General features: G+C 57.9%; 54 protein-coding genes. 3 read left to right on the forward strand and 51 right to left on the reverse strand.

Features of this window, described 5'->3' with window-relative positions:
* The 5 genes from Q362_RS21770 to Q362_RS0118165 form a co-directional block, all read right to left on the reverse strand.
* A partial coding sequence (locus Q362_RS21770; RefSeq protein WP_245590274.1) for a PAS domain-containing protein occupies positions 1–849 on the reverse strand: 849 nt, incomplete at its 3' end.
* A gap of 21 nt (positions 850–870) precedes the next feature.
* The gene (locus Q362_RS0118150; RefSeq protein ID WP_028319759.1) at positions 871–2373 is read right to left on the reverse strand and encodes a chemotaxis protein CheW; all 1503 of its coding nucleotides are present in this window, start codon (positions 2371–2373) and stop codon (positions 871–873) included.
* 11 nt (positions 2374–2384) lie between these two features.
* Positions 2385–2789: a hypothetical protein gene (locus Q362_RS0118155; protein ID WP_028319760.1), complete on the reverse strand. Its 405-nt coding sequence runs from the start codon at positions 2787–2789 to the stop codon at positions 2385–2387.
* Between the two features lie 360 nt (positions 2790–3149).
* Positions 3150–4532, reverse strand: a complete 1383-nt coding sequence (locus Q362_RS0118160; protein ID WP_028319761.1) for a sigma-54-dependent transcriptional regulator — start codon at positions 4530–4532, stop codon at positions 3150–3152.
* 110 nt (positions 4533–4642) lie between these two features.
* Entirely contained in the window at positions 4643–5296 is a 654-nt protein-coding gene (locus tag Q362_RS0118165; RefSeq protein WP_084313002.1) for a response regulator, read from the reverse strand.
* A gap of 404 nt (positions 5297–5700) precedes the next feature.
* Between Q362_RS0118165 and rlmKL the strand changes: the two genes are divergently transcribed.
* The 3 genes from rlmKL (at position 5701) to Q362_RS21780 (ending at position 9688) form a co-directional block, all read left to right on the forward strand.
* Positions 5701–7908 (forward strand): bifunctional 23S rRNA (guanine(2069)-N(7))-methyltransferase RlmK/23S rRNA (guanine(2445)-N(2))-methyltransferase RlmL, encoded by a 2208-nt coding sequence (gene rlmKL / locus Q362_RS21775; RefSeq protein ID WP_051554482.1) that lies wholly within the window; start codon positions 5701–5703, stop codon positions 7906–7908.
* Complete coding sequence (yfcD, locus tag Q362_RS0118175) at positions 7905–8414, forward strand: NUDIX hydrolase YfcD (RefSeq protein WP_028319763.1); 510 nt, start codon at positions 7905–7907, stop codon at positions 8412–8414. Before rlmKL ends, yfcD begins: the two co-directional genes overlap by 4 nt.
* Positions 8415–8485: 71 nt before the next feature.
* Positions 8486–9688, forward strand: a complete 1203-nt coding sequence (locus Q362_RS21780; RefSeq protein WP_051554483.1) for an EAL and HDOD domain-containing protein — start codon at positions 8486–8488, stop codon at positions 9686–9688.
* 39 nt (positions 9689–9727) lie between these two features.
* Here the strand turns inward: Q362_RS21780 and rph are convergent, their stop codons facing one another.
* From rph to Q362_RS0118390, 46 genes are all read right to left on the reverse strand, one after another.
* Positions 9728–10444, reverse strand: coding sequence for a ribonuclease PH (gene rph / locus Q362_RS0118185; protein ID WP_035217193.1), 717 nt, complete (start codon positions 10442–10444; stop codon positions 9728–9730).
* A 52-nt stretch (positions 10445–10496) separates the two neighbouring features.
* Entirely contained in the window at positions 10497–10946 is a 450-nt protein-coding gene (locus Q362_RS22580) for a Smr/MutS family protein (RefSeq protein ID WP_051554484.1), read from the reverse strand.
* A gap of 37 nt (positions 10947–10983) precedes the next feature.
* Positions 10984–13149 carry a RelA/SpoT family protein gene (locus Q362_RS0118195; RefSeq protein WP_028319765.1) on the reverse strand — a complete coding sequence of 722 codons (2166 nt, stop codon included), beginning with the start codon at positions 13147–13149 and terminating at the stop codon, positions 10984–10986.
* A gap of 41 nt (positions 13150–13190) precedes the next feature.
* Positions 13191–14903, reverse strand: coding sequence for a proline--tRNA ligase (locus Q362_RS0118200; RefSeq protein WP_028319766.1), 1713 nt, complete (start codon positions 14901–14903; stop codon positions 13191–13193).
* A 53-nt stretch (positions 14904–14956) separates the two neighbouring features.
* The gene (ispG, locus tag Q362_RS0118205) at positions 14957–16042 is read right to left on the reverse strand and encodes a flavodoxin-dependent (E)-4-hydroxy-3-methylbut-2-enyl-diphosphate synthase (RefSeq protein ID WP_028319767.1); all 1086 of its coding nucleotides are present in this window, start codon (positions 16040–16042) and stop codon (positions 14957–14959) included.
* On the reverse strand, positions 16039–16764 hold the full coding sequence (gene tsaB / locus Q362_RS21790) for a tRNA (adenosine(37)-N6)-threonylcarbamoyltransferase complex dimerization subunit type 1 TsaB (protein ID WP_051554485.1): 726 nt from the start codon (positions 16762–16764) through the stop codon (positions 16039–16041). The genes ispG and tsaB overlap by 4 nt, the downstream gene beginning before the upstream one ends.
* Positions 16749–17834 carry an RIP metalloprotease RseP gene (gene rseP / locus Q362_RS0118215; RefSeq protein ID WP_028319768.1) on the reverse strand — a complete coding sequence of 362 codons (1086 nt, stop codon included), beginning with the start codon at positions 17832–17834 and terminating at the stop codon, positions 16749–16751. The genes tsaB and rseP overlap by 16 nt, the downstream gene beginning before the upstream one ends.
* Before the next feature lie 63 nt (positions 17835–17897).
* On the reverse strand, positions 17898–19055 hold the full coding sequence (locus Q362_RS0118220) for a 1-deoxy-D-xylulose-5-phosphate reductoisomerase (RefSeq protein ID WP_028319769.1): 1158 nt from the start codon (positions 19053–19055) through the stop codon (positions 17898–17900).
* Entirely contained in the window at positions 19055–19846 is a 792-nt protein-coding gene (locus tag Q362_RS0118225) for a phosphatidate cytidylyltransferase (protein WP_028319770.1), read from the reverse strand. The genes Q362_RS0118220 and Q362_RS0118225 overlap by 1 nt, the downstream gene beginning before the upstream one ends.
* 6 nt (positions 19847–19852) lie before the next feature.
* On the reverse strand, positions 19853–20677 hold the full coding sequence (locus Q362_RS0118230) for an undecaprenyl pyrophosphate synthase (protein WP_425389243.1): 825 nt from the start codon (positions 20675–20677) through the stop codon (positions 19853–19855).
* Positions 20619–21176 carry a ribosome recycling factor gene (gene frr / locus Q362_RS0118235; protein WP_028319772.1) on the reverse strand — a complete coding sequence of 186 codons (558 nt, stop codon included), beginning with the start codon at positions 21174–21176 and terminating at the stop codon, positions 20619–20621. The genes Q362_RS0118230 and frr overlap by 59 nt, the downstream gene beginning before the upstream one ends.
* Before the next feature lie 94 nt (positions 21177–21270).
* Positions 21271–21978, reverse strand: a complete 708-nt coding sequence (gene pyrH / locus Q362_RS0118240) for a UMP kinase (protein WP_028319773.1) — start codon at positions 21976–21978, stop codon at positions 21271–21273.
* 82 nt (positions 21979–22060) lie between these two features.
* The gene (gene tsf / locus Q362_RS0118245) at positions 22061–22651 is read right to left on the reverse strand and encodes a translation elongation factor Ts (RefSeq protein ID WP_028319774.1); all 591 of its coding nucleotides are present in this window, start codon (positions 22649–22651) and stop codon (positions 22061–22063) included.
* 133 nt (positions 22652–22784) lie between these two features.
* Complete coding sequence (rpsB, locus tag Q362_RS0118250; RefSeq protein WP_028319775.1) at positions 22785–23561, reverse strand: 30S ribosomal protein S2; 777 nt, start codon at positions 23559–23561, stop codon at positions 22785–22787.
* Between the two features lie 220 nt (positions 23562–23781).
* Positions 23782–24579 (reverse strand): YkgJ family cysteine cluster protein, encoded by a 798-nt coding sequence (locus tag Q362_RS0118255; RefSeq protein WP_245590275.1) that lies wholly within the window; start codon positions 24577–24579, stop codon positions 23782–23784.
* A gap of 43 nt (positions 24580–24622) precedes the next feature.
* The gene (rplQ, locus tag Q362_RS0118260; RefSeq protein WP_028319777.1) at positions 24623–25018 is read right to left on the reverse strand and encodes a 50S ribosomal protein L17; all 396 of its coding nucleotides are present in this window, start codon (positions 25016–25018) and stop codon (positions 24623–24625) included.
* A 48-nt stretch (positions 25019–25066) separates the two neighbouring features.
* Positions 25067–26107, reverse strand: a complete 1041-nt coding sequence (locus Q362_RS0118265; RefSeq protein WP_028319778.1) for a DNA-directed RNA polymerase subunit alpha — start codon at positions 26105–26107, stop codon at positions 25067–25069.
* Between the two features lie 23 nt (positions 26108–26130).
* The gene (gene rpsD, locus Q362_RS0118270; RefSeq protein WP_028319779.1) at positions 26131–26760 is read right to left on the reverse strand and encodes a 30S ribosomal protein S4; all 630 of its coding nucleotides are present in this window, start codon (positions 26758–26760) and stop codon (positions 26131–26133) included.
* A gap of 67 nt (positions 26761–26827) precedes the next feature.
* The gene (gene rpsK, locus Q362_RS0118275) at positions 26828–27226 is read right to left on the reverse strand and encodes a 30S ribosomal protein S11 (RefSeq protein ID WP_028319780.1); all 399 of its coding nucleotides are present in this window, start codon (positions 27224–27226) and stop codon (positions 26828–26830) included.
* 48 nt (positions 27227–27274) lie between these two features.
* On the reverse strand, positions 27275–27643 hold the full coding sequence (gene rpsM / locus Q362_RS0118280; RefSeq protein WP_028319781.1) for a 30S ribosomal protein S13: 369 nt from the start codon (positions 27641–27643) through the stop codon (positions 27275–27277).
* A 45-nt stretch (positions 27644–27688) separates the two neighbouring features.
* The gene (gene rpmJ, locus Q362_RS23280; protein WP_081457946.1) at positions 27689–27802 is read right to left on the reverse strand and encodes a 50S ribosomal protein L36; all 114 of its coding nucleotides are present in this window, start codon (positions 27800–27802) and stop codon (positions 27689–27691) included.
* A gap of 20 nt (positions 27803–27822) precedes the next feature.
* On the reverse strand, positions 27823–28062 hold the full coding sequence (infA, locus tag Q362_RS0118285; protein WP_028319782.1) for a translation initiation factor IF-1: 240 nt from the start codon (positions 28060–28062) through the stop codon (positions 27823–27825).
* Positions 28063–28126: 64 nt separating this feature from the next.
* Entirely contained in the window at positions 28127–28939 is an 813-nt protein-coding gene (gene map, locus Q362_RS0118290; protein ID WP_084313008.1) for a type I methionyl aminopeptidase, read from the reverse strand.
* Positions 28940–28945: 6 nt separating this feature from the next.
* Positions 28946–30250: a preprotein translocase subunit SecY gene (secY, locus tag Q362_RS0118295; RefSeq protein ID WP_028319784.1), complete on the reverse strand. Its 1305-nt coding sequence runs from the start codon at positions 30248–30250 to the stop codon at positions 28946–28948.
* A gap of 3 nt (positions 30251–30253) precedes the next feature.
* Complete coding sequence (gene rplO, locus Q362_RS0118300) at positions 30254–30691, reverse strand: 50S ribosomal protein L15 (RefSeq protein WP_028319785.1); 438 nt, start codon at positions 30689–30691, stop codon at positions 30254–30256.
* Positions 30692–30694: 3 nt separating this feature from the next.
* Entirely contained in the window at positions 30695–30874 is a 180-nt protein-coding gene (rpmD, locus tag Q362_RS0118305) for a 50S ribosomal protein L30 (RefSeq protein ID WP_028319786.1), read from the reverse strand.
* Between the two features lie 26 nt (positions 30875–30900).
* Positions 30901–31413, reverse strand: coding sequence for a 30S ribosomal protein S5 (gene rpsE, locus Q362_RS0118310; protein WP_035217220.1), 513 nt, complete (start codon positions 31411–31413; stop codon positions 30901–30903).
* A gap of 50 nt (positions 31414–31463) precedes the next feature.
* Positions 31464–31829: a 50S ribosomal protein L18 gene (rplR, locus tag Q362_RS0118315; protein ID WP_028319788.1), complete on the reverse strand. Its 366-nt coding sequence runs from the start codon at positions 31827–31829 to the stop codon at positions 31464–31466.
* 26 nt (positions 31830–31855) lie between these two features.
* Positions 31856–32398, reverse strand: coding sequence for a 50S ribosomal protein L6 (gene rplF / locus Q362_RS0118320; protein WP_028319789.1), 543 nt, complete (start codon positions 32396–32398; stop codon positions 31856–31858).
* 32 nt (positions 32399–32430) lie between these two features.
* A complete protein-coding gene (rpsH, locus tag Q362_RS0118325) occupies positions 32431–32829 on the reverse strand; it encodes a 30S ribosomal protein S8 (RefSeq protein WP_028319790.1) in 399 nt (132 codons plus the stop codon).
* Positions 32830–32880: 51 nt separating this feature from the next.
* Positions 32881–33066, reverse strand: a complete 186-nt coding sequence (locus Q362_RS23285) for a type Z 30S ribosomal protein S14 (protein WP_084313010.1) — start codon at positions 33064–33066, stop codon at positions 32881–32883.
* Positions 33067–33103: 37 nt separating this feature from the next.
* Positions 33104–33646, reverse strand: coding sequence for a 50S ribosomal protein L5 (gene rplE, locus Q362_RS0118330; protein ID WP_028319791.1), 543 nt, complete (start codon positions 33644–33646; stop codon positions 33104–33106).
* Between the two features lie 24 nt (positions 33647–33670).
* Positions 33671–34006 carry a 50S ribosomal protein L24 gene (gene rplX / locus Q362_RS0118335; RefSeq protein ID WP_028319792.1) on the reverse strand — a complete coding sequence of 112 codons (336 nt, stop codon included), beginning with the start codon at positions 34004–34006 and terminating at the stop codon, positions 33671–33673.
* Positions 34007–34045: 39 nt separating this feature from the next.
* Complete coding sequence (gene rplN, locus Q362_RS0118340) at positions 34046–34414, reverse strand: 50S ribosomal protein L14 (RefSeq protein ID WP_028319793.1); 369 nt, start codon at positions 34412–34414, stop codon at positions 34046–34048.
* A 62-nt stretch (positions 34415–34476) separates the two neighbouring features.
* Positions 34477–34731, reverse strand: a complete 255-nt coding sequence (gene rpsQ / locus Q362_RS0118345; protein WP_028319794.1) for a 30S ribosomal protein S17 — start codon at positions 34729–34731, stop codon at positions 34477–34479.
* A 35-nt stretch (positions 34732–34766) separates the two neighbouring features.
* Entirely contained in the window at positions 34767–34958 is a 192-nt protein-coding gene (rpmC, locus tag Q362_RS23290; RefSeq protein WP_084313012.1) for a 50S ribosomal protein L29, read from the reverse strand.
* Positions 34955–35371 carry a 50S ribosomal protein L16 gene (rplP, locus tag Q362_RS0118355; RefSeq protein ID WP_028319795.1) on the reverse strand — a complete coding sequence of 139 codons (417 nt, stop codon included), beginning with the start codon at positions 35369–35371 and terminating at the stop codon, positions 34955–34957. The genes rpmC and rplP overlap by 4 nt, the downstream gene beginning before the upstream one ends.
* 51 nt (positions 35372–35422) lie before the next feature.
* Positions 35423–36088, reverse strand: a complete 666-nt coding sequence (gene rpsC / locus Q362_RS0118360) for a 30S ribosomal protein S3 (protein ID WP_028319796.1) — start codon at positions 36086–36088, stop codon at positions 35423–35425.
* 54 nt (positions 36089–36142) lie between these two features.
* Positions 36143–36475: a 50S ribosomal protein L22 gene (gene rplV, locus Q362_RS0118365; protein ID WP_028319797.1), complete on the reverse strand. Its 333-nt coding sequence runs from the start codon at positions 36473–36475 to the stop codon at positions 36143–36145.
* Positions 36476–36515: 40 nt separating this feature from the next.
* Entirely contained in the window at positions 36516–36788 is a 273-nt protein-coding gene (rpsS, locus tag Q362_RS23295; protein WP_084313014.1) for a 30S ribosomal protein S19, read from the reverse strand.
* Positions 36789–36806: 18 nt separating this feature from the next.
* Complete coding sequence (rplB, locus tag Q362_RS0118370; RefSeq protein ID WP_028319798.1) at positions 36807–37628, reverse strand: 50S ribosomal protein L2; 822 nt, start codon at positions 37626–37628, stop codon at positions 36807–36809.
* Between the two features lie 50 nt (positions 37629–37678).
* On the reverse strand, positions 37679–37969 hold the full coding sequence (locus tag Q362_RS23300; protein ID WP_084313016.1) for a 50S ribosomal protein L23: 291 nt from the start codon (positions 37967–37969) through the stop codon (positions 37679–37681).
* On the reverse strand, positions 37966–38589 hold the full coding sequence (gene rplD, locus Q362_RS0118375; protein ID WP_028319799.1) for a 50S ribosomal protein L4: 624 nt from the start codon (positions 38587–38589) through the stop codon (positions 37966–37968). Before rplD ends, Q362_RS23300 begins: the two co-directional genes overlap by 4 nt.
* A 29-nt stretch (positions 38590–38618) precedes the next feature.
* Entirely contained in the window at positions 38619–39251 is a 633-nt protein-coding gene (gene rplC, locus Q362_RS0118380; RefSeq protein ID WP_028319800.1) for a 50S ribosomal protein L3, read from the reverse strand.
* Between the two features lie 80 nt (positions 39252–39331).
* The gene (gene rpsJ, locus Q362_RS0118385) at positions 39332–39643 is read right to left on the reverse strand and encodes a 30S ribosomal protein S10 (RefSeq protein WP_028319801.1); all 312 of its coding nucleotides are present in this window, start codon (positions 39641–39643) and stop codon (positions 39332–39334) included.
* A 14-nt stretch (positions 39644–39657) separates the two neighbouring features.
* Positions 39658–40392: EF-Tu C-terminal domain-related protein (locus tag Q362_RS0118390; RefSeq protein ID WP_028319802.1), on the reverse strand; the 735-nt coding region annotated here is incomplete at its 5' end.

The following is a 40392-nucleotide window of genomic DNA, read 5'->3' on the forward strand; positions in this document are numbered from 1 at the left end:
GAAGTCGGTGTCGATGGCCATGATCGGCGTGGGAATGGTGTTGAGGTTCTCGATCTTCTCGTCGGCCACCTGCTGCTGCCGCACCTCCTCGGTCATGTCGAGCACGTATTCGACCGCACCGACGACATTGCCCTTGGCGTCCTTGATCGGCGAGCCCGTATATTTGATGGGCACGATCACGCCGTCGCGCGGCCGGGCGATGGTCTGCTCGGTCACCACCGAGTCGGTCTTCATGGCCCGGGCGCAGGCGCATTTCTCGGTCTTGCAGTGCGGCGTCCTGAACAGGTCGTAGCACTTCCTGCCCACCGCCTCGTCCGGGGTCAGGCCCGCCACCGCCGCCCCGGCCGGATTCATGAAGGTGATGGTGAACTTGTCGTCGATCTCCATGATCGGGGTGGGGATGACGTTGAGGTTGGTTTCCATCTGCCGCAGCCGGGCCTCCAGGCGCTTTTTCTCGCTGATGTCGGTCATGGTGACCAGCGTCTGACCGTCGGCATCGCCCGTGGGCCTGGCCACGGACCGGAAATAGCGGACCCCGGCGTCGCTGCTGTGCAGCGCCTCGGCCGTGACCGGCTTGCGCATCCGGCCGGCCTTGTCCACCGGGCAGTCCTTGGTGCCGCACAGGTGCAGGTTGCACGACTCCTCGCAGGTCATCCTGCCGATCACCTTGTCGGCATGCAACCCGAAGGTGCCGAAAAATGCCTGGTTGGCCCAGGTGATGGTCCGCTTGCCGTCAACCATGAATCCGGGATCGTCCGAAGTTTCAAGCAAGGACAGATCCCCGCCGGAGCGCATTGCTTCTCCCGCCGCCATTGTTCCCTCCACGAAATCGTTCTGTTCAGTCTGCATAAAATGGTCTGTGTGCCAGTATCAAGAATGGTCTGTGTGCCCGCCGCTGGCCGCTGCCGGTTGCGCCTCGCTGTCCCGGTCCGGGATCCGGAGATGGTTGCGCAGAATATTGGTGACATTGACCACCAGCACATGTTCCTTCAGTCCGTCGTTGTTGACGAACTCGATGAGCCGGTCAAGGGTGTCCTTTTTGGCCTGCAACTCGGGCCGCAACGAGGGCGTGACATGGAACCGTTCCTGCTTGTAGATGGTCACGATCTCATCGACCAGCAGCGCGACCAGGTTGCCGTTGGCCCGGCCGATGATCAGTTTGTCGTCCTGGCCGCGCTCCCTGCCGACCACGTTCTGCTCGGCGCATTGGTAAAAACCGCGCAAACCCACCACCGGCACGATGCGGCCGCGGAGATTGATGATCCCCTGGATCAGGCCGTCGCCGTCGGCGACCTCCATGAAATCGCCGCAATCGATGATTTCCTGCACGTCCTTGAGTTCGATCGCATAGTGCTTGCCGATGGCGAACACCAGATAGCAGTGCTCGGTGATGACATGCCGGGTGGCCGAGCACGCCTCGTTCCTGCCGTCATCCTTCCCGCGCAGGCGGGACATAGAGGCGATCCTGTCCACCTGGGCGCTGATCAGCTCCCGGACATCGAGCAGCATGACATTGCCGTAGGCCGGGCTGTGGCACACCCCGCGGACATGGGCGAGGTGGTGCCCGGGGATGGGCATGATCTCGTCGTCGGCCACCACCAGGATCTGGTGAATCGTGTCGACGATCAGGCCGAAGGACAGGGTGTCGGATTGCAGCACCAGGATCCTGGTGGCATCGGTGGGATCGGCCGCTCTGTCGGCGTAACCGAGCAGGGCGGCGCTGCACAGCACGGGAATGGTCTGGCCGCGCAATTGCAGGGCGCCCGCCACCTTGCCGCTTCTGAACGTTTGATCGATCTCGTTGAAAAAACAGATCTCCCTGGCATCGCCGACCGGAATGCCATAGACCTGCTCCCGGCAGGAGTAGACGACGAACTGCGCATAGCTGCGCTGGACCGGCAGCGCCGGTTGTTCCCGCTCAGGGACGGCGGCATCGTTCGGCAACAGGCGCCCCAGATCGAGCAACTCCAGGGTGCGCCGCCCCTCTTCCAGTTTGATCAACTCGGCAACGACCGTTTCGTCGGACAGGAGAAAGGGGTCGAGATGTTCGATCGCCCGGGCCGGGACCCGGAGGACATCGCGGATGTCGTCGAACAGCAGGCCGTACCGTTTGCCGTTGTGCTGGACGACCGCCACCTTGGCGTCTGGTCCGTGGCCGGTCGCCGCCAGCGCCAACCGTTTCTTCAGGTTGATCACCGGGACGGCGTCGCCGCGCAGGTGCATGATCCCCTCGAGGAAGAAGGCGCCGGTGGGCAGGGGGCGGATCGATTCGCCGACCGGCAAGGCTTCCACCACCTGCTCCGCCGGCAGGGCGATTTCGATGCCGATCTGCCGATCGAGGATGAACGAGGCAAACAACCGTTCTTGATCCATACGCTTCCGCCCTATTCGGTACGAGGGATTCCGCCCCTGGCGGCGTTGACCTGCCTGGATTCGATCCTGTCGAGCACCGCGCCGACCTCGCTGAAATCGCTGTCCTGATAGGCGATGAAGCGGGGGCGCAGTTGGTGGCCGCGCGCCACGGTTTCCGCGTCGGCGTCGGGCAGGACCAGGACGAAAAACACCTGTTCCAGGCGGAACCGGAAAGAGGCCAGGGCATTCAGTTCCCGTTTGTCCGCCGCCTGGAGCACCACGGTTTCCGGCAGCGGGCCGGGGGACTGCAAATGGCGGATGAGGTCGGAGATGGTCCGGCAATCGATCAGGGATTCCAGGGACCCCAGCGCCTCGATGGCATGCTGCAACCTCTCCCCGCTCTCCGTGTTTTTCGCGGTATATAACAAGACGTTCATGGCAGTCTCTTGCTGGTACGGGTGACAGCCTGAAGCGGCTGGCATTCCCTTTTCAGCAAGGGCCGTGCCTGAAACCGTCCGGCGCGGCCAGGAAGCACGAAGGGCTTGCGGCGCAAACAATCCTGCCGTAGGGCACCCCGGATACCGGGCCGGGGCGGCAGATCCGGGACTGTCAACAAAAGGGGATGGCGTCGAGAAAAGTGAACACCCTTTGGTGCACACGGCGGGAAAGCCGCACATCCCGGTTCGGGACGGCACGGCATGGTTTTCCGCGACCGGAGGGCACGGCAACGGCATGACCCGCGCCCGCCGGGGCGTCGGGCGGAGCATTCGATCGGACGGCAGACAGGGGAACCGGCGTCAGGCGAGCGAATATTTGTTCATCAGTTGGTACAGGCGGGTGCGGGACAAGCCGGACAGGCGCCCCGCTTTCATGATGTTCCCCTCGCTGTGCCGGAGCAGGCGCACGGTGTAGTCGCGCTCGAAGGCGTCCTTGGCCTCGCGCCAGGACAGCAGGGAGGCCTCGGCGCCCTGGCCGGCGGGGATCGTGGCCGCCGGCGCGCGGACCCGGGCCCGGGCATGGGCCGTGCGGATATGCACGGGCAGGTGCTGCGTGAAGAGCAGCGGCGAATGCACGGCCTGCGCAAAGGCGGATTCAATCGCCTGGGACAGTTCCCGGACATTCCCCGGCCAGGTGTAGCCGGTCAGATGATCGATGAAATCGGGCAGGCATTCCTTCTTCTCCTGGCCGTACCGCTGCACCAGGCGATCGAGGAAGTGCTCCGCCAGCAGCGGGATGTCCCCTTCCCGCTCGCGCAGCGGCGGCAGGGTCAGGGAGAGTCCCCGCAGGCGGTAGAGCAGATCCTCGCGGAACAGTCCCTGCCCGGTCATGGCGGTCAGGTCCCGGTTGGTGGCGCAGATCAGCCGGAAATCGCTCTTGCATTCCTCCTGGCTGCCCACCGGACAGAAGGTTCGCTCCTGCAGGACCCGGAGAAAACTTTTCTGGATCGACAAAGGCAGTTCGCCGATTTCATCGAGAAAGAGGGTGCCCTTGTCCGCATGGCGGATCAAGCCCCGATTGGCCCGGTCAGCGCCGGTGAAGGCGCCCTTGACATGGCCGAACAGCACGCTTTCCACCAACTGTTCGGGCAGGGCCGTGCAGTCGACCACCACGAAATTGCCGTGTTTTCTCCGGCTGTTGGCGTGGATGGCCCGCGCGAAGGCCTCCTTTCCGGTCCCGGATTCCCCGGTGATCAGCACATTGGCTTCGGCCGCCGCCGCCTTGGCGAGCAGTTCCAGGCAGTGCGCGAAGCGCGGACTCTCGCCCACCAGCTGGTCGCGCTCCACGTCCTTGAGGACGGCCTTCTGACTGGACAGGGCCTGGCGGTATTGCAGGGCCCGGGCGAGCGGCAGGGCGATTTCCTTGACAATGGAGTTTTTTTCCAGATAGCACCAGGCCCCGTGCCGGATGGCCAATTCCGCCCCGTCCGGATCGCCCTGGCCGGTGATGATGATGACCTCGGGACTGGAAGCCACCGAGCGCAACTGATCGATCGCCTGGAGACCGTTGCCGTCGGGCAGGTAGACGTCGAGCAGCACGATGTCGTAATCCCCCCGGCCCGCCGCCTCCAGGCCGTCGGCGAGGGTGTGCACGCACCGGGAAGCATAGCGGAGGGAGTCGAGCCTGTCGGCGACCGTCTCGGCAAAAAGCCGGTCGTCATCGATGATCAGAACCGCCGCCATAGCGCATCTTCCTTCAAACAGGTCACCGGGTGGTATGCATCGGTCGCGAAAACCGTGGACTGCTCGTCTGTTACACAACAAATGTATTACACCTGCTGCCCTTGCAAATGTCAAGGCGTCAATAGACGGCGGACCGTTGCCAGCAGAACCTGTCGCCGCACCGGTTTCATCAGCATTTCCCTGACGCCCATCTCGGCCAGATGCCCCGCCGGGGCATGGCGGTCATAGCCGGTGACCATCAGCAGCGGCAGGTCCGGCCGCAGGGCGTGCACCTGCCTGCACAGGTTCGCTCCGGAGAGCCCCGGCATGTCGACATCGGTGAGCAGCAGATCGAAGGCGAAGGGGTCGGCCCGCACCTGTTCCAGGGCGAGTCGACTGTCGGGCAGGCCCAGCGCGACAAACCCGTCTCCGGTGAGATAGCGGCAGATGATGTCGAGGAGGTCCTCCTCGTCGTCCACCACGAGAATGCGGCAAGGCGACGGGACCGTTGCCGCCGCCTTGCCGGCCGGCCGGCTCTCCCGGTCATCGGGCCGGGCCATTGCGAGCCGGCGGAGCGCCCGCACCAGTTCCTCGCCTCTGCGGCAGGCCTCGACGATCCGTTCCAGCCGCCGCTGCACATGACTCTCCGGTCCGGCCTCCTCTTGCAGCATCTCCGCATTGGCGATGACGATGCCGAAAATATTCATCAGGGCATGCCCCTGTTCGCGTGTCATTCCGCCGGGTTTTGCGGGCAATGGCGTCGTCCCGGCCGCATCACTGTCCATCTGTCGCCTCCATCTGTCCGCCGGGCATGCCCCGTCCCCTGTCCCGGCCTGCCGGGAGGTGCACGGAGGGCACGCCGCGCCGGGGTCGGGGTTCCCCTCCGCGTCCTCTGGCCCGCGCGGAGACGGGCCTGGTGTCCGGCCGGCAAGAATGCCCGGGGCGCGCTGTTGTTGTTTACTTACCCACGGAGTTTGGCTATGGTGCAAGCCAACCGTTTCCCCGTGGACCGGTTCCCGATTCCCTGTTCCGGCACGAGCTTATGGTTCACACAGACCGTCTATCCTTGTCAAGCACTTCGACCGGTCAGCGCGCCGGCCGCGGGAATCTTTTGTCGGCACGCCGCCTGTAAATCCGGTTGTGCCCGCCACCCCCTGCCACACCGTTTCTCCGGATACATCGAAACTTCATGCTGCCAGCCGCCCCCACCGCCAGAAAAAAGAAAAAACAACCCCTGCGCTTCACGGCCACCTGCGGCTTCGGCCTGGAATCGCTGGTCAGCTGCGAGATCGCCGGTTTCGGCGGGGAGGCGATCGCCAGTCATCCGGGGGCCGTCTCCTGGAGCGGCAGCCTGGAAACCGGCTACCGTGCCTGTCTCTGGTCCCGGTTCGCCTCGCGCGTCCTCCTCGAACTGGCCCGGTTCGACGCCCCGACCACCGATGCCCTCTACGCGCAGGCCGGCTCCATCCTCTGGGACGACCACTTCACCTGGAAATCGACCTTTGCGGTGCACACCACCCTGGTCAACGCCGCCCTGACCCACAGCCAGTTCGCCTCGCTGCGGGTCAAGGACGCCATCGTCGACCAGTTCCGCAAGCGGTTCGGCAGGCGGCCGGACGTGGACCCACTGCATCCCGATCTCCGCATCAACCTCCATGTCCAGGGGACCGGCGCCACCCTGGCCCTGGATCTCTCCGGCGACAGCCTCCACCGGCGCGGCTACCGCACCGGCAGCGGCGAGGCGCCGCTGAAGGAGACCCTGGCCGCCGCCATCGTCCGTCTCTCCGGCTGGCTCGACCGGGCCGGCGACGAACCGGTTCTGCTCGATCCGATGTGCGGCAGCGGCACCCTGCTCATCGAGGCGGCCCTGATGCTCAGCGACAGCGCCCCCGGCCTGCTCCGCAAGGCCTTCGGCTTCATGGCCTGGAACAGGCACGATCCGCAGCTCTGGGACCGGCTGGTGCAGGAGGCGGTGGACCGGGAAAGCCGGGGCATGCCTGCCGCCTGGCCGCAGTTCATCGGCTACGACGCCGATCCCCAGGTGGTGGCCGCGGCCAGGAAGAACGTGATCGCCGCCGGCCTGCGCGAGGTGATCGTCATCAAACAGCGCCAACTGGCCCGGCTGGAGAGCCCGGCGCCCAGGGGCTGTCTGCTGACCAACCCGCCCTACGGCGAGCGGCTGTCGGAGAAGGAGGCGGTCAAATATCTGTATCGCTGTCTGGGGCGGATCTTCCGGGACCAATTTCCCGGCTGGACCCTGGCTTTTTTCACCGCCAACCCCGACCTGGCCGAAATGACCGGCATGCAGTGGCAGGAGCGGCAGCGGTTGTTCAACGGGCCGATCAAATGCCAGTTGCTGGTGGGCCAAGAGAACACCCTGCGGGAACAAGCGCTTCAGCGCTGGACCCTGGCGCCCCTGCCCGCCGACGCGCCCGGCGAGGATTTCGCCAACCGGCTGCGCAAGAACTGCGACACCCTGCTGCGCTGGGCCGAGGAAGAGCAGATCACCTGTTTCCGCGTCTACGACGCCGACATGCCGGAGTACAATCTGGCCGTCGATCTCTACGAGGAGTGGGTGCACGTCCAGGAATACGCGCCGCCGGCCACCGTCGATCCGGCCAGGGCGGAACAGCGGTTCGGCCAGGCCCTGCAGGTCATCCGCACCGTGTTCGACGTGCCGCGCGGCCGGTTGTTCATCAAGACCAGGAAAAAGCAGAAGGGAACGCAGCAGTACCAGAAGAAGCCGGGTGCCGGCACGCTCCACGAGGTGCGGGAAGGGGGCGGCCGTTTTCTGGTCAACTTCACCGACTATCTCGACACCGGCCTGTTTCTCGACCACCGCCTGACCAGGGCGCTGCTGGGCCTCCTCGCCCAGGGCAAGACCTTTCTCAACCTGTTCGCCTATACCGGCGCGGCCACGGTTTATGCCGCCATGGGCGGGGCCACCGCCACCACCACCGTCGACATCTCCGCCACCTATCTCGGTCGGGCCCGGGCCAACCTGGCCCTCAACGGCTTCGGCGGGCCGCTGCACCAGACCGTGGAGGCCGACTGCCTGGAGTGGTTGCAGCGCGACCGGGAACGCTACGGGGTGATCTTCGTCGATCCGCCCACCTTCTCCAATGCCCGGCACCGCAAACAGATCTTCGACGTCCAGAAAGATCATGCCGCCCTGCTCCGCCTAGCCATGCAACGGCTGGCCAAGGGCGGCACCCTGATTTTTTCCAACAATTTCCGCGCATTCAAGCTGGAGGAATCGCTCTGCCGCGACTTTGCCGTCCGGGAGATCAGCGACGAGACCATCCCCCCCGATTTTCAGCGCAACCGCCGCATCCACCGCTGCTGGGAATTCCGCCACCACCAGCAGCCGCCTATCACCGAACAGGAGGCGCCATGATCGCCGATCCCGCCGAAGAGCTGGTCGAAATCGTCGACCGCGACAACAACCCCATCGGCGCGGTCACCCGCCGGATCATGCGTCAACAGAACCTGATCCACCGGGCCACCTATGTCCTGGTCTTCAACCGGACAGGGGAACTGTTCATCCAGAAACGGACCCGCACCAAGGATATCTATCCCGGCTACTGGGACCTGGCCGCCGGCGGCGTGGTGCTGGCCAGCGAACCCTACCTGGAGTCGGCGCAGCGGGAACTTCGGGAAGAACTGGGACTCGCCGGGGTGCGGCTGGCCCATCTTTTCGATCGGTATTTCGAGGAATTCGGCAACCGGGTGTGGGGGCGCGTCTTTTCCTGCGTCAGCGAGGGACCGTTCACCCTCCAGAAGGAGGAGATCGAATACGGCCGATTCATCGACCTCAACGGGATCGAGGCCCTGCACCGGGCGGAACCGGTCACCCCGGACGGCATGGCCCTGCTTCGTCTCCTGCCGCGGACCCTGCCGTAATGCTCCGCGACGAAAGGACGTGCGGACCGCCCGCAACCGAACAGGGTCGTCCACATCCCCGGCGGGGCGCCATGGACGTCCATATAGTCCGGCAACCCATCTTCGATATTCACACAAGGCTGTTCGCCTACGAACTGCTGTTGTGCCAGTCCCCGGCGATGCGTCCGGACGGCCCCAGCGGCGACCGGACCGCCACCGGCCTGCTCTCCACCGCCTTCCTCACCGAGGGGATCGAGATCATCGCCGGGAACAAACCCTGCTTCATCAGGTTCACCGCCAATCTCCTGATCAAGGATCTCGCGGCCTCGTTTCCGAAGCACACCATCATCATCGAAATCCCCGGGAATGTACCGCCCTCGCCCGAGATGCTCGCGGCGTGCCGCTCGCTTTCCCGGCAAGGGTTCATCCTCGCCCTGGCCGAGTTCGTCTATGCCAGGGAACTGCTGCCGCTGATCGAGTTGGCCAACATCGTCAAGATCGATTGCCAACTGGCGGATGCGGCCACCATCGAACGGACCAGGGCCCGCCTGTCCCGCTGCAACCTGAAGTTTCTGGCCGAAAAGGTCGAGACTCACGAGGAACTTGCGCGCGTCAGAACACAGGGGTTCAATTACGTTCAGGGCGCTTTCTTTGCCCGTCCCGAATCCCTGCGCCTCACGGAACTCCCCTCGAACAAGCTCCACCTCCTGCGCCTGCTGGCCGAGGTCAACAGGCCGGAAGTCTCCGTCGACAGACTGGAACACATCGTTGCCGCCGATGTGGCCATCACCTACAAGCTGCTGCGGTATGTCAACTCGGCTTTCTTTTCCCTGCTCAGGCAGGTGGCATCCGTGCGCCAGGCGATCGTCTATCTGGGGGAGCGGGAACTGAGGCGGTTCGTAACCTTGGTCATTCTTTCGGAGCTGGCGGCGGACAAGCCCGCGGAACTGGTCCGGCTGTCGGCGGTCAGGGGCCGCTTCTGCGAATTGCTGGGCAGGGAGTGCGGCCGGGAGGACACCGCCGAGCTGTTCTTCCTGGGCCTTTTTTCCCTGATCGATGCCCTTCTCGACGCGCCCATGGCGCAGTTGATGGACAAACTGCCGCTCGGCGCCGGCATCAAGGAGGCGTTGGTCCATCGCCAGGGGCCGTTGGTCCCCTTTCTCGACGCCGCCATCGCCTACGAACAGGGGCGGACCGAGGCCTGCCTGCACGCCCTGGCCAGGTTGCGGATCCATGCCGGCACGATCTACGCCCTCTATCTGGACGCCATCACCTTTGCCCAATTCCTCGATTGACCGGTCGGCGCCGATCGCGTCCCGGCGGCGACACCGCATTCATCCCCGCCAGCCCTCCTGCTCCCAGAGCAGAAACAACCGGCGGATGCCCCCGGTGGCCAGATCCGCCATGGCCGTGAACAGGGCCGGTTGAAAAGGCGCGCCCTCGGCGGTGGTCTGCACCTCGATCCAGCGGCCGTCGCCACTCATGACGAAGTTGGCGTCGACATCGGCGGCGGCATCCTCGCTGTATTCCAGATCCAGAACCGGCCGGCCCCCGACCACGCCGACGCTGACGGCCGCCACCGGCAACAGCGGCGGCATGGCGGTGAGCCTGCCCCGGTCCACCATCTGCCGCACCGCCATCCGCACCGCCAGGGCCGCGCCGGTGATCGAGGCGCAACGGGTGCCGCCGTCGGCGTTGAGCACGTCGCAATCGATGCGCAGGGTGTGTTCGCCCAACAGCCGCAGATCGACCATCATCCGCAGGGACCGGCCGATCAGCCGCTGGATCTCGTGGGTCCGGCCTGAGGGCCCGGATACCGCCTCCCGCCGGCCCCGGCTGTGGGTGGCGCAGGGCAGCATGCCGTATTCGGCGGTGATCCAGCCCTGTCCCCGGTCCTTGAGAAAGGGAGGGACCTTCTCCTCGATGGTGACGCCGCAGAGCACGTGGGTCTGCCCCATCTTGATCAGCACCGAGCCGTCGGCATGGGGCTGGACGCCGTATTCGATGCTGACCGGCCGCAAGCCGTCGGCCGGGCGATGTCCGTTGCGCATGGGTTCCTCCCTTGATGCGGCAATGCTGTGAACTGGGCAGGCAACTCAGAAATCAGAGTATTATCAGGGTAATGCCGGGATTGGCGCGATTGAGGTCGCGGTGGCCGGCCAGAAAGGGGAAGCGCCGCAAGAACTGCCGGCCGCGCCTGGAGCGTCCCGCCAGCTCCTCGCCGGGGACGATCTCCCTGATCCGGCCCTGCAGACGGTAGAACTGCAACTGATGCCGGACCGCCTCCCTGATGGCCCCGCCGGTGCCGCTGGAACCGTAGCCGTGGATCAGGGTCAGCGCCCTGACGCCCTCATGGCCGGCAGTGGCAATGGCCGCGTCGAGCCGGTCGAGCGCCTGCCGGACCAGCGGCATGCCTCGTTCCAGGTTGATCACCCGGTGCGGCGGCCCGGCCGTTCCCGGCTGGCCGGGGGTGCACGGCGTCCCGCAATGGGGGCATCGCCCCTTGCCGGGTTCGAGTTCGTTGCCGCAGATTTCGCACAGCACCGATGCCATGGCCGATTCCGTGCCGACAGAGATTCCGGCCGAACCGCTACCGGCGCCGAACCTCGATCACCTCGGGCATCTGCAGGAGATGCTGCTGCAAGGTCTGGAGATGCTTGAGATTGACCACGTCGAGCAAAACGTCGAGTTCGGCGATGTTCTCCACCGTGGTGCGGGCATTCAACTCGACGATGTCGGCGTCGTCGGCGCTGATGGTGGCGCTGATATCGGCCAGCAGGCTTTTGCGGTTTTCCGCGCGGATGCGTAGCGCCGCGCGGTGGGATGCCTGCGGCGAGCCAGACCAGGCGACTTCCAGCCAGCGTTTCGGGTCCGTGGCCAGCAGGTTGTGGCAATCGGTGCGATGGATGGAGATGCCGGTGCCGGTCGTGATGAAGCCGATAATGGGGTCGCCCGGCACCGGATGGCAGCACTGGCTCACCTTGACCAGCATGCCGTCGACGCCGTCGATGTCGATGGCGTTGCGCCTGGAGGTACTGGCGCGGTGCTCCTCGGCCGCGCGCTGGGCCCGTTCGACCATCTCCGCCATCCGCCGCCTCTCCTCGGCCTCGCGGAACTCCTCGGGTTGCAGCGTCCGCACCAGATGGGGCACGGTGATGGCGCCGTTGCCCACCCGCACCAGCAGCTCCTCCAGGGACTGGCAGTTGAGCTGCTTGAGCAGCAGGCGCAAATGCCCGCTCTTGAGCAGGCCGCGGAAATTGACGTCGTACTTCTTCAACTCCCGCTCGCAGATCTCGCGGCCCAGCTTGAGCGAGCGTTCCTTCTCCTCCCGCCGGAGATACTGGCGGATCCGGGTCCGGGCCCTGCCGGTCTTGACCAGTTGCAGCCAGGCACGGCGGGGATGCTGGTTCTTCTGGGTGAGGATTTCGACGATGTCGCCGCTCTGCAGCTCGTGTTTGAGTTGGACGATCTGGCCGTTGACCTTGGCGCCGACGCAGGTGTCGCCGATGGCCGTGTGGATGGCGTAGGCGAAATCGATCGGCGTGCTGCCCCGGGGCAGCTCCCGGACCTCGCCGGTGGGCGTCAGGGCGAAGACATCGGGCTCGAACAGCTCGCCGCGCACCGATTCCATGAACTCGTTCGGGTCCTCGACCTCCTGGAGAGACTGCACCAGCCGCTTCAGGTCTTTGAACAGCCGGGCATCGCTGCCGGTGATCTTCTGCCCTTCCTTATAGGCCCAGTGGGCGGCCACGCCCTCCTGGGCGACCCGGTCCATCTCCTCGGTGCGGATCTGGATCTCGATGAACTGTCCCAGTGGTCCGGCCACCGTGGTGTGCAGCGACTGGTAGTTGTTCGACTTGGGCGCGCTGATCCAGTCCTTGATCCGGCCGGGGACCGGTGTCCAGTCGGCGTGGACCGTGCCCAGGACCTGATAGCACTCCTTGATCGTGCGCACGATGATGCGGAAGGCCACCTTGTCGTACACCCGTTCGAGCGGAATCTTCTGCACCACCAGCTTCTTGTAGATCGAATAGATGTGCTTGGGGCGGCCGATGATCCGCACCGGCTCGATCTTGTTCGCCCGGAGCTTGGCGTAGAGGATGCCGATCACTTCGTCGACATAGGTCTGGCGCTCGGCGACGGTGCTTTCCAGGTGGGCGGTCAGGTCGGCATATTCCGCCGGAAACAGATACCTGAAGGCCAGGTCCTCCAGCTCGCGCTTGAGCCACTCGATACCGATGCGGCTGGCCAGCGGCGCGTACAGGTCCATGGTTTCCCGCGCCTTGATCCGCCGCTCCTCCTCCTCGACCGCATCGAGGTTGAGCATGTCCTGCAGGCGGTCGGCCAGCTTGACCAAAAGCACCCGGATATCCGCGCCCATGGCCAGCAGCAGCTTGCGGATGTTCTCCGCCTCGTGGGCTAGATGGGAATCGTAGCGGACATTGGTGATGCGGCTGGCGCCGTTGACGATATTGGCGACCGCCTCGCCGAACTTCTTCTTCAGCTCCTCCAGGGTGGCGACCTGCTCCTTGATGACGCCATGGAGCAGACCGGCGACGATGGTGTCCAGGTCGAGCCGCATCGAGGCCAGGGTCGAGGCCACGGCCAGGAGATGATCGACATAAAGTTCGCCGGTCACGTACCGCTGCCCGGCATGCCGTTCGCAGATGAACTCGTATGCCTTGCTCAGCGGGGCGAGATCGACCTCGTGGAGATAGGCCGAGGCGAGGGAGTGCAGGGGCTTGATATCCGACATGGTTCCAATCCGCAGTTCGGCGCGGGCCTGCCTCGGGTCGGTCAGGCCAGCGCCTGCCAGACGAGTCCGGCAATATGGGCGACCGCCCCGTCCAGGGGCAGCAGCTCGGTTTCACCGGTCCGGCGCGAGCGCAACTCGACCTTGCCCTCCTTCTCGTAGGTTTTGCCCACGGTCAACCGAAAGGGAATGCCGAGGAGATCGGCGTCGTTGAACTTGGAGCCGGGCCGCTCGTCCCGGTCATCGTAGAGGACGTCCAGCCCTTGGGCCCGCAGGTCGTTGTACAAACCTTCCGCAACGCGGCAGAAGGTTTCGTCCTTGGGCCCCAGGTTGAGGACGATCACCTGGAAGGGGGCCAGCGGCACCGGGAAGATGATCCCCTTGGCATCGTGGTTCTGTTCGATGGCCGCTGCCACCACCCGGCTGACGCCGATACCGTAACATCCCATGATGAAAGGCTTTTCCTGGCCGTCGCTGTCCTGGAAAGTGGCTGCCATGGCCTCGGAATAATTGGTGCCGAGCTTGAAGATGTGGCCGACCTCGATGCCCTCTTTCAGGCGCAGGCTGCCGCCGCAGACGGGGCAGCGGTCGTCGGCCGCGATCTGCCGCAGGTCGCCGACCACGTCGGGCTGAAAATCGCGGCCCGGATTGACGCCGGTGCAGTGGAAGCCCTTTTCGTTGGCCCCGGCCACCGCATCCACCATGCGCATCACCTCCTGATCGGCCACCACTGTGATGTCCAGGTCCATCGGCCCCAGGTAGCCCACGGGCAGGCGGGTCTGCTGCCAGACCTGTTCCTCGGTGAGGGCCTCGACCTCGTTGGCGTCCAGCAGGTTTTTCAGCTTGACCGTCTGCACCTCGCGGTCGCCGCGCACCAGGGCGGCCACCGGCTTGCCGTCGGCCAGGTAGATCATGGTCTTGATCACGTCGCTGGGGCGGACCTTGAGACATTCCGCCACCTTGTCCACCTGCTTCATCCCAGGGGTGGCCACCCTGGCCAGGGCCTGCTGGGCGCCGTCCGGCGCCGCCTCGTCCAACGGGACGATGGCGGCCTTTTCGACATTGGCGGCATAAGCGCAGGCGTCACAGATGACCAGGGTATCCTCGCCGGTCTCGGCCAGGACCATGAATTCATGGGAATAGGAGCCGCCGATAGTGCCGGTGTCGGCCTCCACCGCCCGGAACTCCAGGCCGCACCGCGCAAAGATGCGGCTGTAGGCCCGGTGCATGATTTCGTAGCTGCGGCTGGCGCCGGCATCGTCGACATCGAAGGAATAGGCGTCCTTCATCACGAATTCGCGCCCCCGCATCAGGCCGAAGCGCGGCCGGATCTCGTCGCGGAACTTGGTCTGGATCTGGTAGAGGTTGATCGGCAGCTGCCGGTAGGATTGCAGTTCCCGGCGGGCGATGTCGGTGACCACCTCCTCGTGGGTGGGGCCGAGGCAGTAGTCGCGGTCGTGGCGGTCGCGGAACCGGAGCAGTTCCGGGCCGTATTTTTTCCACCGGCCCGATTCCTGCCATAGGTCGCCCGGCTGGACCATGGGCATGAGGATCTCCTGGGCGCCGGCCCGGTTCATCTCCTCCCGGACGATGCCGATCACCTTCTGCAGGGCGCGAAAGCCCAGGGGGAGATAGGTGTACATCCCCGAGGTCAATTTGCGGATGAACCCGCCCCGCACCAGCAACTGATGGCTGACGACCTCAGCCTCGGAAGGGGTTTCCTTGGTGGTGGGCAGCAACAACTGAGAGTAACGCATATCTGATCTCCGTCCACATGCAAACAGGACCGGTGCGCGTTGCGCCGGCCCGTTCAACCGCCGGCTTTCCGCTCGGCCTCCATTTTTTCCAGTTCTTCGAGGAAAACCGGCAGCAGGTCCGCCTCCGCGACCTTCCGGTACAGCTCCCCCTTCTTGAAGATGATTCCCACGCCGTGGCCGCCGGCAATGCCGATGTCGGCCTCGCGCGCCTCGCCCGGCCCGTTGACCACGCAGCCCATCACCGCCACCTTGAGCGGCGACCGCATGGTTTGCAGGTGCCGCTCCACCTGGTCGGCCAGGGTGAACAGATCGATGCGGGTGCGGCCGCAGGTGGGGCAGGAAATCAGTTCCGGCCCCCGCTCGCGGATGCGCAGGGCGCGCAGCAGCTCGAACCCGACCCGGATTTCCTCCACCGGATCGCGGGTCAGCGAGATGCGGAAGGTATCGCCGATCCCCTCGGCCAGCAGGATGCCCAGGGCCACGCTCGACTTGACCGTGCCGGCGATGAGGCCGCCCGCCTCGGTCACCCCGAGGTGGAGCGGATAGTCGGTCCGCTCCGCCAGTAGGCGGTAGCCGGCGATGGTGGTCAGCACGTCCGCGGACTTGATCGAAATCTTGATGTCGAAAAAGCCGTGCCCTTCCAGGAGACGGACATTGTCAAGCGCGCTTTCGATGAGGGCGTCCGGCCGTTGTGGGGTGGGATAGCCGTAGCGGGCCAGGAGTTCCTTTTCGATGGAGCCGGAATTGACCCCCACCCGGATCGGCACCCCGTGCTGTTTGGCCGCGGCCACCACCCGGGCCAGCTTGTCCGGCCCGCCGAGGTTGCCCGGATTGATGCGGATGCCCTGGGCGCCGTGCTCCATGGCCGCCACCGCCAGCCGGGCGTCGAAATGGATGTCGGCGATCAGGGGAATGGCGATCCGGTCCCTGATCGCGGTCAGGGCGCGGGCCGCGGCCATATCCGGCACCGCCACCCGAATGATCTCGCAGCCGGCCCGCTCCAGTTCATGGATCTGCCGGACCGTGGCCTCGACATCGTCGGTCATGGTGTTGGTCATCGACTGGACGGCGATGGGCGCGTTTCCGCCCACGGCCACCGCGCCGACATGAATCTGGCGGGTCGTTCTTCGCGTGATCATACCGCCTCCCGGCTCGCCGCCGCCATGGTGCGCAGATTCAGCTCCGCCTCCGAGGCCCGCACATACAGAGGCACCGCCTGCCCTGCCGATCCACCGATCCCGTCGGCCAGCATCCGGCCGGCGCACAGGCCGATGGTTGCCGCCCTGGGATGGAAGACGCCCGTCTCGGCGAGCCGGGCCAGCGGCTGGGCGGCCATCTCGGCGCGGCAGGCCGGCAGGCCCGGACCGACCAGCAGGGTCGGCTCCTGTATCCGCCGGGCCAGTTCGTTCGGGTTCAGGACGAGGAAGGGGCCGCTTCGCTGCCAGCGCGCCTGCCCATACCGGTACCAGGCCGCGTACACCTGCTGCTTCCGGGCGTCGAGCAGACAGCAGATCGGCAAATCGACCGGGACGACCTGGGCCGCCAATCCGTCCAGGGTGGGGACGGGCACAAGGGGCACGTCCGCGGCCAGAGCCAGCCCCTGCGCGGCCGCCATGCCGATCCGCAACCCGGTGAACGACCCCGGTCCCTGGCTGACCGCCACTGCCGCCAACTCGCTCCAGCCGACGCCGGCCGCCGCCATGACGGCATCGACCGATCCCAAAAGACGCCTGGCGTGGGTCACCTCGGGCTGGAGGGTGTATTCGGCCAGCACCTTGCCCGTCGGGCCGGCACCCCGCGTCAGGGCCACGCTGCCGCAGCCGGTGGCGGTCTCGATAGCCAGGATCAGGACATCAGCCATCGTCTGACCAGTCGGAGGATGTCGTTGTAAAACACGAACACCATCAGGGTCCCCAGAATGGCGATGCCGATTTTCTGGCTGATTTCCATGGTCCGGTCGCTCAGGGGCTTGCGCCGGACGGCCTCCAGAGAGAGGAAGACCAAATGGCCGCCGTCGAGCACCGGCACGGGCAGCAGGTTGAGGATGCCAAGATTGACGCTCAGCAGGCCCATGAAGTAGAGCAGGTTCATCCAACCGGCTTCCATCTGCTGGCCGGCCAGCTCGGCGATCCGGATCGGGCCGCCCAGTTCGCTGGCCGGAATGACCCGCTGGACCATCTTGACGATGCCCATCACCGTCAGGTAACCGAGGTTCCAGGTCTGGAGCAGGGCCGCCTCGCACGATTCGCCGATGGAGGCCGCCTTGTACTGGATTTCGTCGCTACGGACGATGCCGAGCATGTACCGTTCGCCCACCTCTTCGCCGAACAGGTTTTTCACCTTCTGCAGAGCGGGCTTGGCGTGAAAAGTCAGTTCCTGTCCCTGGCGGTCCACGATCAAGGTGGCCGTTTCGCCGCCGCTGTCCTTGATGCGCTCGGATACATGGATCCACGAGGTGGTGGGAGCGCCGTTGATGGAACGGATGACGTCCCCGGCCTGCATGCCGGCCTGCTCGGCCACCGACCCGGCGGTGACCTCGCCGATCCGGGTGGAATCGACGGGTTCGGGGATGCCGGCCAAGACGAACATGGCGAAGAAGAGGACCACGGCAAACAACAGGTTGAACAGCGGCCCGCCGAAGACGATGCCGAACCGCTGCCACACCGCCTTGTGGGAAAAGGAGCGGTGGCGTTCTTCCGGCTGGACTTCCTCGCCCTGCTGCTCGCCGTACATCTTGACGTAGCCCCCCAGGGGGAAGGCGCTGATGAGGTATTCGGTCTCGCCCCACTGCCGGCTGATCAGCTTGTTGCCGAAGCCGAGGGAAAATTTCAGCACCCGCACGCCGAAGGCCTTTGCCAGCAGGAAATGGCCCAGCTCGTGCACGAAAATCAAAACGCCAAGAACGATGATAAAGGAAACAACGGCATTCATGTCATGGACTACCAGTCAACAATCGTATGAAAAATACCTGAATGGAGAGCGGGAGGCAACCGTTCAGGCGCAACCGATCGCCTCTTCGGCCACCAGCCGCGCCTCCCGGTCGGCGGCCAGGATCGCCTCCAGGTCCAGTTCGTCGCCCTGGCCGGTGGCCTCCAGCGTGGTGGCGACCACAGCCGCAATCTGCGTGAACCCGATCCTGCCGGCAAGGAAGGCCGCCACCGCGACCTCGTTGGCGGCGTTGAGCACCGCCGGCTTGACGCCGCCCATGGCCAGCGCCTCGTAGGCCATCTTAAGGGCCGGGAATCGCTGATGATCGGGCTGCTCAAAGGCAAGCCCGCCGCACTGCGCCAGACTGAGACTGGGTAGTGCCAACTCCAACCGCTCGGGATAGGAAAGCGCGTAGGCAATGGGGATGCGCATGTCCGGGATGCCCAACTGGGCCACCACCGAGCCGTCCCGGTATTCCACCAGGGAATGCACGATGGACTGGGGGTGCACCACCACCTCGATCCGCTCCGGCAAAACATCGAACAGCCAGCGGGCCTCGATCACCTCCAGCCCCTTATTCATCAGCGTTGCCGAATCGATGGAAATTTTCCGGCCCATGGTCCAGTTGGGATGTGCCAGAGCCTGGTCGGGAACGGCGGCGGCCAGGGCTTCGGCGTTCCAGGTACGAAAGGGTCCGCCGGAGGCGGTGAGGATAATCCTGGCCACATCTTCCCGGCGGCCGGCCTCCAGGGCCTGAAAGATGGCGCTGTGCTCCGAATCGATGGGCAGAAGGCGCACCCCGTGCGTCCGGACCGCTGCCATGATCAGCCGGCCGGCCATGACCAGGGTTTCCTTGTTGGCCAGGCCGAGATCCTTGCCGGCGCGGATGGCCGCCAAGGCCGGCAGCAATCCCACCGAACCGACCACCGCGGAAACGACCATGTCCGCCGACGGCAGGGCGGCAACCTCACAGTTGCCCTCCATGCCGGTGACAATCCGGGCATGATAGCGCGCGGGCAGCAGCGCCGCAAGGTTTGTGGCCAGGGCCGGCTCGCCCACCGCAATGCATTCCGGTTCGAATTCCCGCACCTGGGCGGCCAGCAACTCGACATTCCGGCCCGCTGACAGGCCGACGACCCTGAATTGTCCGGGAAACTGCCGCACCACCGCCAGGACGTTGCAACCGATGGAACCGGTGGAACCGAGCAGGGACAGGGCTTTCATCACACCAGACCGAAACGAAGCATATAGTAGAGCACCGGCGCGGTGAGCAGGAGACTGTCGAGCCGATCCAGGAGACCGCCGTGACCGAAGAGAATGGTGCCGGAATCCTTGACCCCCACCGATCGCTTGATCATCGATTCGGTCAGATCCCCGACAATGCCGACCATGATCAGGACCATCGCCACAAACAACAGTATCCCCGGATTGGCCGGCTGGGAGAACAACAGATTGACGCCTTCGGCCGCGGCCACCCCGGCGACCATGCCGCCGACCCCGCCCGCCACCGTTTTCTTCGGGCTGATGAGGGGAAACAGCCTGCGCTTGCCGAAGGTCCGGCCGGCATAGTAGGCGCCGGTGTCCGAACCGGCGACAATCGCGACCAGCATGGTCAGCCAAAAGGCCCCCTGCGGGTCGGCCCGCAGCAGGACCATGTGGGCCATGCATCCCGAGATATAAATGGAGGCGAACCCGGCATAGCCGGCGTACTTCAAGGTATCGTCGAGAATGCCGTATCCCTGGAGCGCCAGCACGGCGAGGGTCAGCAGACCGGCCATCATCCCGGCGAGCACCAGGTCGCCCTGCCCGAAAAAGGCGGCCAGCACAGGCCCGAGGCAGCAGACGATCGTGGCCGCGTGCCGCCAGCCCCGCAGGGCCAGGACCATGCGAAAAAATTCATGGAGCGCCAGCACGGCTCCCAGAACGATCACGGCCCAAAACAGTGCGAACGGCCCCCGGAAAAGCAGAAGAAGCCATCCTGCGGCCATGCATATCCCGGGAATAACGCGACTCATCGCACCCTACTCCGCCGTCACCTGCGCACCGGTTTTGCCGAAGCGGCGCTGCCTGAGATGAAAGGTATGAACGGCATCCAGGAACTGCTGTTTTCTAAAATCGGGCCAACGGGTTTCGGTGAAATAGAGTTCGGCATAGGACGCCTGCCACAGGAGAAAATTGGACAGGCGATGCTCGCCGCCGGTGCGGATGACGAGATCCGGATCCGGCTGACCGGCGGTGAAGAGATGGTCGCTGATGGTGGTTTCGGAGAACGTGCGCCAATCGAGGGCACCTTCCTGGCATTGCCTCGCCATCTCCCGGCAGGCCAGTACCAGTTCGCTCCGACCGCCGTAACTGAGCGCCAGGTTCAGGGTCATGCCCCGGCAGGAGCGGGTGTCGGCAATGACCTGCCGCAGTACATCCCGAACGTCTTCGGACAGGCGATCCTGCTCGCCCAGGCAGTGCAGCCGGATATCGTTGCGCACCATGGTTCGCAACTCCGACTGAAGATAGCTTTTCAACAGGCCCATCAATCCGCTGACTTCACCGGCGGGCCGATTCCAGTTTTCCGTCGAAAAGGCATAGAGGGTCAGGACTTCGACCCCGATTTCGCGGGCGGTCTCGACGACCTCCCGAACCGAATCCACGCCCGCCTTGTGGCCGAACAATCGGGGGCGATGCCGCTCCTCGGCCCAGCGCCCGTTGCCGTCCATGATGATGGCCACATGGCGGGGGGCTGGCGGTCTATGTGTGTCTGGTGCATCCACGATCACTGGCACGAGGAGGGCGTTACACCGCCATGACCTCTTTCTCCTTTCCTCCGGCGATCTCATCGACTTGACTGACATAGCCGTCGGTCACCTTTTGCGCCTCTTCCTGCAGCCGGAACATCTCGTCCTCGGAGATGGTCTTGTCCTTCTTCAGCTTCTTCAGGGACTCGTTGGCATCGCGACGGACATTGCGGATGGCGACCTTGTATTCCTCGCCGATCTTCTTGACTTGCTTCACCAGTTCCTTGCGGCGCTCACCGGTGAGCGGGGGAATAGTCAGCCGGACGACATTGCCATCGCTTTGCGGGGTGAGCCCCAATCCGGAGGCCAGAATCGCCTTTTCAATGGCGGGCAGCAGTTGCGGGTCCCATGGTTTGATGGCAATCATGTTGTTCTCGGGAATGGTCAGCGTCCCGACCTGGTCCATGGGCATCTGCGAACCGTAGGCATTCACCTTTATCCCATCGAGCAGGGACAGCGAGGCCCGTCCGGTTCTGATCTTCACCAGTTCCCGTTTCAGGGCCTCGATACTCGACGCCATTTTATCCTGCAGTTGATCGATGATCGCGTTTGTCATAGCATCCTCGCTCCAGCACTTGCGGTCCGTAGAGAATGTGGCACCCGCCAAGGTCGTGGCCGCGCCTTCCGGGTTGCGCCGGAAACCTGTTGGGTTAATTGGAGATGAGCGTGCCGACGTCCTCGCCCATGACCGCCTTGACGATGTTGCCCGGCTTGGTCATGTCAAAAACGAAGATCGGCAGGTTGTTATCCCGGGCCAGGGAAATGCCCGCGGCATCCATGATCCTGAGATCGTCGCGCAGGACCGTGGAGTAGGTCAGGGTATGATACCGGACGGCATTGGCGTCTTTCTCCGGATCACGGTCGTAGACGCCGTCCACCCTGGTCGCCTTCATGATCACGTCGGCCTTGATTTCCAGGGCGCGCAGAACGGCCGCGGTATCGGTGGTGAAATAGGGATTGCCGGTTCCGGCGGCAAAGATGACGATCCGTTTCCGCTCCAGATGCTCAAGCGCCTTCAGGCGCTCATACGGCTCGCACACGTTGAGCATGGTGATGGCCGACATCACTTTGGTCGGTATGCCCAGGCTTTCCAGCCCATCCTGCACCGCCAGCGAGTTCATCACCGTGCCCAGCATGCCCATGTTGTCCGCGGAACTCCGGTCCATGCCGCTGGCCGCTCCGGCAACCCCGCGGAAGATATTGCCGGCGCCGATCACAAGGGCCAGTTCGATCCTGAGATTGTGCAGGGCCTGGATTTCCTGAGACAGGAATTTGACCACATCGGGACTGATCCCATAGGCCTTCTCGCCCATCAGCGCTTCTCCGCTGATTTTCAAGAGCACACGTTTGAATTTCATCCTGCCGCCCCCTGCGACGTATCCGAACGCCGGTCAGGGACGAGTCTGTCCCTGACCGGCGTCACTCTCCAAAAAATATCCGTTATCCGATCTGGAACCGGGCGAATTTCTTGATCGAAATATTCTCGCCCATCTTGGCGACCAGTTCATTCAGCAGATCCTGAACGGTCAAGTCAGGATTCTTCACATATTTTTGTTCCATCAGGCAAACCTCGGCGAGATATTTCTCAATCTTGCCGGAAACGATCTTATCGACGATCTGCTGGGGTTTGCCTGATTCAAGCGCCTGATTGACGTAAATGTCCTTTTCCCGCTGCAGGATATCGGCGGGCACCTCCTCCCGGGTGACGGCAACCGGATTGACGGCGGCGATATGCATGGCGACATTTTTGGCAAAGGCCTTGAAATCATCCGTCTTGGCGACGAAATCGGTTTCGCAGCCGACCTCCACCATCACGCCCAGCTTGCCGCCGGCATGGATGTAGCATTCCACCACCCCTTCCTTGGTTTCGCGGCCGGCACGCTTGGCGGCGACCGCCAGACCTTTTTGCCGCAACAGGTCGACAGCTTTCTCCATGTCACCCGCGGTTTCCGTCAATGCCTTCTTGCAGTCCATCATGCCCGCATTGGTTTTATCGCGCAGTTCCTTCACCATCTGGCTTGTAATAGTCACGTTCCTCTCCTTCTCCCAAAACTGATTTTCAGCAGAACACAAACGTATTTCAGTATGGCAGAGAGGAACCGGCAAAAAATGCATGTTCCGCCGGTTCCTTCCGCAACGACGTCCGCTTCCAGCAGCGGCCGCTTTATTCCTCGTCCATCTTTGCCGCCAGCTCATCCTCGATGCCAGTGGTCATGGCCGCTTCCAACTCGTCGACATTGGCATCGGTTTCTTCGCCCCGGCGCGCTTTTCCCTCAAGGGCCGCTTCGGCCATCATCGAAGTGATCAATTTGATGGCGCGGATCGCGTCGTCGTTGCCGGGAATGACAAAATCGACCCCATCCGGGTCGCAGTTGGTATCGGTGAGGGCGATCACCGGAATACCGAGCTTGTTGGCCTCGCCCACGGCAATATCTTCCTTCTTCGGATCAATGACAAAAAGCACGTCCGGCAGGCTGCGCATGTTTTTGATCCCGCCGATGTTGCGGTCAAGTTTGACCCGTTCTTTTTCCATCTGCAACACCTCCTTTTTGGGAAAGCGGTTGATCGATCCGTCGGCCTGCATGGCCTCGATTTTCTTAAGGCGATCAACGGAGTGCCGGATGGTCTGGAAATTGGTCAACATGCCGCCAAGCCAGCGATGATTGATGTAGAACATGCCGCAACGATTGGCTTCTTCCTGAATGATGGTCTGCCCTTGCCGCTTGGTGCAGACAAAAAGTACCGACCCGCCGTTGGCGACGGTGTCGACCATGGCGCCGTATGCCTTTTTGAACAGCTTCATGGTGATGTCAAGATTGACGATATAAATGCCGTTCCGGGGACCGTAAATGTAGGGTTTCATCTTCGGATTCCACCGCCTGGTCTGATGACCGAAGTGAAGTCCCGCCTCAAGCATCTGCCGCATCGTGACCGTTGTCATAGCTACTCCTCTGTTTTGGTTTTTCCTCCATCCCTCGGCCAATTCCACCCAACGGGGGAACACCAAAGAGCCGTTCAAGGGGATGTGTGTGATGAAGCCGGCCCTTGATCAGATACCGGCGTCTGCAAAATGAACCCTTCTTCTTATCACGATAAATCATGAATTTCAAGAGCGGCTTGTTGCCTCGCCGACTTCGCATGGGACAAGAGCCGACCACGGCTTATCTCCCGGCCAGCTTCCCGCCTCCACCCAGAACAGTTGTCAGCCAATCAAAGCCGAAACGCAACAGGGCGCCATCATCCTTCATGATTCGGCGCCGTTCGTCCTTGGTAAGTCTGTAACGGGCGAGAAGGTCGTGCTTTTCCGCATAGGAACGGAAGTCATCAATATTATAACACACCATGAATGCGAGTTGCTGATACGGCCCTGCGGTCCCCTCGCCGGCCCAGGGGTTGGAGGCAAACAGCGCATCCATCTCAGCCCATTGATCGTTGTACCGGTTACATTCATCGAGCATCTGGTCCCGTTCCCACTGGCGGATGGAATAGCGGCGGTTTTCAAAATGCCCCTGGCAATACGGGTGGTGTGTCATGAAATAGTGGACGCGCAGCGCCTGACCGCGACCGGGATGTTCAACGCCCCGTTCGAGGGGATAGGTTCGACACGCCGAGGGACGATTTGCGTACACGCCGCACCCGGATTCGGTGAGAAAAGGGCAAGAACGTTGCCCATCCTCCCGCATGGTCAATTGCAATCCGGGAAAAAAGGGATGGCTCCCCGCGCACAGGCGCGTGTGGGTACGGAGAAACTCCGATGAGTGCATCTTGAGATGATTCTTCAGTAAAACGACATCATAGGGAAACAACAGCATGTCCACATTACAGCAGCAGGTGCGAAAGCAACTCACCTCGGGATGACAATGGAACTGGAAGGTTCCATCCGCAATCAACGTGCGGTCTGGAGGCAGAAGAGGGGCACAATCCATCGCAGTATACGCATAGATAAAAAAAGCTGGCATGAATACTCATGCCAGCTCGGATCAAATGAAAACGGCTCCACGTTTATTGCGTTTGCTCGACGCTCGCCTCGCCCGTGGATTCGCTATAATCAACCAGTTCGAGAATAGCCATCGGTGCGGCGTCACCCATCCGCGAACCTGTGCGAATGATACGGGTGTAGCCTCCCTTTCGTTCGGCGTATTGACTGCTCAATTGATCAAACAGTTTGGCAACGATGCTCTTGGAACGAATATAGGCCAGCGCTTGCCGCCGCGCATGCAAATCGCCCTTTTTCCCAAGCGTGATCATCTGTTCGGCCACCCGCCGGGCCTCTTTCGCTTTCGCGACAGTGGTTACGATGCGCTCTTGATCAAGTAGCGAAGTGACCATATTCCGTAACATGGCATCACGATGTGAAGAAGTTCGGCCAAGTCTACGGCCAGCTTTTCTATGTCTCATGGTCTATCCTTTCGTCGTTAGCAAAAATTATCCCGGGCGAAAAAAAGATTATTCCTCAGGTTTATCTTCCCGCTTTTCCGGAACCACCCATCCGTCGTACTTCATCCCCAAGGTTAAATTATGTTCGGCCAGCAGCGCCTTGATCTCGTTCAACGATTTGCGGCCAAAGTTTTTCGTCTTCAGCATTTCGGCGTCAGTCTTGGTGACCAGCTGGCCAATATACTGAATCTGTGCGTTTTTCAGGCAATTAGCGGACCGAACCGACAGTTCAAGATCTTCAACGTTTTTATCCAAAAAGGGCGGATAGGCCTTACCGTCATCATCTCCATCGGCATTATCCGGTGCCTTGGCAATCTCTTCGTTGAAATTGATGAAGATCGTCATCTGTTCCTTCAGAATCTTGGCAGCATACGCCAAGGCGTTCTGAGGTTCAACACTGCCATCGGTTTCAATCTCCATCGTCAGGCGATCATAATCAGTTTGCTGACCAACCCGGGCCTGACTGACAACGTACTGCACCCGCTTGATGGGTGAGAATGCCGAATCAACGGGAATGACGCCTATTGGCTGTCCGTCCTTCTTGTTGTATTCGGCTGAGACATAGCCCTTGCCCCAATGCACCTCAAGTTCGGCGCGAAAGGTCGTTTCACTGGTGATCGTGCAAATGACCAACTCGGGATTCATGACCTCGACGTACGCGCCACCATTGATGTCGCCGGCGTAGACCTTCCCCGGACCTACTTTTTCAAGCAGGACCGTCCGGGCATCGGGTCCGTTGAGCTTCAACCGAACTTGTTTTAAATTGAGAATTATTTCAGCAACATCCTCATGCACACCGTCGATGGTGGTAAATTCATGCAGGGCATCATTCAACCGGACAGAGGTAATGGCCGCACCCCGGATGGAAGAAAGCATGATCCGCCGAAGGGAGTTGCCAATGGTGGTTGCAAACCCTCGTTCCAAAGGCTGACAGACAAACTTACCGTAACGGTTGGTCAGTGAACCCTCATCAACTTCAAGCTTTTCGGGAACGATGAGAGTATGCCAGTTATTGTAAAAGGGATTTTCATCCCGTATTTCTTGTGCCATGCAATACCTATAACGATAGAAAGTTACTTGGAATACAACTCGACAATGAGTTGCTCCTGAATGGGCATCGTTATTTCATCACGGTTTGGCAATGCGGTAACAACACATTGAAATTTTGTTTGATCAAGTTCAAGCCAACTGGGCAGGCCACGACGGACGGCGCCTTCGAGATTATCCACGATAATCGGATTTTTCTGATTTTTTTCCTTCAAGGCAATGACATCGCCCGCTTTGACCTGATAGGAAGGAATGTTGACTTTTTTTCCGTTGATCGTAAACAGATTGTGCCGAACCATCTGACGCGCCTGATCACGCGAACTCGCAAAACCTGCTCTATAGAGGGCATTGTCAAATCTGCGCTCCAGCATGATCAGCAAAATCTCGCCGGTTACTCCTTTCGCTCTGTCGGCCTTCTCAAAATACCGACGAAACTGGGCTTCCAACATGCCATACATTTGTTTGACTTTCTGCTTTTCCCGGAGCTGAACGGCATAGTCAGAAACCTTCTTGAACCGGTTCTGGCCATGCTGGCCCGGAGCAAATGAACGTCTTTCAAAGGCGCATTTGTCCGAATAACAACGATCTCCCTTGAGAAACATCTTCAGATTTTCTCGTCTGCAGAGTCTGCAGGATGCTCCTGTATATCTAGCCAACTTATACCTCCAATAATTGCCTTGGATACCAACAAGACATCAATAACGGATGAAAATGAAAGACAGCTTACACACGCCTTCTTTTGGGAGGCTTACAGCCGTTGTGAGGCAATGGGGTGACATCAATGATGCGGGTAACATCAAGCTCGACTGTCGTTAAGGCACGCAACGCCGCTTCACGTCCAGGTCCAGGTCCCTTGACTCGCACCTCGACTTTGCGCAATCCGTGCTCTTTCGCCTTGGCAACAGCATCGCTCAACGCATTCTGCGCCGCAAAAGGGGTTGATTTTCTCGATCCCTTGAAACCAAGAACGCCGGCGCTCGCCCACGACAAGGTATTGCCCTGGCGGTCAGAAACGGTGACAACAGTATTGTTGAACGTCGAATAGATGAATACGATCCCTTCAGAAACGTTCTTTTTGTCTTTTTTCTTAACTTTTACGTTAACCTTACCTGCTTTTGCCATGTTTTCTCCTGATGACCCGTCCTAGCAAAGCCTTCGATGAAATGACCGTTATTTTTTTCGAACTGCGGCCCCGCGGCGGGGACCTTTCCGTGTACGGGCGTTTGTCTTTGTTCTTTGTCCGTTGACAGGCAGCCCTCTTCTATGACGTCGTCCCCGATAGCAGCCGAGATCCATGAGCCGTTTAATATCCATGGATACTTCACGTCTCCGGTCACCCTCGACAACATATTCGTTTTCAATAATGGTCCGAACTCGGTTGACATCGTCAGCACTCAGATCATCGCTGTTCATCTGATAAGGAAGATCCGCCTTATCGAGAATTTGGCGAGCCGTCGTTAAACCAATGCCGTAAATATAGGTCAGCGCTCGATCCATGTGTTTGTTGCGCGGTAAATCCACGCCAGCTATACGTGCCAAATTCGTGCTCCTTTATCAAAACTTGCTCAGATTAGTTACAAGGAATTATCCTTGACGCTGCTTATGCTTTTTATTCGCACAGGCAACCCGAACGACACCTTTCCGTTTTAAAATTTTGCATTCGCTGCATATCTTCTTGACAGATGACCGGACCTTCATAGCGCGCCTCAAACTGTATTTTATTTGTTTTTCCCCTTCCCGCCTTTCGCGCGAAAAGTAACTCTTCCCCTTGTCAAGTCGTAAGGAGAGAGTTCAACTGTCACCCTATCACCGGGTAGAATTTTTATATAATGCATGCGCATCTTCCCTGAAATATGCGCCAATACCTTATGCCCATTGTCCAATTCAACTTGAAACATGGCATTGGGCAAAGGTTCGATGATGGTTCCTTCGACTTCGATGGCCTCTTCTTTTGCCATAAATTTCCGCTACTCCTGATCGATCGAACGAAGCTGTAACTATTATCGGACTATGGTTGTTTTTTCAAGCATTTTTAACTGCCGACGGCAACACACCGCCCGATGGCTTCAAACTGAGAATTCTCGGCCCTTCGGAGCCGATGGCCACGGAGTGCTCAAAATGCGCTGAGGGTTTTCGATCAGCTGTCACCACTGTCCACTGATCTTGCAGGATCTTGACCTTGGCCCCGCCCATATTGACCATCGGCTCTATGGCCAAAACCATGCCTTCCATTATCCGCGGTGATGCCTGCCGCTGGTAGAAATTCGGAACCTCCGGAGGCTCGTGCAACTGAGCGCCAATGCCATGCCCAACAAATTGGCGGACAACCGTAAATCCATGCGCCTCAACATGCTGTTGAACGGCGCGGGACACGTCAGCGATTCTGTTGCCCACTCTGGCCTGCGCAATACCTTTCTGCAGCGCAGTCTTCGTCACTTCGATCAAGAGTGCGACCTGCGCCGCTACGGTCCCGACGGCAACGGTGACGGCTGCGTCACCATAAAATCCTTTGTAGCGCGCACCAAAATCCAGAGAAACAATGTCGCCTTGGCGAAGGATTTTTTTCTTCGACGGGATGCCATGCACGACCTCTTCGTTCACAGATGCGCACAGACTCGCAGGAAAACCTTTATATCCCTTGAATGCGGGCTGTGCGCCATGATCGCAGCAGTACTCCTCCGCCAGTCGATCCAACTCAAACGTCGAGATCCCTTCAGCGACCCTCGTCTCCAACAGCCCGAGAACACCGGAGACAATTTGATTCGCCTGGAAGAGCAACTCGATTTCTTCCGGCGTCTTTAGTGTAATCGCGTGATCGGAATAACTGTTCGCCACAACAACTCAATGCCTTCCTCTGATGCGGCCGGATTTCATGAATCCATCGTAATTCCGCATGACCAGGTGTGATTCGATCTGAGCGATGGTGTCTATTGAGACTCCCACAACAATGAGCAGCGCCGTTCCTCCAAAATAAAAAGGAACATTAAGCTGTTGAATGAGCAACGTCGGCATGACGCACACCGCACTCAGATAGACAGCTCCCACGACAGTAAGTCGGACGAGAGCGTGATCAAGGAATTCCGCTGTCTTTTTCCCGGGCCTGATACCCGGGATAAATCCTCCGTTCTTTTTCAGATTCTCGGCGACGTCGTCCGGCTTGAACGTGACAGCGGTGTAAAAGAAACAAAAAAAGACGATCATACCGACATACATGGTGTAGTAATAGACGGTTCCCGGTGAAAGTGCGGCAGAAAATCGTTGCACCCAATCAATGTGGATAAAAGATCCAATGGTTGCCGGAAACATCATGATCGACGAGGCAAAAATTGGAGGGATGACACCCGAAACATTAATTTTCAACGGCAAATGCGAAGATTGACCACCGTAGACACGCCTGCCGACAACACGCTTAGCATACTGAATGGGAATACGTCGTTGTGATGTTTCCACAAAAATAATGAATCCGACCACCAAAAACATCATGACCACGATGATCGGCAAAAAAATCAGGGACAGTTCGCCTGATTTGATCAACTCGACCGTATTGCCGACTGCCGCAGGCATCCGGGCGACAATACCGGCAAAAATGATCATGGAAATGCCGTTGCCAATACCTCGTTCCGTCATCTGCTCTCCGAGCCACATAATAAACGCGGTACCGGAAGTAAGCGTCAAAACCGTCATCAACCTGAATTGAAGACTGGGATCAATAACGATAGGGACACCGTTCGGGCTTGTCATGCTTTCCAAACCAGTGGCGATGAAAAATCCCTGAATCACGGAAAGAACGACGGTTCCGTATCGAGTATATTTGGTGATTGTTCTTTTCCCGGCCTCACCTTCTTTTGAGAGCGATTCAAGTTGAGGAACAACAACGGTCAACAATTGAATGATAATTGAAGCCGAAATATATGGCATGATCCCCAAGGCAAAAATTGAGAAATTCTCCAGCGCACCTCCGGAAAACATGTTGAACATACCAAACAGTGTGCTCGCATTTTTCTCAAAGAAAGCCGCAAGTGCATCACCATTGATACCGGGCGTGGGAATTTGCACCCCCATTCTGTAGACCAAAAGCATCAAGAGAGTGAAAATCACTCTCTTGCGTAACTCCGGTATACTGGCTGCGCTGATGAGACCGCTCATCCGTTACCCCTCGACCGAACCACCGGCGGCAATTATTTTTTCTTTTGCCCCTTGGCTGACCTTGTCAACCTGCACCGTCAGCGCCTTGTTGATTTCGCCATTCGCCAGCACCTTGACGGGACCGGCCTTTTTCACATAACCGGCGGTGACCAAAGCTGCGTAATCGACAATGCTTCCAGCATCAAACGTATTAAGCTGGTCCAACGAAACCAAGTTGCAGACTTGCTTAAAAATGTTGTTGAACCCTCTTTTTGGAAGCCGACGATGAAGCGGCATCTGCCCGCCTTCAAAACCGGGCCGGGCGCTGTAACCCGAACGCGCGCGCGCTCCTTTGTGACCACGGGCCGCCGTTTTGCCGCTACCGCTCCCCGGACCACGCCCGACACGTTTTTTGGCTTTCCGGGCTCCCTCACTTGGTGCAAGATTATTCAATGTGAGCATCTGTTACCCCTCGATTTTGACAAGGTGCAGCACCTTGGAAAGCATTCCGCGTAACTCGGGTGTATCTTTTCTGGTCACAGTCTTGTGCATCTTTGTGAGCCCGAGTCCGATAAGAGTTGCCCGGATAGCCTTGGTGCTGCCGATATAGCTTTTTATCTGCGAATAGGTGATTGTATCCTTCATGATGCGATCTTCCTGTAATGAACTAATCAGGCAACCATCTCCTCGACCCTCTGGTTGCGTAGCCTGGCAATCTGCTCAGCGGTTCTCAACTTCCTTAAACCGTCCAGGGTTGCTTTCACCAAATTGTGCGGGTTATTCGAGCCAAGGCATTTTGTCAGGATATTCTGTACACCTGCTGCCTCAAGAACGGCGCGAACGGCACCACCGGCGATGACTCCGGTACCGTCTGAAGCGGGCTTGAGCATGACACTGCCTGATTTAAACTTGCCAACAATGTCATGGGGGATGGAAACAGTCGTCAGCGAGACATTCTGCATATCTTTCCTCGCCTGTTCGATCCCCTTGCGAATGGCTTCAGGCACTTGGTTGGCTTTGCCGAGGCCATAACCAACCTTGCCGTTTCCATCTCCCACCACAACGATGGCACTGAAGCTGAAACGACGACCGCCCTTGACAACCTTAGCAACACGGTTGATATACACTATTTTTTCGATGAGCTCTTCCTGAACCCCTTCCTTTGCTCGCTTAAACTCAGCCAAGAAACACCCCCGTTTGGTTATGTAATCGATCAACCATAGAACAAGATCCGCTAAAACTCCAGCCCGCCCTCGCGTGCGCCATCGGATAACGCCTTGACGCGACCATGATACAAATAGCCACCGCGATCAAAGACAACCCTGTCAATTCCCGCAGCCTTCGCCTTGGCGGCTATAAGGAGGCCGATCTTTTTGGCCTGTTCACATTTTCCATTCAACTCACTGTCATCGAAGTTCTTGTCTCCGGTGGACAGTGCGACCAAGGTCTGGCTTTGCGTGTCGTCGATGAGTTGCACGTAAATGTGCCGATTGCTCCGGTACACACTCATTCGAGGTCGTTCAGCAGTCCCGGTGATTTTAACGCGGATACGCTGCACCCGCTTTTTCCTTGCAGTAACTTTTGGGTTCGTCTTAGCCATTCTAATTGACCACGTATGTGATGATATTATTTTTTACCGCCCGCCTTGCCGACCTTGCGGACGATGTGTTCGCTGTCATAGCGAATACCTTTCCCCTTATAGGGCTCAGGTTTTCGAATACTCCTGATTTGTGCAGCGGTCAAGCCAACGAGTTCCTTATCGATACCTTGCAAAACAATTGAATTGTCTTTGTCGACTGTGGCCAAAACACCTTCAGGCAAAACAAAATCTACCGTGCTGGAGTAGCCGACATTCAATGAAAGCGTCCGGCCGGCAACACTTGCCCTGTATCCGACCCCCTCGACCACGAGTTTTTTTGAAAACCCCTGATCAACCCCCACGATCATGTTGTTCACCAGAGAACGGGTCATCCCCCAAAAAGCCATGACTCGCTTACTCGTGCCTTTCGGAGTACACAACACAAGATTGTCTTGAAGCTTGACCTCAATTTCAGGACGGACTGATCGCTCAAGAATCCCCTTGCTCCCCGAAACCTTAATATTTGTCCCCTGTATCTCAACCTTGACACCGTTGGGAACTGGTATCGGTTGTTTACCGATTCTGGACATTCCTCTCTCCTTTTACAAAATACTTTCGTATTTCACCAAATTTCACACAGCACTTCACCGCCCACGTTCAACTGTCGCGCTTCCTTATCGGTTATTACCCCTTGAGAAGTGGTCAGAATGGCGACACCAAGGCCGCTCATCACTTTCGGGATCTTATCACTCGGCTTATACTGACGGTGCCCTGGCTTACTCACACGGCGAACACCATTGATAACGCGTTCATTGTTGGCCCCGTACTTCAGATCGATTTTCAATGTGCCCTGAGGACCATCCCCGAGAACATGATATTCCTCAATGAATCCTTCTTTCTTCAGCACATTGGCGACACTCACCTTTAAATTCGAGAGTGGCATTTCAACTGAACGAAAGCGCGATTTGGTGGCATTTCGTATTCTTGTCAGCATATCTGCCAACGGATCACTCATGGACATTGAACGTTCCTCTTGCTAGGATTGACTACTTGAAACTCAAGCGCTCAAGCTTTACCAACTCGACTTGGTGACTCCGGTGATCTCGCCCTGAGATGCGAGCTTACGGAAGCATAATCTACACAGCCCGAATTTACGGAAGTAAGCTCGAGCACGACCACAGAGCGGGCAGCGGTTATATGCGCGTACAGAAAATTTGGGCTTACGACTCGCCTTGGCAATGAGTGATTTTTTTGCCACAGATTCCTCCTCAACAGTAGACGAACTCTTCAAATATTCATTTCTTTTTAAATGGCATCCCGAGGGCGTCCAACAGAGCTCGGGCATTTTCATCATTTTTTGCCGAAGTAACGATGGTGACATTCAAACCTCGGATCTGATCAATTTTATCATAATCAATCTCCGGGAAAATAATGTGCTCCGTCACTCCCATGGAAAAATTACCTCTACCATCAAACCCCTTGGGAGAGACGCCCCGAAAGTCGCGAACCCTTGGCAGGGCTATGTTGATGAGCTTGGAAAGAAAATCGTACATCCGGTCTTTGCGGAGCGTAACCCTAGCTCCAATCGGCATGCCAGCACGCAACTTAAAGGTCGCGATGGACTTCTTTGCTTTTGTCACCACGGCTTTCTGACCAGCAATCAAAGTAAGCTCTTGGGCGGCCTTCTCAACCACTTTGGGGTTCTGAACAGCATCCCCTAATCCCATATTCAGAACAATTTTTTCAATTCTGGGTATATCCATCACATTGGTTACACCGAGTTGTTTCTGAAGAGATTCTTTCAGTTCATTTTCATATTGTTCTTTTAGCGTGGCCATTATGTACTCCGTAAACAGGCAAGGCTATTTGCTCGCAGTCGCAATTGTTGCTTGACACTTTTTGCATACGCGAACTTTCGTTCCGTCTTCCAGCAATTTTTTCCCAATTTTAACCGTTTCGGCACATTCGGGGCAAACGAGCATCACATTTGAAATATGAATTGACGCCTCTTTCTCAACAATCTGCCCAGATTGAGCAGCCGTTGCCTTTTGATGTTTTTTTATCATATTGATACGCTCGACAACGATCCGTTCTCTTCCCCTGTCAATGCGTAATACCTTGCCTACTCTCCCTTTATCTTTGCCGGTGATTACTTCAACCTTGTCGTTAACCCGCAAGTTCGTGTGTCCTTGGCGCATGATTATATTTCCTCAATCGCTCTGATAATAAATGTTCAATTAGAGTACTTCTGGAGCAAGGGATATAATTTTCATAAAGCCGAGTGAACGAAGTTCGCGAGCAATCGGCCCAAAAATACGCGTGCCTATAGGTTCACCGTTATTCGCCAACAGAACCGCAGCATTTTCATCAAATTTGACGCTTGTATCTTCGGGGCGCTTGATCGATTTAACGGTTCGCACCACAACAGCATTCAATACATCGCCCTTTTTGACCTTTGCATGCGGGATCGCCTCTTTTACTGTGACAACAATAATGTCACCAATACTAGCATATCGTTTCCGGGTGCCTCCCAAGACTCGAATACAGAGCACTTTTTTGGCACCGGAATTATCGGCAACATTTAAAACGGTTTCTGTCTGGATCATGACCTCACCCGATTATCAACTCAAATCAACACTATAAGCTGTTCGTTTATTCGCAAGCCGCTTTAGGCGGCACGTTCAATAATATTACGCACCAACCATCGTTTCTTTTTAGAAAGCGGACGACATTCTTCTATCAAAACCAGATCACCAATTTGACATTGGTTCGTGGCGTCATGAGCCATATATTTTACCTGTTGCCGAATATATTTTCCGTAAAGCTTATGCGGTATCTTTCGTTCGACAACCACGACGACGCTTTTATCCATCTTATTACTGACAACGAAGCCCTGTCGTGTTTTCTTTACTTGTTCGCTCATTTTTATATCCAAAAACAATGATTGAGGTTAGGCAACTATTTTTGATTTCTCTCTGCAAGCACGGTTTGGATTCGAGCAATATCCTTTCTCAGGACGCCAAGCTTGGCTGGATTTTCAAGGCGACGAATACCGTGTTTGAATCGTAACTTAAAAAGATCTTCCCGCAACTCGGCATTTTTTTTGAGAAGATCGTCGATGGAAAGAGTTCTGAGTTCCTTTGTTTTCATATCGAATTACTCTTGCTGACGACTGTGGTCGGGAAGGGAAGCTTAAAACTTGCCAGTCTCAAGGCCTCAAGGGCTAATTCTTCAGGCACCCCTTTTATTTCATATAAGATTCTTCCTGGATGAATGGTTGCCACCCAATATTCAGGCGATCCTTTACCCTTCCCCATACGGGTCTCGGCGGGCTTCTTGGTAATTGGCTTGTCCGGAAAAATGCGAATCCAAAGTTGCCCGCCACGTTTGACCTTGCGGTTAATAGCGATACGGGCCGCTTCTATCTGCTGAGAGGTCATCCGGCCGCACCCCAAAGCTTTCAGGGCAAAATCACCGAAGGCAAGATCGGAACCGCGATAGGCTTCTCCGCGCATCCTTCCCTTGAACTGCTTTCTATGCTTAACTTTGCGAGGACTTAGCATGATTTCGAACTCCTAATGGGCTTCGCGCAGATGAATTTGCGCCATTGCAGATCAATTGGTCTGCGAAATCTGTTCAGCAATCGGTTCGGAGTCGGCAAGAATTTCACCTTTAAAGATCCAAACCTTAACGCCAATGATTCCATATGTCGTTTTTGCTTCGGCAGTGCCGTAATCAATATCGGCACGAAGAGTATGAAGGGGTACCCGCCCTTCCTTAAACCACTCTGTACGCGACATCTCCGCACCGCCAAGCCGGCCGGAGCAGGAAATCTTAATACCTTGCACGCCGAAACGGAGGGCAGAATTTATGGATTTCTTCATGGCGCGCCGGAAGGCGATGCGGCGCTCAAGCTGTGTGGCAATATTCTCGGCGACCAACTGAGCGTCAGCTTCTGGACGGCGGACTTCCTGAATATCAATAAAACAGATTCGCTTAAACTTCTGTTCAAGTTCTTTTTTTAGCCCCTCGATTTCAGTGCCTTTCTTCCCGATGACAATACCAGGGCGAGCTGTAAAAAGTTTAATCTTGACTTTATCGCCTGTTCTCTCGATCACGATCCGTGAAACACCGGCATGATATAACCTCTGTTTCAGGAATTTGCGAATAAGCTGATCCTGGTGCAGATTGTTGGCATATTCCTTATCAGCATACCAGATGGATTCCCACGATCGCGTGATATTGATGCGCAGTCCAATGGGATTAACTTTTTGTCCCAAGATGATCCTCCGTTCCCTCTACAGTTAATCTCTAAATGTTTCGCTTGTACGGGGCTAGGCCTCAGCAACAACTACCGTGATGTGACTCGTTCGCTTGAGGATACGCGTAGCACGTCCCTGAGCGCGCGGACTGAAACGCTTGAGCATGGGTCCACCATCGATGGTAATCTCCTTGACATACAAAATGTCAACATCAATCGATTCCATTTGATCTGCATTGGCCACTGCTGATTCAAGCACCTTGCGAATGATCCTTGCCGCTTTTTTAGGCATAAAGCGTAAGGTCGTTACCGCTTGCTCGGCATTCATTCCACGAATGACGTCTGCAACCAGACGTGCTTTTTGAGGAGAAATGCGAATATATTTTGCGACGGCTCTCGTCTCCATCGTTTCACTCCTGAAAGGGACTTACAGTAAAATCGAAAGGCTATTTGCCTTTTTTATCCGAAGCATGACCATAGTAGGTCCGAGTCGGCGCGAATTCACCCAATTTATGCCCTACCATGTTTTCCGTCACATAGACCGGGATGAATTTGTTGCCATTATGCACCGCAAAGGTCAGTCCAACCATTTCAGGCAGGATGTCAGAACGGCGAGACCAGGTTTTAATGACTTTACGTGACCCAGTTTCTTGTGCCTGCTCGACCTTTCTGATCAAATGATCATCGACAAATGGGCCTTTTTTTATTGATCGGGCCATAAATATTCTCTCCTTTCACTAGCTCCGCTTGTTGACAATATCACGATCAGAGGTCTTACGTTTCCTTGTTTTAAAGCCTTTTGTCGGCATGCCCCACGGCGAGCACGGATGACGTCCGCCGGAACTTTTTCCCTCGCCGCCACCCATCGGATGGTCAACAGGGTTCATTGCCACGCCGCGTACCGAGGGACGAATGCCTTTCCAACGCGCCCGGCCGGCCTTGCCCAGCTTCTGGCTGCCGTGCTCCGGATTACCGACTTGGCCGATACACGCCCGGCACTCTTTATTAAACTTCCGCACTTCACCGGACGGCAGCTTGACCAGCACCTGATTGCCATCCTTTGCCATCAACTGGGCAGCAGCACCGGCTGAGCGAACCAACTGGGCTCCTTTGCCGATCTTCATTTCAATGTTGTGAATCACCGTGCCCAAAGGAATGTTGAACATGGGCAGACAGTTCCCCAACTTAATGTCAACCCCCGAACCCGAGATAACCGTATCGCCCACAACCAATCCATTGGGAGCCAAAATATAGGTCTTTTCACCGTCAGCATAGGTGAGCAGGGCTAGGTTCGCCGAACGGTTGGGATCATATTCAATGGCGGTAACCTTGGCGGGGATACCGGTTTTGTTTCGTTTCCAATCAATAATTCTGTATTTCCGCTTGTGACCGCCACCTTTATGCCGAGCCGTTATCCTACCATAGACATTCCGTCCGCCGGTCTTTTGCAAGGTAGTGACGAGTCCTTTTTCTGGTTCCTTATCTGACAGCAAATCCTGCTGCACGGAAACGTGATGGCGCTTACCAGGTGATGTCGGCTTGTGGATTTTTATAGACATTGCAATTCCTATAATCTAATCTCGGCTGATTTGAATCGGTTCAATCTGGATCAAAGCTCATCAAGGAAATTGATCTTTCCCTCAGCAAGAGTAATATATGCTTTCTTCCAATCACTTGTTCTACCCGTAGATTTAGCACCTACCCGTTTTTGTTTGCCTATCATATTGACTGTCGCTATCTTGGAAACCTTAACATTGAAAAGCGATTCAACAGCCTTTTTGATTTCAATTTTATTGGCACGACCATCGACTTCAAAAACAACCTTATTTTGTGACTCTTGAAGAAAATTACCTTTTTCTGTCAAGCAAGGACTTTTAATCACATCGTATATTGCTTTCATGCCATCAGCCTCTCTTCAATTTTAGCAAGACTTGATTGAACCAGCATTAATTTGGAATGCTTCAAAATATCATAGACGTTGAGTCCTGCAACTGGCAAAACATTGAAGCCAACTACATTCCGAGCGGATAAGGACATTTTATCATCCACATCCCCTGTGATGATCAAGCAATTGTCGAACTGAAAATTCTTCATGATTCCGACAAAATCTTTCGTCTTGATCTCAGGCAATTCAAACGAATCAACAACAACAAGATTTCCTTCCTGGTGGCGGGCACTCATGGCCATTTTCAGGGCAAGTCTTCTGACCTTCTTTGGCATCGAGTAGCTGTAATCACGTGGTTGTGGACCGAAAACAGTACCACCGCCACGCCAAACAGGGGAAGTTCTGCTGCCTGACCGTGCCCGACCTGTTCCCTTTTGCCGCCATGGCTTGGCACCACCACCACTCACTTCACCGCGTGTCTTGGTGCATGCATTGCCGCTTCTGCGATTCGCACGCTGCATGCAAACCACCTCGTGCAGAATCCCGGTGTTGATCTCCACATTAAACAGCGAGTCGTTGAGTTCGATTTCGCCAACTTTTTCGGCTCGAGTATTTAAGACATCACAAACTGCCATGAGAATCTCCTTAAAAGCAGTTCCGGCGATTACGCTTTTGAATAAATGTTGAGGATGCCGTTTGTGGCGCCGGGCGTCGTGCCATGAACCAGCAAAACATTTTCCTCGGTTCGTACGTCGATGACCTTCAGATTTTTTTGCGTGACCACGTCGTTGCCCATACGGCCTGGCAACCGTTTTCCTTTCAGCACTCTGGAAGGCCATGCACTGCAACCGATAGATCCGGGAGCGCGGTGAAAATTGGAGCCATGGGTCTTCCGACCACCGGCAAAGCCATGCCGCCTCACAACACCTTGGAATCCCCGGCCTTTGCTTTTTCCAGATATATCGACAAGATCTCCAGTGGAAAAAACATCGGAGAGAGTGATTTGCTGTCCGACTTCATAGGCTTCCGGATCAGAAACCCTGAATTCCTTAATATGGTAATAGCCTTTTCCGCCGGACCGCTTGAAATGTCCCGCTTCCGGTTTATTCAAGCGTGATTCCTTTTTTTCGATAAAGCCTACCTGGATGGCGTTGTATCCTTCCTTTCCCACTGTCTTCTTCTGCAGTATCGTACAAGGTCCAGCTTCAATGACGGTGACAGGTATGGAACGACCGTTTTCGTCGTACACGCGGGTCATTCCTACCTTCCGCCCCAATAATCCTTTCGTCTTCGGCATCTGTCTACCTGAATTCAGTTCTTCATCACGTGGATGATTGGACGTTTATCGTTCAACCGCACTTTCGACTCCGGGCGGCATCAGGGCAGCTTGATCTCCACATCGACTCCTGCCGACAGCTCAAGCTTCATGAGCGAATCAATCGTTTGCTGGGTGGGCTCCAAAATATCCAACAAGCGCCGATGGGTTCGCATCTCAAACTGCTCACGGGACTTCTTGTCCACATGGGGCGACCTCAGTACGGTGTACTTGTTGATACTGGTTGGCAACGGAATCGGCCCCACAATGGTTGCGCCCGTGCGCCTGGCAGTATCAACTATTTCCTTGGTCGAGAGATCAAGCAGTTTATGATCGTATCCCTTTAATCTGATACGAATTTTATCCGTAGGAATCATCGGATCTCCTCTTATTCGATAATTTCGCTGATAACGCCAGCGCCAACGGTCCGGCCACCCTCACGGATCGCAAAGCGAAGTCCCGCCTCCATGGCGATCGGTGTGATCAACTCGCCGGTGATGTGGATGTTGTCACCAGGCATCACCATCTCCACTCCCTCTTCAAGGGTCACCACGCCCGTCACATCCGTCGTCCGAAAGTAAAATTGCGGACGGTAACCATTGAAAAACGGCGTGTGACGACCACCCTCTTCCTTGGTCAGGATATAGGCCTCCGCCTTGAACTTCTTGTGCGGCTTGATCGAGCCGGGTTTGGCCAGCACCTGACCGCGCACAACCTCCTCACGCTTGACGCCGCGAAGCAAGGCGCCAATGTTGTCGCCCGCCTGACCCTCGTCAAGCAGCTTCCGGAACATCTCCACGCCCGTGCACGTCGTCTTGCTCGTCGGACGGATACCAACGATCTCCACCTCGTCACCCACGTGGATGACGCCGCGCTCGATACGACCCGTCGCCACCGTGCCACGCCCCGATATGGAGAACACATCCTCAACAGGCATCAAAAACGGCTTGTCGATCGCTCGCTCAGGCTGCGGAATATACGTGTCCACCGCCTCCATCAGATCCCAGATGCACTTGGCCTTGACCTCGTCCTCCGGATACTCCAACGCATTCAGTGCCGAACCCTGGATGATCGGAATCTCGTCGCCGGGAAAATCATACTTGTCCAACAACTCCCGTAACTC

Source organism: Desulfobulbus elongatus DSM 2908 (assembly GCF_000621145.1).
In the GTDB taxonomy this organism is placed as follows: domain Bacteria; phylum Desulfobacterota; class Desulfobulbia; order Desulfobulbales; family Desulfobulbaceae; genus Desulfobulbus; species Desulfobulbus elongatus.

What these genes read in the sequence shown, in the direction of transcription:
- Q362_RS0118150 (WP_028319759.1), bottom strand. Translation starts at nt 2,373, where the DNA reads ATGGATCAAGAACGGTTGTTTGCCTCGTTCATCCTCGATCGGCAGATC.
- Q362_RS0118155 (WP_028319760.1), bottom strand. Translation starts at nt 2,789, where the DNA reads ATGAACGTCTTGTTATATACCGCGAAAAACACGGAGAGCGGGGAGAGG.
- Q362_RS0118160 (WP_028319761.1), bottom strand. Translation starts at nt 4,532, where the DNA reads ATGGCGGCGGTTCTGATCATCGATGACGACCGGCTTTTTGCCGAGACG.
- Q362_RS0118165 (WP_084313002.1), bottom strand. Translation starts at nt 5,296, where the DNA reads ATGGACAGTGATGCGGCCGGGACGACGCCATTGCCCGCAAAACCCGGC.
- rlmKL (WP_051554482.1), top strand. Translation starts at nt 5,701, where the DNA reads ATGCTGCCAGCCGCCCCCACCGCCAGAAAAAAGAAAAAACAACCCCTG.
- yfcD (WP_028319763.1), top strand. Translation starts at nt 7,905, where the DNA reads ATGATCGCCGATCCCGCCGAAGAGCTGGTCGAAATCGTCGACCGCGAC.
- Q362_RS21780 (WP_051554483.1), top strand. Translation starts at nt 8,486, where the DNA reads ATGGACGTCCATATAGTCCGGCAACCCATCTTCGATATTCACACAAGG.
- rph (WP_035217193.1), bottom strand. Translation starts at nt 10,444, where the DNA reads ATGCGCAACGGACATCGCCCGGCCGACGGCTTGCGGCCGGTCAGCATC.
- Q362_RS22580 (WP_051554484.1), bottom strand. Translation starts at nt 10,946, where the DNA reads ATGGCATCGGTGCTGTGCGAAATCTGCGGCAACGAACTCGAACCCGGC.
- Q362_RS0118195 (WP_028319765.1), bottom strand. Translation starts at nt 13,149, where the DNA reads ATGTCGGATATCAAGCCCCTGCACTCCCTCGCCTCGGCCTATCTCCAC.
- Q362_RS0118200 (WP_028319766.1), bottom strand. Translation starts at nt 14,903, where the DNA reads ATGCGTTACTCTCAGTTGTTGCTGCCCACCACCAAGGAAACCCCTTCC.
- ispG (WP_028319767.1), bottom strand. Translation starts at nt 16,042, where the DNA reads ATGATCACGCGAAGAACGACCCGCCAGATTCATGTCGGCGCGGTGGCC.
- tsaB (WP_051554485.1), bottom strand. Translation starts at nt 16,764, where the DNA reads ATGGCTGATGTCCTGATCCTGGCTATCGAGACCGCCACCGGCTGCGGC.
- rseP (WP_028319768.1), bottom strand. Translation starts at nt 17,834, where the DNA reads ATGAATGCCGTTGTTTCCTTTATCATCGTTCTTGGCGTTTTGATTTTC.
- Q362_RS0118220 (WP_028319769.1), bottom strand. Translation starts at nt 19,055, where the DNA reads ATGAAAGCCCTGTCCCTGCTCGGTTCCACCGGTTCCATCGGTTGCAAC.
- Q362_RS0118225 (WP_028319770.1), bottom strand. Translation starts at nt 19,846, where the DNA reads ATGAGTCGCGTTATTCCCGGGATATGCATGGCCGCAGGATGGCTTCTT.
- Q362_RS0118230 (WP_425389243.1), bottom strand. Translation starts at nt 20,677, where the DNA reads ATGTCAGTCAAGTCGATGAGATCGCCGGAGGAAAGGAGAAAGAGGTCA.
- frr (WP_028319772.1), bottom strand. Translation starts at nt 21,176, where the DNA reads ATGACAAACGCGATCATCGATCAACTGCAGGATAAAATGGCGTCGAGT.
- pyrH (WP_028319773.1), bottom strand. Translation starts at nt 21,978, where the DNA reads ATGAAATTCAAACGTGTGCTCTTGAAAATCAGCGGAGAAGCGCTGATG.
- rpsB (WP_028319775.1), bottom strand. Translation starts at nt 23,561, where the DNA reads ATGACAACGGTCACGATGCGGCAGATGCTTGAGGCGGGACTTCACTTC.
- Q362_RS0118255 (WP_245590275.1), bottom strand. Translation starts at nt 24,579, where the DNA reads ATGCCAGCTTTTTTTATCTATGCGTATACTGCGATGGATTGTGCCCCT.
- rplQ (WP_028319777.1), bottom strand. Translation starts at nt 25,018, where the DNA reads ATGAGACATAGAAAAGCTGGCCGTAGACTTGGCCGAACTTCTTCACAT.
- Q362_RS0118265 (WP_028319778.1), bottom strand. Translation starts at nt 26,107, where the DNA reads ATGGCACAAGAAATACGGGATGAAAATCCCTTTTACAATAACTGGCAT.
- rpsK (WP_028319780.1), bottom strand. Translation starts at nt 27,226, where the DNA reads ATGGCAAAAGCAGGTAAGGTTAACGTAAAAGTTAAGAAAAAAGACAAA.
- rpmJ (WP_081457946.1), bottom strand. Translation starts at nt 27,802, where the DNA reads ATGAAGGTCCGGTCATCTGTCAAGAAGATATGCAGCGAATGCAAAATT.
- infA (WP_028319782.1), bottom strand. Translation starts at nt 28,062, where the DNA reads ATGGCAAAAGAAGAGGCCATCGAAGTCGAAGGAACCATCATCGAACCT.
- secY (WP_028319784.1), bottom strand. Translation starts at nt 30,250, where the DNA reads ATGAGCGGTCTCATCAGCGCAGCCAGTATACCGGAGTTACGCAAGAGA.
- rplO (WP_028319785.1), bottom strand. Translation starts at nt 30,691, where the DNA reads ATGCTCACATTGAATAATCTTGCACCAAGTGAGGGAGCCCGGAAAGCC.
- rpmD (WP_028319786.1), bottom strand. Translation starts at nt 30,874, where the DNA reads ATGAAGGATACAATCACCTATTCGCAGATAAAAAGCTATATCGGCAGC.
- rplR (WP_028319788.1), bottom strand. Translation starts at nt 31,829, where the DNA reads ATGGCTAAGACGAACCCAAAAGTTACTGCAAGGAAAAAGCGGGTGCAG.
- rplF (WP_028319789.1), bottom strand. Translation starts at nt 32,398, where the DNA reads ATGTCCAGAATCGGTAAACAACCGATACCAGTTCCCAACGGTGTCAAG.
- rpsH (WP_028319790.1), bottom strand. Translation starts at nt 32,829, where the DNA reads ATGTCCATGAGTGATCCGTTGGCAGATATGCTGACAAGAATACGAAAT.
- rplE (WP_028319791.1), bottom strand. Translation starts at nt 33,646, where the DNA reads ATGGCCACGCTAAAAGAACAATATGAAAATGAACTGAAAGAATCTCTT.
- rplX (WP_028319792.1), bottom strand. Translation starts at nt 34,006, where the DNA reads ATGCGCCAAGGACACACGAACTTGCGGGTTAACGACAAGGTTGAAGTA.
- rplN (WP_028319793.1), bottom strand. Translation starts at nt 34,414, where the DNA reads ATGATCCAGACAGAAACCGTTTTAAATGTTGCCGATAATTCCGGTGCC.
- rpsQ (WP_028319794.1), bottom strand. Translation starts at nt 34,731, where the DNA reads ATGAGCGAACAAGTAAAGAAAACACGACAGGGCTTCGTTGTCAGTAAT.
- rpmC (WP_084313012.1), bottom strand. Translation starts at nt 34,958, where the DNA reads ATGAAAACAAAGGAACTCAGAACTCTTTCCATCGACGATCTTCTCAAA.
- rplP (WP_028319795.1), bottom strand. Translation starts at nt 35,371, where the DNA reads ATGCTAAGTCCTCGCAAAGTTAAGCATAGAAAGCAGTTCAAGGGAAGG.
- rplV (WP_028319797.1), bottom strand. Translation starts at nt 36,475, where the DNA reads ATGGAGACGAGAGCCGTCGCAAAATATATTCGCATTTCTCCTCAAAAA.
- rpsS (WP_084313014.1), bottom strand. Translation starts at nt 36,788, where the DNA reads ATGGCCCGATCAATAAAAAAAGGCCCATTTGTCGATGATCATTTGATC.
- rplB (WP_028319798.1), bottom strand. Translation starts at nt 37,628, where the DNA reads ATGTCTATAAAAATCCACAAGCCGACATCACCTGGTAAGCGCCATCAC.
- Q362_RS23300 (WP_084313016.1), bottom strand. Translation starts at nt 37,969, where the DNA reads ATGAAAGCAATATACGATGTGATTAAAAGTCCTTGCTTGACAGAAAAA.
- rplD (WP_028319799.1), bottom strand. Translation starts at nt 38,589, where the DNA reads ATGGCAGTTTGTGATGTCTTAAATACTCGAGCCGAAAAAGTTGGCGAA.
- rplC (WP_028319800.1), bottom strand. Translation starts at nt 39,251, where the DNA reads ATGCCGAAGACGAAAGGATTATTGGGGCGGAAGGTAGGAATGACCCGC.